Raw genomic sequence first — 55,688 nt, 5'->3', positions numbered from 1 at the left:
TCGCGACGTCGCGCAGATATTTGCCCCAGCCGGCGACGATGCCGTAGGACGGCGCGTTCTCGATCACGTTGCCGGTCACCGAGGTATCAGCCTCGATGTAGATGCCGACGCCGGCATCGTCATCCGGCGCGGTGCCGATGGGGCGCTTCGGGATCAGATTGCGGATGATGTTGCCCTGGACCACCGCGATGCGGCCGCCCTCGTTGAAATTGCAGACGGAGACGCCGACCGCGGCGCCGTCGACTGTGTTGTTGGCGATCACGGCGGCCTCGAACGCGAACTCGGAATACAGCGCGACCTCGCGCACGTTGCTGACGCTGTTGCCTGATATGTGGATGTTGGAGGCCGAATTGCCGCGCACCGCGGAATAGTCGCAGTTCCTGATGCGGTTGCCGCGCACGATCACATTGCCGGCGCGGAAGGCGTTGATGGCATTGCCGTACTGCCCGGAGCCGCCGGGCCCGGCCTTGATGTTCTCGATGCGGTTGTCGGCCACCAGCGTGCCGTCGTCGCCGATCGAGGTACGCAGGATCTCGATGCCGTTGTCATTGGTGTCGAGAATCGTGTTGCGCGAGACGCTGAGGCCCCTGGCGTCGAAGGAGACCACCGCGGTCACCGCAATATTTGTGAAGATGTTGCCGGAGATGTCGCCGGCGACCTGCTCGAGCCAGATGCCGCTGCCGCCCGAGTTCGTGATCTCGCAATCGGCGATGCGCACATCGCGCCCGCCGAGCGCATGGATTAGGCCGCGTCGCGTCGGCAGCGGAATGCCGGCGCCGTCGAAGGTGATGCCGGTGAGGCCGATCGCATCGGAGCCGTCGCTCTGGATCGCCGAGGCGCCGCCGGTGAAGACGAGTTTGGTCGCGCCGCGCACGCCGATCAGTTGCGCGCCATTCGGCAGCCGCAGCAATCCGCTGCGGTAGACGCCGGGAGGCAAGGCAAGCGGAATTTGCGCCCGCGCGGCCTCGTCGATCGCGCGCTGCAGCGGGCGGGTCTGGTCCTCGCTGCTGCCGGGCCGCACGCCATATTGGGTGGCATCGCGGCCGAGCAGCGACGTCAGCGGCGCTGCGCGTGCGGCGTCGGCCGGCATGGCCAGCGCGCCGGCGATGCCAGCGGTCGAAGCCCCGATGAGGTGACGGCGATTGAGGTCCATGATGCGTCCTCCGGCGGACGCGGGGGTCCGCAGCGGTTAGGTAGCGCAGGGCGGCCGGGGCCGTGGGGATTGTTCGCGGTAGGGTTAAATGTTTACGCAGCCGTAGGGTGGGCAAAGCGCAGCGTGCCCACCATTTTCACCATCGATGCGGAAGCATGGTGGGCACGGCGCTACGCGCCTTTGCCACCCTACGAAACCGGCGTGTTCCGCGCCTTCCTTGCCAATCCCACCATCTCCATCAGCATCGCTTCCCCCGCATCCACCAGCTCGTCCAGCGTGATGCGCGGCGCACCCTTGCGCCGCACCGCGCCGCTGCGTGCCAGCAGGGGAATATGGATGAACGCCGCAAGCTTCGGTCCGCCCGCCCTGACGTTCTCGATCGCGCGCCAGCTCAGATAGTTGCAGAGATAGGCGCCGGCATCGCGCGAGGCGCGCGCGTCGATGCCGGTGAGGCGCGCGGCGCGCAGCAGCCGTGCCGTGTGCGGGCCGAACATCATCGCGTCGGAATGGCCGGCGATGCCGCGCTTGCTGGAGCGGGTGTTGGCGGCATCGGGCCAGAGCATGGTGACCGCGTTGCGCGCCCGGGTCTCGATGCGCAGGTACGGCGTGCGGGCGGCGAGACCGAACATCAGGAGCGCGTCGGGCATTTGCGCGGCGAGCACCTCGGGCAATTGCCGGTCGACCGCAGCATAGGTGACGGGGAAGATGTGGCTGGCGATCGCGACATTATCGAGCGCCGGCCGGCGCAGTTGCGTCAGCCGTGCCACCAGCGGCTGGGTCGGATTATAGGAGGCGCCGGGAAACGGTCCGAACCCGGTGAGGAGAATGCGGAGCTTGTCGCTCATTGCAGCAACTCCAGGATCTGCTCGGCGGCGAGCCCCGGCGTGAGATGGCCTTCGGCGACTTCGGCCTCGATCTTGCGAACCTTGGTCCGCACCGAGGCCTCGCTGCGCAGCCGCGCCAGCATGCGCTGCTCCAGCATCGACCACATCCACTTCACCTGCTGCTCGCGCCGCCGCGCGGCGAAATCGCCGGACGCATTCATCGCCTTGCGGTGATCCAGAACCTTCTGCCAGATCTTTGCGATACCGTCGCCGGTCAGGGCCGAATAGGTCTCGACCGGCGGATGCCAATGCTCGGATCGCGGCGCCAAGATATGCAGCGCGCCGCGATAATCGGCAGCGGTGATCTTGGCGCGCTTGAGGTTGTCGCCGTCGGCCTTGTTGATCGCGATCATGTCGGCGAGCTCGACCAGGCCCTTTTTGATGCCCTGCAGCTCGTCGCCACCGCCCGGCAGCATGAGTGCGAGGAAGAAATCGGTCATGTCGCAGACCGCGGTCTCGGACTGGCCGATGCCGACGGTCTCGACCAGCACGACGCCGAAGCCGGCCGCCTCGCACAAGAGCATCGCCTCGCGCGTCTTGGCGGCGACGCCGCCGAGCGTGCCCGAGGACGGCGAGGGGCGAATGAAGGCGTCGGCGGAGGCCGCGAGGCGCGCCATCCGTGTCTTGTCGCCGAGGATCGAGCCACCGCTGCGCGCCGAGGACGGATCGACCGCGAGCACCGCGACCTTGTGGCCCTGTTCGATCAGATAGGTCCCGAGCGCATCGATGGTGGTGGATTTGCCGACGCCGGGCGAGCCGGTGATGCCGACGCGAAACGCCTTGCCGGTGTCCGGCAGAAGCTTCTGCACCAGCTCCCGCGCCAGCGCCTGATGGTCGGCGCGCCGGCTCTCCACCAGCGTGATGGCCCGCGCGAGCGCCGCGCGGCTGCCGGCGCGCAGGTCGCGGGCGAGGGTTTTGATGTCGAGCGAGGCCTTCTTCTCAGTCATGCCCTGCTTTACAACGCCGAGGGGAGGCAGGCGAGGGCCGCCCGCCCGATATCACCGGGATGTCGCCGCGGCCGTCTGCATCGGTTTCACCTTCCGCCACACCCACACCATCACCGGCCAGAGCAGGGCGCCGATCGCCATGGCGGCGAGGATGGCGGCGACCGGGCGCTCGAAGAACGGCAGGATGCTGCCGTCGGACTTGATCAGCGAGGTCACGAAGGCCTGCTCGACCATGGTGCCCATGACGATGCCGAGCACCATCGCGGCGACGGGATAGCCGTTCGCCTCCATGACGTAGCCGATCACCCCGAAGGCGGCGACCGTGACGACGCCGAACATGTTGTTGCCGATCGCGAACGAGCCGACCGCGCAGCACAGCATGATGATCGGCATCACGGTCGAGCGCGGCGCCAGCAGGATGTAGGCGGCGACGCGGATCATCGCGATGCCGAGCGGGATCATCAGGATGTTCGCGATGATGAACATGAGGTAGATCGCGTACATGCTCGACGCCTTCTCGGTGAACAGCGTCGGGCCCGGATTGAGGCCCTTCATGTAGAGCACGCCGATCGCGATCGCGGCGATGGTGTCGCCGGGGATGCCGAACAGCAGCGAGGGTACCCAGCCGGAGGCGATGCTGGCATTGTTGCTGGCGCCGGCCTCGACCAGGCCCTCGACATGGCCGGTGCCGAACTTTTCCTTCTCCTTGGAGAAGCGCTTCGACATCGCGTAGGAGACCCAGGCCGCCATGTCGGCGCCGGCGCCGGGCAGCACGCCGATGATGATGCCGACGATGTTCCCGCGCGTCATCTGCCAGTGATACTTCTTCGTCAGCAACCACTGGCCGGCCATGATGCTTCCGAATTTTCGGCGCGGCAGCGGCGGTGGTTCCGGCGTCAGCATCGCGCGCATCACCTGCGCCACCGCGAACACGCCGACGAGGGCCGGGATCGGCTCGATGCCGCCGAACAGGTCCGTAATGCCAAATGTGAAGCGCGGGATGCCGCCGGGATTCTCGATGCCGATGCAGGAGACGAGCAGGCCGATGAACATGCCGGCGATCGCCTTCACCGGCGAGGAGCGCGCCACCAGCGTGGCGCACATCAGGCCGAGCAGCGCCAGCCAGAAATATTCGAAGGTCGAGAACGACAGCGCGATCTCGGCGAGCGGCGGCGCCAGGATCATCAGCGACAGTACGCCGGCGATGCCGCCGACCGCGGAGAACCAGACGCCGGCACCGAGCGCAAGCTCGGCCTGGCCCTTGCGGGTCATGGCATAGGCCTCATCCGCATAGGCCGCGGAGGCTGGCGTGCCGGGAATGCGCAACAGCGCGCCGGGAATGTCGCCGGAGAAGATCGCCATCGAAGACGCCGCCACGATGGTCGCGATCGCCGCGATCGGCGACAGGTAGAAGGTGACGGGGACGAGCAGGGCGGTCGCCATCGTCGCCGACAGGCCCGGCAGCGAGCCGATGACGAGGCCGTACACGGAGGCTGCGAACATCGCGATGATGACCTCCCAGGTGGAGATCAGCGCGAAGGCATCAATCAGGGTCTTGAGCATGGGATTACCAGGGCGTCGGCAACAGGCCGGCGGGCAGCGGCACGCGCAATAGCTTGCCGAAGATGAGGTGGATGGCGAAGGGCGACAGCGCGGCGAGCGGCAGCGCCAGCTTCCACTTGGCGCCGAGCGCGGTCGAGGTGACGTAGACCATGATCGCCGCGGTGATGATGAAGCCGAGCCGGTCGGCGGCAAAGACGTAGAACAGCAGCAGCGCCGGCGGCAGCAAGGCGCGCAGGCCGTAGAGCTTGCCCTGGAGTTTTCCTTGCGGCGGCGGGGCAGCTGCCTGGCCGTCCTCGAACGGGATGAGCTCTTCCTCCTCTTCGAAGGAATGGCCGATGCCGAACACGATCGCGAGCCCGCACAGCGCGAGGCCCGTGCCGATCACCAGCGGAAACACGTTGGGGCCGACCGGCTGCCCCGGCACCGGCGGCAGGATGTAGCCGCCATAGGCGGCAGCCGCGCCGAGCACGACGAGAAACGATCCCGTGACGGAGTCGGGAAGACGCATGGCGAGGGTCCTGTGGGCTTTCTTCTCCCTCCCCCCGTTCTTACGGGGAGAGGGGTGGGGTGAGGGGACTTTCCGCGCGAACGGTGAGAGCTGAACTCGTGGAGACTCCCCCTCACCCGGATCGCATCTGCGATGCGATCCGACCTCTCCCCGCAGGCGGGGAAAGGTGAACAATCACGCCTTGCTCAGGCCGGCCGCCTTCATCGCCTCGCCCATCTGGGCATCGCCCTTGTCCATGAAGCCGGCGAAATGGGCCGCATCGCCCCACACGGTGCCGAAGCCGCGATTGCTCATGAAGTCCTTGAACTCGGCGGAGTCGTAGACCTTTTTCAGCGCCGCGGTGAGCTTGGTGGCGATCTCCGGCGGCAGGTTCTTCGGCGCGCCGATGCCGCGCCAGGCCCCGGTGGCGTAGTCGATGCCCATCGCCTCCTTCAGCGTCGGCACGTCCTTGAAGATCGGGTTGCGCGCGGGCGCCATGATGGCGAGGCTCCTGGCCTTGCCGGCCTCGATGATGGCGCGCGCTTCCGGCACCGAGCAGGTGGTGAGGTCGAGGCCGCCGGCGGCGAGATCCTGCATCGCAGGAGCCGCGCCGTTCGAGGGCACCCAGGCGACCTGGTTGGCGGGCAGGCCCATGGCCTGCATCCAGCCGACCAGCGCCAGGTGCCAGATGCCGCCCTGACCGGTGCCCGAAGCCTTGAACTTGCCGGGAGGCGCCGCCTTGATCGCCTCCGCGAGCTCCTTCACCGTCTTGTAGGGCGAGGAGGAGGAGACCTGGATGCCGGGCGGATCCTCATTCATCAGCGCCAGCGGCGTGTAGCTCTTCGGCGTCAGCTCGGTGAGGCCCTGCCAATGCATCATCGAGATTTCGACGGTGAGCATGCCGATGGTGTAGCCGTCGGGCTGCGCGGTCGCGATCGCGCTGTGGCCGACCACGCCGGAGCCGCCGGTGCGGTTGACCACGTTGAAGGGCTGGCCGAGGTCCTTTTCCAGCAGAGCTGCGACAATGCGCGCCGTCGCATCGGTACCGCCGCCCGCGCCCCAGGGCACGATCACGGTGACCGGCCGGGCCGGATAGGCTTGCGCGAGTGCGGGCTTGAAGCCGAATGCGGCGGATGCCGCAACGGCGGCGGTCGAAGCCGCAAACGTGCGGCGCGAAATCTTGGACATGAATGCCTCCCAGCGGCGCCCGTAACACCGGGCGCTCTTGTCAATGGCGGCATTCTAGTCGGCTTTGCAGCGAGGCTGCAAGGTAGCGCTACCAGTGAGACCAATGTGCTGTGCGAAACCCGGATGCCCGCCGGCTGAGCAGTCGGAAATCGGGTGGGTTTACCCGCGCGGATCGCGATCAATGGGCGCATCACCGAACCAAGGGCAACCTCCGATGACCCAAGCCTATTACAGCGCCGTGCTGGACCATCCACTGGACACCGTCTGGTCGCTGATCCGCGATTTCAACAACTATCCCGCTTATATCGACGGGGTGAGCGAGAGCGTGATCGAAGACGACAAGCGCGGCGATGAAGTCGGCGCCATCAGACGCTTCTGTTATCTTGGAAACTGGATTCGCCAGCGCCTGGTCGAACACTCGGACCGGCAGCACATCCTGACCTATGCCGGTCTGGAAGCGCTGCCGTATCCGCAAGACGACGGGAGTCGGAGCGCGGCGCCGACGCGCTACCAGGGCACGATGCATCTGCGCCCGATCATCGAGGGCGACCGCACCCTCATCGAATGGTCGGTCGCCCTCGATACCGAACCTACGGACGCCGATCGCTGGCAGGCCCTGTTTGCCTCCTGGATCCCTGATTGGACGAATTCACTCGCGCGGACACTGGCTCGGGTCCGCCCGCAACACGATTAGCGCCCGTTCACTGCGCCTCCGCGTCACCTTTGGGTCGCGCGCCGCCGAAGAGGCGCGCGCCTTCCGCGGTGAGGTAAGGCTTCAGCGTCTCCCACGGCACGAACGCGACATATTCGCCCTCGGCGTAGGGGCCGACCGCGTAAGGCGGATAGTGGAAGGTGAGCCCGGAGCTCTTGCCTGCTTCGGTTGACGGGGCGAGCGTCACCGCACCGATCTTGAGCAGGGTCGGCTCGACGCCCTTGAACCACTCCTCCGTCGCGGTCTCGCTGGTATCGCGCTTCTTCTTCTCTGCCTTGAGCGAGGCGATCACGGCCTTGACCAGCGCCTTCATGGTGGGACCGCCATCGGCGGTCTCGGTGAAGAACGGGCGGATCGAGATGCGCTTGTTCACCGTCTTGTCCCACAGGATCGTGTTCACGTCCGAATTGGGGTGGGCGCCGTGGGTGTCCATGTAGTCGTTGCGCAAGACGCTGACATAGCGGTCGGCCACGACGGAACGAATGCTGTATTTGCGCTCGAAATCCCAGCCGCCGTCCTTGAAGAATTGCGGGTCCTGCTTGCGCGCGGCGGCGGCTTCCGCTGCGTTCTTGTCGAGCCACTTCTTGCCCTCGGTCAGGCAATCCGCGGCCAGCGCCGCATCCGCCTTGATCTTCTCGTCAAGGAAGATTCGCGCCTCGATGCTCTTGGTCTTGACGACGGCGTCGGGCTTGGGGTCGGCTGCGAAAGCCGTTGTTGCGCACGTTGCGATAAGCGCCATCGCAACGCTCAAGCTGGTGATGAATTTCAAGGGAAGTGTTCCTGCGTGGGCGTCAGAATATTTCGAAAATGTCGCCCGCAATGCGCTCCACAAAGCGAGGTGAAATGGAGTGCCGGACGGTCGCCTGCGTCTGCAAGCCAGTCGCATCCTCGATGATCTGCTCGACATCGATCAGGTTGAGCAGCGAGAAAGATGTCTCCGGTTCGACCTCGACAAGGACGTCGATGTCATCGTCCGGGCGGTAATCCTCATTGGCGCGCAAACCCAATACGGCAAGCTTTGACACGCCCTTGCCTTTGATGGCATCGGCGTTCTTGCGTATCGCAGCGACGATCTCGTCACGTGTCATGATACAATCTGGCCAGTTACGCGGCCAGTCTAGCATTTACTCCGCCGCCTCGCTATGGCCGAGCCGGGCATTCAGCTTGCGGATCAGCTCCTCGGCTGCATCCGCGATCACCGTGCCCGGCGGGAAGATCGCTTCGGCGCCGGCCGCATAGAGCGCATCGTAATCCTGCGGCGGCACCACGCCGCCGACGATGATCATGATGTCGTCGCGGCCCTGCTTCTTCAGCGCGGCCTTCAATTCGGGCACGGCTGTGAGGTGGGCGGCGGCCAGCGAGGAGACGCCGAGGATGTGCACGTCGTTCTCGACCGCCTGGCGCGCGGCCTCGTCGGCGGTTGCGAACAGCGGCCCGATGTCGACGTCGAAGCCGATATCGGCAAACGCCGAGGCGATCACCTTCTGGCCGCGGTCGTGGCCGTCCTGGCCGATCTTGGCGACCAGGATGCGGGGGCGGCGGCCCTCGGCCTCCTCGAAGGCGTCGATCAGCGCCTGAACCTTCTCGACCTGGTTGCCCATGCTGGACGCCTCCCGCTTGTAGACGCCGGTGATGGATTTGATCTCGGCGCGGTGGCGGCCGAACACTTTCTCCATTGCGTCAGAGATTTCGCCGACGGTTGCCTTGGCGCGCGCTGCGTCGATGGCGAGCGCGAGCAAATTGCCGTTGCCTTCGCCGGCCGACCGCGTCAGTGCGGCGAGCGCGGCATCGACGTCCTTCTGGCTGCGCTCGGACTTCAACCGCGTCAGCTTGTCGATCTGCAAGCGCCGAACGTTGGTGTTGTCGACCTTCAAAATCTCGATCGGGACTTCGTCGGTCGGCTTGTACTTGTTGACGCCGATCACCGCCTGCTTGCCGGCATCGATGCGGGCCTGGGTCTTGGCCGAGGCCTCCTCGATGCGCAGCTTGGGCACGCCGGCCTCGATCGCCTTCGCCATGCCGCCGAGCTCCTCGACCTCCTGGATGTGGCCCCACGCCTTGGCCGCGAGATCGCGCGTGAGCCGCTCGACGTAATACGAGCCGCCCCAGGGATCGATGATGCGGGTGGTGCCGCTCTCCTGCTGCAGGAACAGCTGAGTGTTGCGGGCGATGCGCGCAGAGAAATCGGTCGGCAGCGCCAGCGCCTCGTCGAGCGCGTTGGTGTGCAGCGACTGGGTGTGGCCTTGCGTCGCCGCCATCGCCTCCACGGTCGTGCGCATCACGTTGTTGAAGACGTCCTGCGCGGTCAGCGACCAGCCCGAGGTCTGGCTGTGCGTGCGCAGCGACAGCGAGCGCGGATCCCTAGGATTGAACGGCTTCAGCAGCTTCGCCCAGAGCAGCCGTGCCGCGCGCAGTTTGGCGACTTCCATGAAGAAGTTCATGCCGATCGCCCAGAAGAACGACAGCCGCGGTGCGAAACGGTCGACATCTAAGCCCGCGGCGAGACCGGCGCGAAGATATTCGACGCCGTCGGCGAGCGTATAAGCAAGCTCGAGATCCTGCGTCGCGCCGGCTTCCTGCATGTGATAGCCGGAGATCGAGATCGAATTGTATTTCGGCATCTTTTGCGAGGTATAGGCGAAGATGTCCGAGATGATCCGCATCGAAGGCGCGGGCGGATAGATATAGGTGTTGCGCACCATGAACTCTTTCAGAATGTCGTTCTGAATGGTGCCTGAGAGCTTCTCCGGCGGCACGCCCTGTTCCTCGGCGGCGGCGACGTAGAGCGCGAGGATCGGCAGCACCGCGCCGTTCATGGTCATGGACACGCTCATCTGGTCGAGCGGAATCCCCGCGAACAGCGTGCGCATGTCGTAGATGGAATCGATGGCCACGCCGGCCATGCCGACGTCGCCGCCGACGCGCGGATGGTCGCTGTCATAGCCGCGATGGGTGGCGAGATCGAAGGCGACCGAGAGGCCTTTCTGTCCTGCAGCCAGGTTGCGGCGGTAGAACGCGTTGGAATCCTCCGCCGTGGAGAAGCCGGCATATTGCCTGACGGTCCAGGGCTGGTTGACATACATGGTCGGGTAGGGGCCGCGCAGATAGGGCGCGATGCCCGGATAGGTCTCGAGGAAATCGAGCCCGGCGAGATCGGCCTCGCTATAGGCGGGCTTCACCAGAATGCCCTCGGGCGTCAGCCACGGCTCGGCGCTGCCTGACGGCGCGGCGGTGGCGCTACGCTCGAAGGCGACATCGGCGAAATTGGGAATGCGGCTCATGGCTTCAACCATATCATAGGCGCTCAATCATGATCCGGATGCTGATGGCTGACGATGGTCGCCATCTTCTCCGGTCCGTAATTCTGCTGCGTGGTCTGGCTCGGCAGGTTGGCGATGCCGACCACCCAGCCGAGGCGGGATTCGGTGCCATATTGCCGTGTCGGCACCACGTGGTCCGGCCGGTCGAAGGCGCCGGTCATGATCTCGATGCGCGGGCCATCGATGCGGCGGAAGCTCAGGGGCGTGCCGCAGGCGGCGCAGAAATCGCGCATCGCGATCGACGAGGATTGGAACGCCGATGGCGTGCCTTTGGTCCAGGCAAAGTCCGTCTTCTCGATGTCGGCGAAGGAGGCAAAGGGCGCGCCGCTGGCCTTCTGGCACATCCGGCAGTGGCAGATCGAAATCTTGTTCGGCGACGCCGTCAGCGCAAAGCGCACCGCGCCGCATTGGCAACCACCGGTGAGAACGGGTTTGCTGGTCTCGGTCATGCCATTTCCATCCGTCGATAGGCGTCTTGCAGCGTTGCAACCGCATCACCCCCGGCGAAGACAAAACCCGTGACGCCGGCGGCCCGTAAGCCCGCCTCGGCATCAGTCGGGCGGCCTGCCAGATAGATATGTCGCCCGCCGGCCGATTGCAGGGCCTTCGCCGCAGCTTCGGCGTGTTCCGCATAGACCTTGTCGCTGGAACAAAGGCAGGCAAGCGCAGCGCCGGAGGCCTTGAAGGCGGCGGCCAGCTTGGCCGGATCGGCAAAACCCTCGCTCTCGACGGATTGGATGCCGCCGGCCTCGAAGAAGCTTTTCGCAAAGGTCGCGCGCGCCGTGAAATCGGCGGGCGTGCCGAGATTAGCCAAAAACACCTTTGGCCGCGCCCCCTGCGCCTTCAGCGCTGCATCGGATTTGTCGCGCAGCGCCTCGAACGGCGCCGCCAGCCGGATCGGCGGCAGCGCATCGAACTTGTATTTCTGTTCCCCGTAAGGCGCGAGCGTAACAGGCGTTGCCTTCAGCACCGCGGTTTCGCTCTCCTGCAAGTTCGGAAACTCGCTGGCGCCGGTCAGAACGTCGCGGCGCTTGGCGATGTTGGCATCGCGCGCCTTTCGTGCGGCCGCGACCTTGCTCTGGAACAGGCCCTGCTGGAGCGCGGCGAAGGCGCCGCCGGCTTTTTCGCTCTCCTGGAACAGCGCCCAGGCCGCTTCGCACAGCTGCGCCGTCAGCGTCTCGATGCCGCCGGCGCCGGCCGCGGGATCGCTGACCTTGGCGAGATTGCTCTCCTCCAGCAGCAGGAGTTGCGTGTTGCGCGCAACGCGGCGCGCGAACGGATCGGGCAGCCCGAGTGCCAGCGTGTGCGGCAGCACGGTGATCGCATTGGCGCCGGCGAGTCCCGCCGCGAACGTCGCCATGGTCGCGCGCAGCATGTTCACGTAGGGGTCGCGCTGCGTCAGCATGCGCCAGGCCGTATCCGTGGCAATGAACAGCGGCTTTGGCGTCAGCCCGCACGCGGTCTCGATGCGCGCCCACAACAGCCGCAGCGCGCGGAATTTTGCCATGGTCAGGAACTGGTCGGCATCCGCGGCAAGCCGCGCATAGATCATGCCCTGCGCCTGCTCGAGCGGGACACCGGCAGCTTCGATCGCGCGCAGATAAGCAACCCCGCAGGCGAGCACGAAAGCGAGCTCCTGCACTTCCGATCCGCCGGCATCGTGGATCACGCGTCCGTCGGCGGATGCGAATGGCCCCTTGAAGCCGAGCCCGGCGAAGCCCTTGACGGCACCGGTGACGGCGGGAACGATCTCCTCCCACGTATAAGGGCTGTGGCCCCACACCGCGCCGGCCGCGAGCGGGTCGAGGCCGAAGCGGATGTTGCAGGCCGCGGGATCGAGACCAGCGCTCTTCACATATTCCGCGACATGGATCGCGGCCATCCGCGATTGCGGACCAATCTCAAGCTCGATGCCGATGCCGGCATCGAGATGGACATCCTTCAAGACCTTTGCGACCGCATCGGCCGTCGGTTCCAGGCCGAAACCATGGGCGCCGTTGGCGCCGGCGAACACCAGCGCGAGCCCGGTGGCGCCGTTCTCCAGATCCTGCAAGGCCTGCGCATTCGCGAGCGCCGCGTCGGGATGGTCGATCCGCTGCACGATCTGCCAAGGCGCTGCCGCCGGCCGGCCCACCACGGGCGCCACACCCCTGGCGCGCGGATAGAGCGGATCGATCTTGATTCCGTCATAGGTCCTGCCGACCAGCTTCTCGAACGGCGCGCCCTTCAGCACGCCGTCGACCAGCTTGCGCCAGTCTTCGACGGTGGCCTTGGGAAAATCCGCCGCCAGCGGCAGGTCGTCAGTCACGGAGGTCATGCGGCGAGGGGCTCCCGAAAATCTTGTTATTCGCAGGCGAAATTGCCACGGCGGATCGTCCCTGCAAACGGTTGTTTTTGGTTAACCGGTATCCGGAAGCCGCTCAATGCCTTGCGTCGAGACGCTGGCAAGCCCGTCACGCACACGAATGCCCGAGATCACGCGGTCCGGCGCGATTTCGGCCAGCGGCACCAGCACGAAGGCGCGCTCGAACAGGCGTGGATGCGGCAGCGTCAGGTCGGGCTTCTGCAAGGACATATCGTCGTAGGCGATCATGTCGAGATCGAGCGTACGCGGGCCCCAGCGTCGTTCCTTGTCCCGCGTGCGGCCGAATTTCTGCTCGACCTTCTGCAGCACGAACAACAGCGCATGCGGATCGAGGCTGGTCTCGATCTCGACGCAGGCATTGATGAAGGGGGCCTGGTCCTCGTCGCCCCAGGGCGGCGTCGCATAGTCCGAAGAGCGCGCGATCACCGCAGCTTGCGCCATGCCGCAGATGTGCGCGATCGCCTTTTGGAACGTCGCGCGGACATCGCCGACATTGCCGCCGAGTGCGATCAGCACGCTTGCCATCAGGGATGCCGCGAGCGCGTCAGCATGATGCCGACGTCATCGAAGATCGCCGCGATCGGCGCGTGCGGCTTGTGTACGGTGATCTTCACCGCACGGATGCGCGGGAAGTGCGACAGGATGGCATCCGCAACCGCGCCGGCCGCGCCTTCCAGCAGCTTGTAATTGGTGTTCTTGAACGCCGCCGTCGTGGTCGACACGACTTCGGCGTAGGACACCGTGTCGGCGAGCCGGTCGGTGCGCGCAGGCTCGGACAGGTCGGTGTAGAGTTCGAGATCGATGACGAAGCGCTGGCCGACTTCGGTTTCGTGATCCATCACGCCATGGCGGGCATGGATCGACAGGCCGGTCACGAAGATCGTATCGGTCATTGCTTGCTCTCGATTGCGTGTGCCACCCGCAGGGCCTGCAAGGTCTCGGCGACATCGTGGGTCCGGATGATTTTGGCGCCGCGCTGCGCGGCGATCAGGTGCGCGGCGATCGAGCCGGGGAGGCGCTCTTTCGGCTCCGACGGCGACACCGAGGCGATGAAGCGCTTTCGCGAGGCACCGACCAGGATCGGCAGGCCGAACCTGTCGAGCTCGCGCAGCCGGGCGAGCGCGATCATGCTCTGCTCGGCGGTCTTGCCAAAGCCGATGCCGGGATCAAGCACGATGCTCTCGCGCGCGATGCCGGCTTTTGCGGCGATGTCCAGCGAGCGCAGGAAGAATGCCTTCATGTCCGCGACGATGTCGATGGCGGGATCGACGCTGTCGCGGTTGTGCATGACGATGACGGGGACGCCTTTTGCGGCGATCAGCGGCGCCATGTCGGCGTCGCGTTGCAGGCCCCAGACGTCGTTGGCGATCACCGCGCCCTGGTCGAGCGCGAATTTCACCACCTCCGCCTTCATGCTGTCGATCGACACGGGCACGCCGAGCGCGACGACGCCTGGCAGCACCGGTTTCAGCCGGGCAAGCTCGTCCTCGGCCGTGACGGCCTTGGCGCCGGTGTAGGGCCGGGTGGATTCGGCGCCGATATCGATGATGTCGACGCCAGCCTCGATCATCGCCCGCGCCCGCACGAGTGCCTGCTCGGGCGCGATGAACTGGCCGCCGTCGGAGAAGGAATCCGGCGTGACGTTGAGCACGCCCATCACCGCCGGGATCGGCCGGCCCACGAGCGTCCGCAGCGCATCAAGCCCGGCCGAGCCGGCCGGCGGGACGGATGGGGAGGGCGAGGCATTCATGCGCGTGGCATTGCGCTGTCGGGAAGGGGGAGTCAAGCCGGGATTGGGAGCGATTCGCGGCCATTCCGATGCGCACAGACGGCCGAGAGGAAGCGACGTTCTCGCCCACACTCCGTCATTGCGAGCGCAGCGAAGCAATCCAGGCCGTTACTGCGGAAAGATTCTGGATTGCTTCGCTGCGCTCGCAATGACGATCTGGGAGCAGTGGTACCCCACCTCTCCAGCTTGATCCGCAGCCTAATACGTGATCTTCGGCGACAGCTTCTTGGCCTTGGCGATGATGTCGCCGACCGACTTCTCCGATGGCAGGATGCGGACGAGCTTCTTCTTCTCGTTGGCCTCGCGCATGCTTTGCGCGAGCCTTGCCGGATTTCGATAGGAAAGCTCGCGCACGGTGGTGACGCCGGCGGCGCGGACCAGGCCGACCTTGGCCCGGCCCATGCCGGGGATACGCATGTAGTCGGAGACGTTGGCCCATTCCAGCAGCAGCTGCTCGCTGATGCCGGTCTTGGCGGACAGCGCCTTGCGGCCCTTCACGGTCGATGCGGCCTCGAGCAGCGCGGCGGTGGTGCGGATGCCCTGCGCCTTCAGCTTGTTGGCGGCAAAGGAGGGCAGGCCCTCAATCTCGGAGATCGGATATGTCATGATGCTCGATATGAAAAGCGTCGCTCAGGCGAACTGGCTGAGGCCCGGCGTCCCCGCGATGATCTTGCCCATCTGATCCGCTCCGATTTTGTCTCGGCCGTAGCGGAAAAGTTCACGGGCAATGGACTGAATCTCGGACATGCCGAGGCCCAGCCCCATCAGGCGCGTGCCGACGGCCATCAGGCCGCCGCCCATCAGCCGCGACAGTCCGCCGCCGCTTCTGGAGGCCTCGATCGCCGCTTCCGCTCCGGGAATCTCATTGATCAGGGCTTCGACGTTCTCGGAAGGGCCTTCGTTGCGGAGAAAGCCCAGGATAATGCCGACGGTCTTTTCGGCGACAGCACTATCTATGCTGGCGTTTGCCGCCAGCCGTCCGATCAGCTCGTCCATATGGCCTGCCCCTCAGCCGGTTCACATGCCGGAGTATTGTTTTCGAAAATGATCTTGAGCCGGTGCGATGTGAAATACAAGCGATGAACGCGACCAACGATCCGATTCACTCCCGAACGCGTGAAAAGTGTTGCAGCGATGCAAGAGCGGAGATGGAATCAGCAAGAAATTACCGCGGTGCGAACGCCTCGTTCCAACTTTCGGCTGATGTCGCCCGCTAGTTTCCGACAATGTCGCATGCTCAGGCCGCGTTGAACGGTTTTAATCGGCGCGCGACATGCGTTAAACTAGGGAACTGGCGGATTTGGGTTTCGATACGCGAAACACCGCAGAGAGATCAGAGAGAATAATGACGGCACAGGACAGCAAGCTCGGCGACACTGACGACAAGATCTTCGTCGGCAAGGGAGACGAGCAGGCATGGCTGACGCTGGCGCTCGCCAATCGCCATGGCCTTGTCACCGGCGCAACCGGAACCGGCAAGACGGTGTCGCTGCAGGTCATGGCGGAAGGATTTGCGCGCGCCGGTGTCCCGGTCTTCGCGGCCGACATCAAGGGCGACCTCTCCGGCATCTCCGAGGTCGGCGAGGCCAAGGACTTCATCGTCAAGCGCGCCTCCGAGATGGGGCTGAAATTCCAGCCCGATCAGTTCTCGACGGTGTTCTGGGACGTGTTCGGCGAGCAGGGCCACCCGGTGCGGGCGACCGTCACCGAGATGGGGCCGCTCCTGCTCGCGCGCATGCTCGACCTCAACGATGTGCAGGAAGGCGTGCTCAACGTCGCCTTCCGCGTCGCCGACGACAATGGGCTGACCCTCATCGACATGAAGGATCTGCGCGCGCTGCTCGATGCCATCGTGCCCGATAGCGGGAAGAAGGGGGCGGATGCCGAGGAGAGCCCGCTCGCCGACATCAAGAAGGAGGCGCAGGGCTTCGGCAACGTCACCAAGGCGACCGTCGGCACCATTCAGCGCCAGCTCCTGGTGCTGGAGAACCAGGGCGCCACCAAGTTCTTCGGTGAGCCGGCGCTGGCGCTGAAGGATTTCATGAAGACCGATCGCGACGGTCGCGGCATGGTCAACATCCTGGTCGCCGACAAGCTGCTGCAGAGCCCGCGGCTTTACGCGACATTCCTGTTGTGGATGCTGTCGGAGCTGTTCGAGGAGCTGCCCGAGGCCGGCGACCTGCCGAAGCCGAAGCTGGTGTTCTTCTTCGACGAGGCGCATCTGTTGTTCAACGACGCGCCCAAGGCGCTGATGGACAAGATCGAGCAGGTGGTGCGCTTGATCCGCTCCAAGGGCGTCGGCGTCTACTTCGTGACGCAGAACCCGGTCGACGTGCCGGACCGCGTGCTCGGCCAGCTGGGTAACCGCGTGCAGCACGCGCTGCGCGCCTTCACCCCGCGCGACCAGAAGGCGGTCGCGGCGGCGGCCCAGACCTTCCGTCCCAACCCGAAGCTCGACACCGCCAAGGTGATCACGGAGCTCGGCAAGGGCGAGGCGCTGGTGTCCTTCCTCGAAGGCAACGGCACGCCGACCATGGTCGAGCGGGTGATGATCCGGCCGCCGTCGGCCCGGATCGGGCCGATCACGCCGGAAGAGCGCAAGGCGATCATGGATGCAAGCCCGGTGAAGGGCAAATATGACACCGCCGTCGATGCTGAATCTGCCTATGAGATGCTTCAGAAGCGCATCGCCGGCACCGCGGCCACGGCCGACGGTCCGGCCGGCGAAAGCGGTGGCGGCATCCTCGGCCAGATCGGCTCGATCGTCGGCACCATCTTCGGTACCAATGTCAAGCGCGGCCGCCTCTCGACCGGCCAGGTCATCGCGCGCGACGTGACGCGATCGGTGACGAACCAGGTGATCGGCGGGCTGGCCGCCAATGTCGGCAAGTCGATCGGCGGCCAGGTCGGCGGCTCGATCGGCCGCACCCTGGTCCGCGGTGCGCTCGGCGGGTTGCTGCGGAGATAGGCAAGAAGCCCGATTAGAAGCCATTCGCGGTCGAGCGCGGTCGCTTCACGGCGAGCACAATTTCAGGTGAGGGGGCTCTCCAAGCCTTCCGCGGTCTGCTTCGTCCTATGCCTTCGCCGGACCGGACCGTAGTGTGACCTTGACCGACCCATTCCCCAAGCCTGATGCGCCGAGACGCCTGTCGCTGCGTGCGCCGCTGGACCTGCTTTTCCTACTCTGCTGTGTCATCCTGACTGCCGACGTTCTCGTTCCGGAGATCTTCGGCCACGGCAAGACCAAGGACTACGGGCTGTGGTACTGGGCCGGGCAGCAGGTTCTGCACGGCGGGCCGCTCTATCCCGCCGACATCCACTCGTATTTTGAATTCATCTATCCGCCGCTTCCCGCGATCCTGCTCGCGATCCCTAGCTGGTTCGGCAAGATCCCGCTCTACATCGTGCTGTCGATCCTGAATGCGCTGGCGTGGTGGTACACCGGGACATTGTCCCAAGCGATGACCGGCTCGGGCCGCACGGCTGGCCCTTGGCTCGAGGCACTGCCGGCTTTCGTTACGGTGACCTTCGTGTTCGACATGTTCGACCTCGGTCAGCCGAACCTTCTGCTGCTGGCGATGATGCTCTACGGTTTCTGGAGCCTGCAGCATCAGCGAGCGTGGCTCGCAGGCTTCATGTTCGCGCTCGCCACCGCCATCAAGGTGTTTCCGATCGCGGTGCTGCCCTATCTGATGTGGCGGAGGAAGTGGGCCGCCGTCGCCGCGACGGTCGCCTTCACCGGCATCCTTCTCTATGTCGTGCCGGCCCCGATCCGCGGTTTCGAGAGCAACGCGGCCGAACTCAAGACCTGGTATCAAGGCATGGTCGGGTCGAGCTCGGAAAAGGGCTTTGGCCAGCGCGACGAGCAGAACTGGTCGTGGGTCAACCAGTCGCTCATTGCCATGACGCATCGCCTGGTCCGCCCGATCAACTATAATCAGGAGGATCCGAACAAGCCGCCGCGCACGATGAATGTCATCGACGTTGATTACAAAACGGCGAACTTGATCGTGCTGGCTGTCTCAGCCCTGCTCGGGCTCGGCTTCGTTGCGGTCATGCCGCCGCGACGACGGCGAACGGCGCGCTCGGATGCCGAGGAGCTCGGCATCCTGTTCTGCCTGATGACGGTGGCTTCGCCGCTGGCGCGGCAATACTACTTCATGTGGCTGTTCTTCCCGATGACGGTGTTGATGCATCGTGCCGCCTTCGACGTGCGGGCGAATGTGCGGCTGGGAACCTGGCTCGCGCTGGGCGCGGCCGGCACCCTCATGCTGCTGGCGCTGCCGTGGTTTCCCAATGTCATCCAGGCCTGGGGCAACAACCTCGCCGCCACGGCCATTCTTGCCGGGAGCCTCGCATGGCACATGCGGCATCCGCCCGTTGCCGCTGGCTCCGAGCCTGCGACGGGGCTAAAACCCAACAATCTTGAGAAGCCGTCTTAAGACTCAATAGTCAGGAATCCGACCATGGCCAATGCGCAGCTTCAATCCGTGCTCGACCACATCGACAAGGATTTTGACAACAGCCTGGAGCGTCTGTTCTCGCTGTTGCGGATCAAGTCGATCTCCGCGGATCCGGCCTTTGCGGCCGATTGCAAGGCGGCGGCTGAGCATCTCGCCAAGGATATCGCCAGCCTCGGCGTCGCCACCGAAGTGCGCCCCACTGCCGGCCATCCCGCTATCGTCGGCAAGACCAAGGCGGGCGGACGGCCGCATGTGATCTTCTACGGCCATTACGATGTGCAGCCGGTCGATCCGGAAAATCTCTGGAACCGTCCGCCGTTCGAGCCCGTGGTCACCGACCACGCCGACGGCCGCAAGATCATCGTCGCGCGCGGCGCCGAGGACGACAAGGGCCAGGTCATGACCTTCGTCGAAGCCTGCCGCGCCTGGAAGAAGGTGACGGGATCGCTGCCGATCGACGTCACCTTCCTGATCGAAGGCGAGGAGGAGGTCGGCTCGAAGAATTTCGTGCCCTTCATCGAGGCCAACAAGGACGAGTTCAAGGCCGACTACGTGCTGGTCTGCGACACCGGAATGTGGGACCGCAACACGCCCGCGATCACGACCTCGCTACGCGGCCTGCTCTATGAAGAGCTGAAGATCACCGCCGCCAACCGCGATCTGCATTCCGGCGTGTTCGGCGGCAGCGCGATGAATCCGATCCGGGTGCTCACCAAGATTCTCGGCGGCCTGTTCGACGACGACAACCGCATCACCATTCCCGGCTTCTATGACGGGGTGAAGGATCTGCCGCCCGATATCCTGGAGCAGTGGAAGAAGCTCAACCTGACGCCGGAAATGTTCTTGAAGCCGATCGGGCTGTCGATCCCCGCCGGCGAGAAGGGCCGTCTGCTGATCGAGCAGGCCTCCTCGCGTCCGACCTGCGACGTCAACGGCATCTGGGGCGGCTATATCGGCGAGGGCTCCAAGACGGTGATCCCCTCGCATGCTTCCGCCAAGGTCTCGTTCCGCCTGGTCGAGGGGCAGGATCCCGCAAAGATCCGCAAGGCCTTCCGCGACTACGTGACGGCGCGCCTTCCCGGCGACTGCAAGGTCGAGTTCGGCGACCACTCCGCCGCGCCCGCGGTTGCGCTCGACTGGAACATGAAGCCGCTCGCCGCCGCCAGCAAGGCGCTCAGCGAGGAATGGGGCAAGGAGACCGTGCTGATGGGCTCGGGCGCCTCGATCCCGATCGTCGCCGACTTCAAGCGTACGCTTGGCCTCGACTCGCTGCTGGTCGGCTTCGGCCTCGACGACGACAACATCCACTCGCCGAACGAGAAGTACGACCTCCGCAGCTTCCAGAAGGGCATCCGCTCCTGGGCTCGCATTCTCGCAGCGTTGGCGGAGGTGAAATAACGCACGGTGCCGTAGGGTGGGCAAAGCGCAGCGTGCCCACCACTTCCCAAATGAGTTGCAAGATCGTGGGCACGGCGCTGCGCGCCTTTGCCCACCCTACGAGACCTGTCCTCGTCATTGCGAGCGAAGCGAAGCAATCCAGAAATGTATCCGCGGAAACAGTCTGGATTGCTTCGTCGCTTCGCTCCTCGCAATGACGAACGTGGCGACCGCCGCCAAATAAAAACGCCGCCCGGAATTGGGCGGCGTTTCATTCCAAAAGGCGTAGAGGTTCGTTGAGCGCTACCCTACACCAAATCCGGAAAATCTCAAGAGCGGTAGCCGGGATTGACGCGGTCGAGCTTGCGCAGCAGCGGCGGCCACACGAGGTTGTTGGCGCGCAGCTCGGCGCGGTCGCGGTTGGCGAGCAGCTCGGTGTTCTTCTCGATCGCGATCTCCTCGACCGGATAGACCGGCGTGCCCAGCGCGCGCGTGCGCACCTGCATCGAGCAGGCGCGCTCGAGGTGGTACATGCGCTCGAAGGCGGAGGCGACCGAGCGGCCGACGGTCAGCGTGCCGTGGTTGCGCAGGAGCATGTGGTTGTGATCGCCGAGGTCCTTCTGCAGCCGCGGCCGCTCTTCGTGGTCGAGCGCGATGCCTTCATAGTCGTGATAGGCGAGGTCGTGGGTGACGAGCTGGGCGGTCTGGTTCAGCGGCAGCAGCCCTTCCGCGCTGCTCGACACCGCGGTGCCGTCGAGGGTGTGGAGATGCAGCACGCAGATCGCGTCCTCGCGTACCTCGTGGATCGCCGAATGGATGGTGAAGCCGGCCGGGTTGATGCTGTACTCGCTCTCGGAGAGCTGGTTGCCGTGCAAATCGACCTTGACGAGGCTCGAGGCCGTGATCTCCTCGAACATCAGCCCGTAGGGGTTGATGAGGAAGTGATGGTCGGGGCCAGGCACGCGCGCGGAGATGTGGGTGTCGACCAGATCGTCCCAGCCGTACAGCGCGACGAGGCGATAGCAGGCGGCGAGGTTGACCCGTTGCTGCCACTCGGCCTCCGTCATGTTGGAGGGCATTTCCCTCAGGCGGGCTTCTGCTGGTGACATGACAATTCTCTCCGAACCTCGTTGTTGCGGGAAGGGAGCGTAGACTTGGGTGAGGCTGGCGGCAAGGCGGTCAAATCGCAGCAGCCAAGCGTAGCCCGCATGGAGCGAAGCGTAATGCGGGACGCCTGATCCCGGATTTCGCTTCGCTCCATCCGGGCTACGGTTCGGAGAAAATTATTACGGCGCCGGGATCGAGAGCAGGCTGGAAATGCTGCGGCCGCGGATGTCGTAGACGCGGGCGAACACCACGTCGTCGCGCTTGATCTCGACCATGACGGGCGCGGTGAGGCCCTTGCAGTAGAACTCGCCGAGCGTCATGGCGAAATCGGCCGCATTGGAATCCCAGCCGATGGTGAAGTCGGGTCCGAGCGCGACCTGCGCCGGACGCTGCGGACCGCACACGGCGACCTTCCATTTGCGATTGACGGGTGGAACTTCCTGCCGCTCGACCAGCTGCTCGCGCAGCTCGTCCGAGGCCTGCTTCAGCGCGAGGCCCCAATAGTCCAGCATGAAGCGGTCGTCTGCGGCGCGCACGGTGCCGGCGATGTGGTTGAAGTGGGTGTACTGGTAGGGGTGCAGCCGGATCATCTCGGCGAGCGAGAGCGCGAGGCCGAAGCAGAAGGTCGCGAGCACGACCGGCTGCCAGGTGCGGTGGTTGGCGCGCAGGCGCTCCATGCTCCAGGCGAAGGCGACGCCGCCGAGCACCGCCATCGGCGGGATCACGAAGACGAAATGGCGGATGCCGTTGTAGAGCGCAGGACGCTTCACCATCGCGATCGCGAGCGGCAGGGTCGCAGCCAGCGTCAGCATCAGCAGGATGGTCTTGCGGCGGGCCGGAACGTCGCCGCGCGGCAGCAGCGCGAAGGTGCTGACCACGGCGCCGCCCATCAGCACCAGCATCACTTCGGGCAGCTGCAGCGCGAACAGCGTCGGCAGGTACGACCAGGGCATGTCCGGCACCGACACGATCGCGCCGTCGAACATCTCCTTCCACGGCTTCTCGAAGAAGTGCGAGAAGTAGGTCAGCGCCTCGAAGGGATTGCCGGGCTCCATGATCGACCACGGCCAGATCAGGCCCATCACGAGATAGCCGAACACGAGACCGGGCAGCAGCACGTAGACGACATGGGCGAAGCGGCGGACCGATTCGCGCAGGCCCTCGGTGCGCAGTTCCTCCAGGAACAGCGGGATGAAACCGAGGATGGCGTAGACCAGTGCGAGCCCGCCGAGAACACGGCAGCCGAGCGAAAGACCGGCCCCTAAGCCGACGATGAGGATCGTGCGCGGCGAAGGCTGCGGATATTCCTCAGCGAGCCGGACCAGGCCCAGCATCAGGATGATCATGGCCACAGCGAAGGGCGCATCCTTCGGGTTCATGAACATGTGGCCGTAGAAGATCGGGCACAGCGCGAGCAGCAGGAGCGCGGCAAGACCTGCAAGGGGGCCGCCGATGCGGCGGCCGAGCCGCCAGGTCACGGCAAGTCCGACCACCCCGACGATCGCGCCGACCAGGCGGCGCGTCTCGAACAGCTCGAGCGGAAGCACCTTGTGCAAGAGGGCCGCGACCATGTCGAAGCCGCCGCCATACATGTAGAGATTGGCGAAGGAGAGCGCCGCGGTGTCCTTGAAGCCGGAACCGAACATGCGCAGCAACAGGTCGGCATATTCAGCGTGGGTGTAATCGTCCCAGCCGAGCCCGTAGTCGCGGAAGGTCAAGCCTGCAATCACGGCGACCGCGGCCAGCACCAGCATGGCGAGATCGTCGCAAGTCCGTTCGACCGAGCGCCGCAGAGGCGTGTCGATCGCCGAAGTCGTGATGGATGTCATGGCTATTGGTGACCCGGAATCCCCTCTTGGCCCTGCCGGTGCGCGTGGGCCACTTCCCCGGTCTCCCTATAGCGCAGTTCCATTACCAAGTAATTGGGCATTATGGCTAAATTCCTGATGCGACGCAGCAAATCCTTGCAACCGGGAGCTTCCCAACAGTAGCGAGCCGTAGCTGAAGGGAATGTGAATAAGTCCCTGATTTCCTTCTCTTTAGGAACGCCGACCACAATTCACGGTTGGCGTGGAACGCCGTATGACGGTATCGTGGCGTGACGGGTGTCGCGTGTGGATGCGCGGCCGGGGATGAGTTCGATGAGCTTGGCAATGTTGATCGTGGGGATTGTCGCCGTGGTGGCGGGCCTCCTTGCGATCCTGTTTGGCTTCACTGTCAGGGAATTCAGCCTCGGCAGCACTCTCATAATCTCCGGCACGATCGGCGTCTGCTCCGGGATGTTACTGGCCGGCCTGCACCTGGTGCTGCTGGAGCTGAAGGGCATCGCCCGTCGGCTCGCCGGCGCACCGTCCGAGGTTCGGGTCAGGCCCGTGCTGCCGGGCCTTGCGGTGCCGGGCGCGGCTGCGTCCGAGCCGATGCCTGCTCCGGCCATGCGGGGCGAGCCTCCGCCATCGCCGGCAACGGCGCCGCCATGGCTGGGCGAAGCACCGGCGCGGGAGCGTCCGCGCGCCGAGCCGCCGCCGGAGCCGGTCGCCCCGACGCCTCCTGCGGCGCCGGAACCGCCGCGCCGTCGCAACCTGATGTTCGCCTCGACCTCACGCAAGGAGCGCGAGCGCGCGGAGGCCAAGGCCACCGAGGGCGCGCCACCGCCTGCGGAACCCGCAGCACCTGCCGCGCCGGACACCCCGCCTGCGAGCTTCGACGATGCCTGGCCGAAGCCGGATCGCATGCGCCCGCCGGAACCGCCGGCCGCCGCACGCCGTCCGCCCCCGCCACCGCGCTCGCCCTCGATCTTCACCGAGGCTCCCCCGCCGCCGCCTGCGCCCGAGCCGGAGCCGGCGGCCGAGCAGCCGCCCGTGACGGTGCTCAAATCCGGTATCGTCGACGGCATGGCCTATTCGCTCTATTCCGACGGCTCGATCGAGGCGCAGATGCCGGAAGGCATGATGCGCTTTGCCTCGATCGACGAGTTGCGCGCGCATCTCGATCAGCGGTCCTGAGACGCAAGTCTGGGCTGCGCAAGTAAAGCGCGACCGTTCTCGTCACGTCGTCAGTGGTCAGCTCATATTCGCCAGTTGTCGTATTTTCGCCGAACGTATTGTTGACACGGAATACTTTGGCGTCGTCAATCCCGCGCGGCGCAACAGGGAAGGGGCAAGCCCATGTCGGATGCCGGGACTAAGAATTTCATCGAGCTGACGGCGAGCATCGTGTCGGCCTATCTCGGCAACAATCCGACGCCGGCCGCCGAGATTCCGAACCTGATCAGCCAGGTGCATGGCGCGCTGGTGCGGGTCTCGACGGGCCGCACCGAGGCGGCGCCGCTCGAGCCGGCAAAGCCGGCTGTGTCGCTGAAGAAGTCGATCGCGCCCGATTATCTCGTCTGCCTGGAAGACGGCAAGCGCTTCAAGTCGCTGAAGCGCCATCTGCGCACGCAGTACAACATGACGCCGGAGCAGTATCGCGAGAAATGGGGCCTGCCGGCCGACTATCCCATGGTCGCGCCGAACTACGCGGTGGCGCGCTCGCAGCTGGCCAAGCAGATGGGCCTCGGGCAGCAGCAGCGGAAGAAGGGGAAGTAGTCCAGCTCGAGATCTCGTAGGGTGGGCAAAGGCGAGCAGCGCCGTGCCCACGAATTCTCACCAATCACACGCGAATGGTGGGCACGCTTCCGCTTTGCCCACCCTACGGCACCTGTTGTGTGGTGAGGGTCTAGGACGCTTCCGCGAGCGCCTCTTTCGCATCCGTTTTGATGCGCTCGACCATCGAGCGCAGGCCGTTGGAGCGCTGCGGCGTCAGATGATCGCGGAAGCCGAACTCGTTGAACACGGCGATCGCGTCGGTCGCGAGGATTTCCTGCGGCGTGCGGCCGGAATAGAGCGCGAGCACGATCGCGACCAGCCCGCGCACGATATGGGCGTCGCTGTCGCCGCGATATTTCAGGATCGGCGCGCCACCATTGCGGTCGACCAGCTTCTGCAGCCAGACCTGGCTGACGCAGCCATTCACCTTGTTCTCGGCGGAGTGCTCGGCCTCCGGCAGCGGTTCCAGGGTGCGGCCGAGCTCGATGACGTACCGGTAGCGGTCGTCCCACTCGTCCAGAATCTCGAAATTGTCCCTGATTTCGTCGATCGTCGTCATATTGGCCCACAGTTCCCGTTAAGGCCAATATAGGGACGCGAAGCCGTGAAATCGATAGGGTTTGGGCCCTAATTCGCTGCCTGAGGGCCGCGCCATTCCAGCGCAAGGTCGTCCTGGGTCAGGGTGTCGCGCGGCGCCTCGCTTGCGGCCGCGTCGCCTTCGCCGGCCATTGCGATCGAGCCGGTATGGTCGGGGGCCTTCTTATGGTCGTTCTTGGAGCCGTCGTTCTTGTCGTTGGTGATCTGCTCTTTCTTGTCGTTGATGATCTGGTAGATCTTCTTCGCGCCGTCCTGCGCGCGCTGGCCGATGATGGTCGCGGCCTGGCCACCGACCTCGCAGGCCGCCGGCTGGCGCTTGCAGAACTGGGTCATGTCGGAGACGGCCGCGGTCGCAGCCTGCACCGCATCGGCGGCGCCGATCTGCGGCAGCTTCTCCGAATCGGGCGTCTTGTCCCGTGGCAGGAGCACCAGCACCAACCCGAGCCAGAATGTGATGCGGAGCAGAAAGCGCATCTTGTCGACCTGTACGTTAGATCCCGCCGCGGCGATGTCCGCAGAGCGCGTCGGACCTAGCAACTCTCGATAAATCGCAAGTGATTGCCTTGAGCTTAATTCGTGGAAAATTGACGCGAAAATCTTCGCAAGGCCCCGGTCTCGTAAATTTTCCATTGATGCTGCGGTCCGTGCCCTTCCGGGGCCGCGTATCCACCAATTCGAAACCATGCGGCGGACGGTGAAACCCTGTGTTCACCATCCTCACCGAAGACGTCGTCAAATCGTCTAAAAAGCCCCGCGATGACACGGTGTCCGGCTGCGCGCGTTGCCGCCTTAGCACTCGTTTAAGGTCGCTCTGACAGGTTGGCTCAACGATAAGGAGGCGTTCCGGCGCGTCTTCTAAAGACGATTGAGCCGAAGCGCGAGACCCGTGACAGTTTTGAGTATCATCCGCGATTGTCTCGATGCGCTGCTGCATCCCTCCGCGCGTTACGATGCGCTGACGCGAGCGCGCCATCGTGCCTTCATGGCGCCGCGGCTGCTGGGCAGCCTGGCAGCGTTTGCCGCATTCCCCGTCTATCTCGCCATGCGTGGCGCGCCGAGCGCGGTCGAGGTCGCGGCCTTTGCCTGGCTGATCGCGCCCATCATGCTGTCCTGGTTCCTGTCGCGGACCGGCCGCTACGAGGGCGCGCACGTGCTGTCGTCGCTGGCGCTCTCCGGCCTGATCATGGCGGTCGCGGTCACCACCGGCGGCATTGAATCGTTTGCCGCGGTCTGGCTGGTGGTGGTTCCCCTCGAAGCTGCGCTGTCGGCCTCGCGCCGCGTCGCGGCCTTCGCCTCGCTGCTCGCGCTGTCCTGCGCCGGAATGCTGATCCTGGTCAGCCAGCTCGGCTGGCTGCCGGTGGAGGAGCCGAGCGCCGCGCAGCGCGGCGTGCTGATGGCGTTCGGCGTCGCCTCGGCCACTCTCTATGCTGCGGGCCTTGCCTTCGGCGCTGAATCGCTGGCGCGCACCAGCGTCGCGCTGTTGTCGCGCGAGGAGGAGCGTTATCGCCTGCTCGCGCGCAACATGAGCGACGTCATCTCCCGGCATCAGCGCAACGGCGCGGTGCAGTTCATCTCGCCGGCCGCCGAGGCCATGCTCGGCTTATCAGTGACGCAGTTGCACGGCCACGGCCTGTTCGACCGCGTCCATGTCGCCGACCGTCCGGCCTATCTCACCGCGCTGTCGGATGCCGCGCGCGGCGACGTGCGCAGCGTCGAGTTCCGGCTGCGGCGCGAGCCTGCCGGCTCGGAGCGCGGCCAGGTCGATTTCATCTGGGTCGAGATGCGCTGCCGGCCGCTCGAGCAGGATCGGGACCGCGATCCCGCGCGCGAGCCCGAGGTCGTCGCCGTGATGCGCGACGTCACCGATCGCAAGCATTCCGAGCAGGCGCTCGATCAGGCCCGCAGCGCGGCGGAGGCCGCCGATGCCGCCAAGACGCGCTTCCTCGCCACCATGAGCCATGAGCTGCGCACGCCGCTCAATGCGATCATCGGTTTCTCGGAGATGATCGCGCAGGAGCAGACCCTGATGCTGGGTGCGGCCCAACGCAAGGAATATGCCCAGCTCATCAACGATTCCGGCCAGCATCTTCTGTCGGTCGTCAACGGCATCCTCGACATGTCCAAGATGGAATCGGGCAATTTCGAGATCGCGTCGGAGCCGTTCGCGCCGCGCGCCTCGCTGCTGCATTGCTGCAATCTGCTGGCGCTGAAGGCACGGGAAAACGGCGTCGACCTCGTCACCGACGCGCCGCAGGACCTGCCGGTCATGACCGGCGATCCCAGGGCCTTCAAGCAGATCGTGCTCAACCTCGTCGCCAACGCCGTCAAGTTCACCGAACGCGGCGGTCAGGTCTCCGTATCAGCAGCGGTGACCGGATCGCAGCTCACGCTGCGCATCAGCGACACCGGCGTCGGCATCGCGCCCGACGATCTCAAGCGCATCGGCGCGCCGTTCTTCCAGGCCGGCAAGACCTATCAGCGCCGACACGAAGGCACGGGACTTGGATTGTCCATCGTCAAGAGTCTCGTGGCATTGCATCTCGGCGAATTGACGGTACAAAGCCGGTTAGGTGAGGGCACCGCCGTCACCGTCAAGCTGCCGCTCGTCTATACGCCGCCGCAAGCCAAGCCGGTCGAGAGCAAGGTCACGACCTTGACGCCGGTGCCGCGCCAGGAATTTCACAAAGAACTTCACAAAGAACTTCACGAAGAACTCAACGATCAACGTCACGACCAACCCGCTCCGGTGAAGAAAAGTGCCTAAGAAGTCTGCCAAGGACGAAGCTGCTCCGCGCCGCCGTGGTGCCAAGGGCGGGGCTAAGGCTGCGGTCATCGATGTCGAGACCGAGCGCAACCTCGTGATGCGCGTGCTGTTGCACAGCCCGAAGGACACGCTGGCCGGCCTCGTTGCCGTTGCCGCGATCGGTGCGATCGTCGCCAATGCGCTGTTCCTGCAGACCGGCCGGCATCCTGCGCCGATGTTCGGCACCGTGATCAATCTTCCCGCGCCGTCCTCGGTGCCGCTGTCCAATCCCATGCCGCGTCCGCGCCCGGTCGGCGCCGATACCTCGCCGCTCGAACCCAAGGCCACCGAGTTTCGCGTCGAGCCCAAGCCGGCCGAGCGCGCCGCCGAGAAGCCGGTGGAGAAACCGGTCGAGGCGACCGCATCGACACCGCGCGCGGGCAACGATCCCATGACCAATCTGGTCAAGGCGACGACCTCGCCGCCGTCCGCGATCCGTCCGCCGGCGCCGATCCCGCAGCAGAGCCCGGCCGCGCGGCGCATCGCCGGCGTGCAGCGCGCGCTCTCCGAATACGGCTATGGCAATCTGAAGATCACGGGCACGATGGGTGGCGAAACCCAGTCCGCGATCCAGAAATTCGAGCGCGAGCACAAGATGCCCGTCACCGGCCAGGTCTCCGACCGCCTGCTGCGCGAGCTCGCCGCCGCGATCGGCCATCCCGTCGAATGATCGTCAGGCTTGCGCGCAAGGCTGGTGCTGATCGCGGCACTGGCCTATCGTCCTTTCCATGCGTTTGAAATCCAACATATGGGTCGCGGCCTATTTGCGCCGCTGCCAGACCGAGGGCGTGTTCGGCGCGGTGCGCCGTCGCGGCGCCGAGGAGGCGGGCGCGGTGTTCGTGAAGGTGTCGCTGCTCGACGGCCATGCGATGCTATACGTGCCGGCGCCGCAGACCTCTTACGACGACGGACGTCCGGTCGACCGCTTCTTCGTGCCGGTTGCGCCGCAGCCGCAGCCGGAGCACACGATTGAGGAGCGCCTGACCAAGGAGCTCCGCTTCGATCCGGATGCCTGGATCGTCGAGACGGAGGACCGCGGCGGGCGGCACTTTCTGGAATTGGCGAAGGCGTAGCGCCAACCGTCATTGCGAGCGCAGCGAAGCAATCCAGAATCTTTCCGCGGAGGGACTCTGGATTGCTTCGCTGCGCTCGCAATGACGAGTTCGGTGCGGGCTGCGTGCCCAACACGCTGCGTCACTCTCCAAAGGGCAAGCGCGGGAAATTCAGCGCTCCGACGAGCCGCCGGTGCCCGCCCGCACCGCGGGCGCGGATCCCGGCTGCACGCCCGGCCGCGTCTGGCTTGCGCCGGCACGGGCGCGCTGGCGTTCGCCGTCGTGCAGCGATGACTGGTATTTTGCCCGCGTGACCGCGAGCGTCGAGCCGCGCCAGGCCGCCAGCATCACCAGCGCCGAGCGGTCGTCGAGGCGGTCGTAGAGCCGCGACAGCCGGTACACCTCGTTCACGGAATTGCCGATCTCCGGCTTGAAGAACAGCAGGATGCGCTGGAAGTTCGGGCTCGGCATGTCGAGCGCGCGCGCGGCGACCGCGAGCGCTTCGCCGCCGGCATCGTCGACGATCTGCGCGGCGACCCGCGAGGGCAGGATCAGGCTGTCGCCGAGCTCCAGGGTGAAGCTCTCGACGTCGCCCGCGATCGCCGCCATCTCCAGGATCTGGAACGCGCGCTTGGCGCGCACGGTCGGAATCCGCGGCGCGGCCTTCAGCGGCGTCTGCGCCAGATTGTGCAGGATCAGCGCGCGTTCGGAGGCGGAGGCGCGGAAGAACATGTCGTGGATCTCGGCGGCGTCCTTCGGCTGCATCGCCATGTTCGCGGCCATGCGCTGCTCGGCCTCGGTCGGGGCGCGCACCGCGGCGGGGGCCGGCACGGGCGCGGGGATTTCGCGCGCCAGCGGAATCCTGCGACCTTCCTGGGCGGCGACCAGCCCGAGCTTCTGCAGGACCGGGACCGGCGTCTGCGGATAGACCGCGAGCTTGGCCTTGATAGCCGCGCGGGTCGCGTCGTCGACCTGGTCGATCAGCCGCGTCGCAAGCTCGATGAACTGGCGCTGCTCGTCATCGCTGTGAACGCGCGTCTGGACGTAGAGGTCGGTCAGCACGCGCAGCAGCGTCGGCCGAACATCGACGCCTTCGCGACGGGAGAGGCTCATCAGCCCGTCGAATCCGGGAAACAGCGACTTGGTCATGGAGGCGTACGCAACTCGGAGAAGATACTTGGGGCGAGCCTAGCGCAGGTTCCTTTAAAGGCTCGTTAAGGAAAACGAGGCGTGAAGCCGGCCCTTAAATTTGAGGCCTTCTCGTGCCGCAACGGGACGGCGCGGCCCGCCCGTGCAGTTACGGTCCAAAGGGCATGTTTACACCCCGTTAACCATGAGCTGATCTTAATGACTGCCATGTTGCAGGGGCGTATTTGATCGCGCGGCAATTGAGAGAGCTGACATGGGGACCATCATCGAATTTCCGGCCGGTCGCCGGGTAGGCTCGTCGGGGGACGTCACACCGCACGCGGACATGGGAACGATTCTGATTCTCCCGGTGATCCGCATCGAGCGCGAGAGCGACGAAACCAGCGGCGATCGCGGGCCGGAGCAGGGCACAGCGCCGGGGCGCCGTCGTCGCCGTCGCTGACGGTCAGGCTTTTGCAATGCCGGACCCCATCCGCCATATCCGGCCTTTCGTATCGGCCGTCCTGCTCGCGCTGCTCGGCGCGACGTTGGGCGCCTGCAGCGGCGGCGATTTCGGCCGCACCCGCGCCGACATGCGCAGCGACGACATGCATCGCTGGCTGGGCGCCGAGGCTACCGGCAGCGTCGGCCTGGGGCCCTCGCAATTCCAGCTCACCGACGAGGAACGCCAGCTTCGCGACCTCGCCTATCCCATGATCGAGCCGCCGCTGTCGCGCCCGGCCTGGAAGAGCGTGTTCGGCGACTACAAGCCGCTGCCCTCACCGTGGCGGCAGAAGATCGTGTTCGACCGCACCATGTACGGCCGAACGTTGATCGACGAGCCGCACCGCTCGCACTCCTCGCGCTATGCGCAGCTGATCGAGGACGTCCGCAACGACATCACCCGTTTCGAGCCGTTCTTCGCCAGCGCGATCCGCGTCATCGATCTCGACAGGAAGCGCGATGCCACCATGGCGCGCGTCTCCGCGCTCTCGCCACGAGAGAGGGACGATGCGGTCGCGCGCATGCAGGAGAACTCGCTGATCGTGCAGTGGGTGCAGCAATGCCTGGAGCAGCGCGTCTCCTCCTACCGCTGGGCGCTGGAGCGTCTGGTGATCCAGGCGCCCGACGGCATGGCCGCCGATGCCGACCGCCTGATCGGCGAGCTCGCCGCCCAGACCGCCAATCCGCCGGTCATGAGCCAGCCGCCTTACGGCCGCGCGGTCGTCTCGAAGGGCTGAGCCGTTCGCGCGCGCCGGGCCGTTGTCCGGTCGGCTCTCGCTATCGCCGCTGCTTCTGAAGCTTCCCGACAAAATCCTTCAGCGCATCTGCCAGCGGCGCCGATGCGCGATAGGCGAGCCCGACCTCGCGTTTGACCTTGACCTCGATCTCGCGCACCGCGACATCGGGATTGCTCTTCGCGACGCCTTCCGGGACGATGGCGATGCCGACGCCGGCGGCGACCAGCGCCATCGCCCAGTCCTCCGACTGCGCAATCGCCGCGGTCTGGCGCCGCTGTGCATTGCGGCCGAAGAATGCGCTCTGCTCGCAATGGCAGCGGTCGATCAGGGGCACCTCGGCGAGATCGGCGGCGCGGAGCTTGTCCTTCAGCGTCAGCGGATGCGACGGCGGCAGCGCGGCGACATAGCGCTCGCTCCACAGCGCGACGAAATGCTCGTCGTCGCGCAGCATGGTCTTGGCGATGATCCGCGCGTCGGCGCGCTCGTCGCTGCCGACGAGGCGAAGTGCGACATCGCTGCGCGCCGTCAGCGGCTTCAAGAGCGCGATCGTCCGGGGCACGTCGAGCGTGCGCATCAGGCCCAAGGTCACCGTGGTCTTGGTCGCGGGCTTCCTGAACAGGCTGCGCGCGGCATCGGCCTCGTCGATGATGCGGCGGGCGACGGTGTGAAACTGCTCGGCCGACGCGGTCGGCGCAACGCCCTTCTTGTGCCGGATGAACAGTGTGGTGCCGAGCTCGGCCTCCAGATGGGTGATCGCGGTCGAGATCGACGGCTGCGACACGAAGCAGGCGCGCGCCGCCGCGGTCAGATTGCGCTCGCGGTAGACGGCGGCGAAGTAGCGAAGCTCGCGGATGTCCATAGGATAATCCTAGAGATAATATCAATATTCGATATTTTACCTATGGCGGCCGCGATGACAAGAACGCTCCTGTCACGACAGGCGAGGTCATCCATGAAAATCCACCATCTCAACACCGGCACGATGTGCCCGATCGGCCGCCGCCTGGTGAACGGCACCGGCAGCCTGTTCCAGCGCGCCCGCCTGGTCTGCCATTGCCTGCTGGTCGAGACCAATGACGGCCTCGCCCTGGTCGATACTGGCATTGGCCTTGGCGATATCGCAGCGCCCGGCCGGCTGGGCCGGCGATGGCTGCGGCAGACCGCGCCGAAGCTCGATCCCGCAGAGACGGCCGTGCAGCAGGTGAAGGCGCTCGGCTATTCACCCAAGGACGTGCGTCACGTGCTGCTGACCCATCTCGACCGCGATCACGCCGGCGGCGTGCCCGACTTTCCCCATGCCGCGATCCACGTCCATCGCGCCGAATACGACATGGCGGTGCTGCGCAAGCCGGCACCGCCCGAAGAGCGCTACGTCACGGGGCAGTGGAGCCATGGACCGCGTTGGGCCTTCTATGGCGACGACGGCGAGGACTGGTTCGGCTTCAAGGGTGTGCGCGCGCTCGGCGACACCGAAACGGACGTGCTGATGATCCCGCTCGCCGGCCACACGCTCGGCCATTGCGGCATCGCGGTGCGCTCGGGCGACACATGGCTGCTGCATGCCGGCGACAGCTATTTCCATCACGCCCAGCTCGATGCATCGCCGCGTGTGCCCCTGATGCTCGGCTATTTCCAGCGCTGCGGCGACATGGACCGGGACAAGCGGGTCGCCAACCAGGCGCGGCTGCGTGCGCTGAAGCTGAACCACGGCAACCGCGTGAGGATCGTCAACAGCCACGATCCCGCCGACTACGAGCGCTGCCGCTGCGGCGCGCATTGAGCGCGCGGCGCGTCAGCGCTGCCCGTCGTGTACCGAGATCTCCGATGCCTTGAGGCCGCCGATGCGCGCGTGGGGGCGGCCGCCGGTTGCCATCACGAGACCGAAGGCGATCTCGTCGCGCCGTGGCGCATCCCAGAGCGTCATCTCCGCGGTGCCGAAATGGCTGCGGACATAGGCAGCGTGGATATGACCGAGCGGCACCATCAGGCGCGTGCCGGGCCCGCCGATGGTCTTCGCCGCCGGCACGATCGCCTTCGGCTGTCCTTTGGGCTGTCCCAGCACCTCGCGCATGCCGTGGCCGCCGGCCTCGTGCCAGACGGCGCCGTGCTCGATCTCGCCGTCCTCGCCGACGATGATGCCCTTGCCATAGGCCTCGACGCGCTCGGCGCCGCCAAGCTGCGCGATCAGCCCGGTTGCGAGCTTGCGCCCGAGCTCACGCAAGGAGGCCTGGAACGGCATCAAGTCGGGCTCATAGCGACCGGCGAAGGGATTGCGGACGACTGCGATGGCCGTCCCGACCAGCAGCGGCTTCTCCAGCCGCGGGCCGCGCTCATGCCAGACGGTCTCGACGCTGAGCGCGGTCTTGCGAATGTCGTGGGACATGCCGGGCCTTACGCCTCGTCCACGACGGGATTACTGAGCACGCCGATGTTCTCGATCTCGACCTCGACCACATCGCCCGGCTTGAGGAAGATCGGCGGCTTGCGGGTGAAGCCGACGCCGGCGGGCGTGCCGGTGGCGATGACGTCGCCGGGCACGAGGTCGAAGATGGTCGAGCAATATTCGATCAGCCTCGGGATCGAGAAGATCAGCATCGAGGTGTCGGAGGACTGCACGGTCGCGCCGTTGACGCGGGTCTCCAGCTTCAGCTTGGTGGGATCGCCGATCTCGTCCGGCGTGACCAGCCACGGTCCGAACGGGCCCGTGCCGACGAAGTTCTTGCCCGAAGCGATCTGCTGGGCGTGGCGCTGCCAGTCGCGCACGCTGACGTCGTTGTAGATCGAGTAGCCCGCGACGTGATTCCAGGCGTCAGTCTGGCTGATGTGGCGGCCGCCCTTGCCGATGACTACGGCGAGCTCGCCCTCCCAGTCGAAATTGTCCGAGACCCTCGGCCGGATCACCGGCGCGTTGTGTGCGACCTGCGAGCGCCAGACCCGTAGGAAGATCGGCGGAAACTCCGTGATCTCGCGCTTCATGCCGAACGCCACCGCCTCGTTGTGGTGGTCGAGATAGTTGCGCACGGCGCAGACGATCTTCTCCGGGCGCGGGATCACGGGAAGGTATTTGATGTCGCCGAGCGCCAGCGTGGGCTTGTGTTCGGCGACGATCGCCTCGCGGCGCGCATAGTCGTCGCTGCCGAGGAAGTCGGCGAGGGTCGGGTACTGGGGCAGGGCGCGGCCGAGATCGACCACGCCGTTTTCGACAACGGCGCCCCAGCTTTCCCGGTTTCCGTCCAAGAACGACAGCAGCTTCATGGTTTCGCCCCAAGGGTTTCGATTTTCGATGAGGTGTATTATTTTCGAAAATAAGCCCGGGCGCAAGGCCGCCGTGTGCGAAAATTGCGCTATTCGGTGTCGAGCAGATGGCCCGCGTAGGTCGCGACGTTATCGGACGTCGAGCGGATATGCGCCTCGATCAGCTGCACGGCCAGATCGGCATTGCGCGAGATCGCGGCTTGCATGATCGCCTGGTGCTCGCCGGCCTTGTCGCGCGGACGCGGCCGGAAATTGGCGGACAGGTGCCGATAGCGCTCGGCGCGGTCGAACAGCTCGGCGCGAATGGCGAGCAGCGTCGCCGAGCCGCAGGCGGACACCAGCGCCTGGTGGAACTGGCGATGGGCGATCTTCCATTCGGGATCGCGCAAGGGATGCTCGGGATCGCGCTGCTCGATCCGCTTCAGGCGGTGCAGCGTCGAGATCACGGCGATTTCCCAGTCATCGTCGCCGCGCTCGATCGAGCGGCGGATCAATTCCACCTCGATCAGCACGCGGGCATCGGTGACCTCCACCAGATCCTGGCGGCTGACCGGCGCCACGCGAAATCCACGCTGCTCCTGCGCGTCGACCAGTCCTTCCGCGGCGAGGGCCGTCAGCGCCTCGCGCAGCGTCGTAAAGCTTGCACCGAAGCGCTCGCGCAGCACGTCGAAGCGCAGCGGCTCGCCCGGCGCGAGGCCGCAGGCAATGATCTCCTCGCGCAGCCGATGGGTGATATCGGCGGCAATGGTCTTGCCGAATTCCTTGCGGGGGCGAATGGCGCTGTCGGGCATGGGCCTGCCAATGAATCGATGCCTCAAGATGCCGCGCCAACGACCATCTTGCAATAATTTTCGTAAACGGTATGATTTTCGAAAATGACGGTTTGAAGAGGTCTGGGGAGCGTGAAGAGATGAGGGCGGTGCTGGTGCGTCAGCCGGGCGGGCCGGATGCGCTTGAGGTGGTCGAGCTTCCGGTGCCCGCGCCGGGTCCCGGTCAGGTGCAGATCCGGGCCGAGGCGTTCGGGGTCGGGCAGCCCGACGTGCTGATCCGGCGCGGCGTCTACAAATGGATGCCGCCGCTACCGGCCAATCCGGGCAACGATGTCGCCGGCCGCATTTCCGCGCTCGGGTCCGGCGTCGAGGGATTTGCCGTCGGCCAGAAGGTGCTGCTGAGCGCGCGCGATCTGTCCCAGCGCGGCGGCTGCTACGCCGATTATGTGGTCGCGCCCGCGGATGCCGTTCACGCACTGCCCGACCATGTCGATCTGCAAGCCGCCGTGTGCCTGTCGAACTACCAGGTGGCCTACGCGCTGCTGCACGAGTGCCGCCATCCGCGCGCGCCCGCGAGCGCGCTGGTGATTGGCGCGGCCGGCGGCGTCGGCACCGCGCTGGTGCAACTGGCGAAGCTCGCCGGGATGACCGTGATCGGCACGGTCTCGACCGAGGAGAAGGCCGCGTTCGCGAAGGCGAACGGCGCCGATCATGTCATCTTCTACCGCAGTGAGGATGTCGTGGCACGGACGCGCGAGCTGACGAAGGGCGACGGCGTCGGCCTCGTGCTCGATCACGTCTGCGGGCCCGAATTCACCGCCTATCTCGGCGCGCTCGGCAAATGGGGCACGCTGCTGTCCTACAACGCCTTCGCCGGATTGCCGGAAGAGAATTTGATGGCGGCGATGCGCAACCATCTCGACATCTGTCCGGCCGTGCGCTGCTTCTCCTTCCACATCTACGACCACGATCGCGACGGCCGCCGCGCCCTGATGCGCAGCGTGATCGAGGCGCTGAGCCAAAATGCGATCAAGCCGGCGATCTCGGCGGTGCTGAAGCTCGACGAGGTCAGGAAAGCGCATACGCTGCTGGAGCAGGGCTCCGCGCTCGGCAAGATCATCATGACGCCATGAGGGGGTGGACCGCATAATGACACAAGCACCCATTGCACGCTTCACCCGCCTGCGGCACGCGACCTTCACCTCGCCCGATCCGGGGCGGCTGCTCGACTACTACCGCGGCGTGATCGGTCTCGGCCTCGTCGCCTGCGACGGCGGCCGCCTGTTCCTCGCCAACGATTCCGAACAGCTCTCGCTGGTGATCGAGCCCGGCGACGCCGCCTTGAAGAGCATCGCCTTCGAGATATCCCCCGATGTCCAGATCGAGGCGCTGGGCGCCGCGCTGAAACAGGCGGACTTACGGCCCGAGCTCCACAGCGATCCCCTGCCTGGCGTGTCCCGTCTGCTGTCCTTCAGCGATCCTGAAGGAACGCGCTTCGAACTGATCCAGGGCTGGACGCCGACGCCCGCGCAGGAGCGGATCGGCGGGCTCGCTGTCGCCAAGCTGGGCCATGTCGCGCTGCGCACGCCCGATCCGCAAGCCGCTTCGGACTTCTACGCGAACGTGATGGGCCTGCGGGTCTCCGACTGGATCGAGGATCGCTTCGTCTTCATGCGCAGCGGCTTCGAGCACCACACGCTCAACTTCGCCCGGGCGCCCGTGCGCAGCCTGCATCACTTCGCCTTCGAGCTGCGGGGCCCCGAACACATGCATCGCGCCTGCGACCATCTCGCGCGGCACAAGCTGCCCGTGCTCTGGGGACCCGTGCGTCACGGCCCCGGCCACAACACGGCGATCTATCACCGCAATCCCGACGGCCATCTGGTCGAGCTGTTCTGCGATCTCGACCGCATGATCGACGAAGCGCTCGGCTATTTCGAGCCGCGCCCGTGGCACCGCGATCGTCCGCAGCGACCAAAGGTCTGGGTCGGCCTGCCGCGCGATGTCTGGGGCATGGCGCCATCGCCGGAATGTACGGAGTTCGCGCGCTAGCGGATTTGAGTTCGAACGGACGATCGCCGCACGCGCGGCCAACGAAACAACAATCAAAGGGGAGAAGCATCCATGCTCTGGATGAAGCGGCTTGCTGCGGCCATTTTTCTGCTGGGCAATTGTCTCGCAACCACTCTTGCGGCGGCGGACACTTATCCGTCGCGCCCGATCCGGCTGCTGCACGGATTTGCCGCGGGCGGTGCGGCCGACACGCTGTCGCGCATCATCGCCGACGGGCTCTCGAAGAAGCTCGGGCAGCCGATCATCGTCGAGGCCAAGCCCGGCGCCGGCGGCAACATCGCGGCGGACGCGATCGCAAAGGCTGCGCCCGACGGCTACACGCTCGGCCTCGTCACCGGCGCGCATGCGATTTCGGCGGCGACCTACAAGAGCCTCGCCTATCAGCCGGCCGAGAGTTTCGACATGATCTCGACGCTGGTGTACTACGCGCTCGTCATTGCCGTGCGCAACGATCATCCCGCAAAATCACTCGGCGACCTCATCGCGATCGCGAAGGAGAAGCCCGGCGCGCTTAGCTTCGGATCGGTCGGCTTCGGCTCTACGCATCATCTTGCGGGAGAACTGCTGAACGCGGCGGCCGGCGTCGAGATCGTGCACGTGCCGTATCGCGGCGATTCGCAATCCATCACCGCGCTGCTCGGCGGCGAGGTTCCGGTCATCGTCGGCACGCCGGTCCTGCTGGCGCCGCAGATCCAGAGTGGCGCGATCCGCGGCCTCGCGGTGACCTCGCCGACGCGCACCGCCTTGTTGCCCGAGGTCCCCACGGTTCAGGAAGCCGGCATCAAGGGCTACGACGTGCGCACCTGGGCCGGCCTCCTGGCGCCGAAGGGCACGCCGCCCGCGATCGTCGCCGCGCTCAATGCGGCGACGCTCGAGGTGCTCAAGGATCCCGAGATCAAGCAGCGCCTGGAGACGGCCGTCGGCGGTGAGGTCCGCGGCAGCACGCCCGCGGAGATGAAGGCACTGATCGAGACCGAGATCGTCAAATGGACTGGCGTGGTGGAGCGGGCGAAGCTCCCGAAGATCTGAGGTGAGGGAGCTTGCCCGCTATCCCGCTCGCTATGTGCCGGAATGCACGCCTGCAGTCCGGAGCATGCGCTGCTTCACCGTCCGCGCGATCGCCGCCGGTGCCTCCTCGGGGATCGCAAAGCACGAGCTCGCGTTGATCTCGCACAGCACGTAGGTGTCGGCCCCGGCCGCATCTTTCGGCCCGTACAAAAAGTCCGCGTCCCAGATGACCGGCAATGACAGCTCATCGATTCCGAGTGTCGCCATCATCTGCGGCGTCCATTCGTCCTCCATTGCTCGCCGCAGCGCCTGGAATTGCGGCGCGTCGGGACCATGCATGATCCGCGGACCCGGCTGCGCTTCAGGCGAGTCCGGTCCCTCCGGCGGCGGCGGGATCAGGGCCTTGATCTTCTGATGCCCGAAGCCTGCGACTCTGGCGCCGCTCATGTAGCAGCGGATCATGCCGTCGGGCAGGCGCGGCTGAAACGCCTGGTCGATGATGCAGCCGCCCCAGCCGAAATAAGGCTCGCACCGCGCGAACAGGGCATCGAGCGGCATGTCCTCAGGGAGACTGCCGCGCTGCGCATGGAGCACGCGAACCATGCCGTCCGTGTCGGGCAGCGCCTCCACCTTCCAGACGCCCTGGCCGCCATTGCCGCGGTTCTGCTTCAGCACGCGCGGACCTTCGGTCCGAAGGCGCGGCGGAAACTGGCTGCGGAAGCTTGCCGCGGTGTCGTAGCGATGCGTGTCCGCGCCCCAGCCGAGATGACGCGTCCGGTAGAGCACCTCCTTGACGCCCATCTTGAGGATGATTTCGGGATGCGCGCTCACCCATGGCCCTTGCGCTGCGACGTCGCGCAGCAGGGCGTCGAGCTCGGCGCGCGTCTTGCCCTGGTGGATCGGATCGACCCACACCAGCACGCCGTCAACTGCGAGCAATTGATCGCGGACGGCGCCCGCGACGCTTTCGTCGTAGATCACCGGCGCGGCTTCGATGCCGACGGCGGCGAGCGCTTCGAAGACGCGGACGAAGCGGCTGTTCTGGGCCGTGGCCTCGCGACGCGCGGCCGCGTCGCCGCGTGAGAGGATTGCTAGGGTCTGGCGGGGAGAGGAGTGACGTTCGGTGTCCATGCGCAAGCTCCACGAATTTGCGTGCTGCGCAGAGCTTGGACCGGAGTCTCAAGGGGAGTCTGCATTGTCCCCGTGAAGCCAGCTTACGTGAGATGGCCTTCAGGTTTCAAGAGTGGTCGGCGTGGTTCCAAACGAGGCGTAAAATTCTTTGTGAGAACCCTTGGGGAGCGGTGAGTTGACAGCTCTGCCACCCCGGCTTCTACTCGGCGTGTCGGGGATGTGCGATCTCCCCGTGAGGCGACATGCTCAAGAATCGCGTCCTGATCTTCACCAAGGACGCCGCATGTCATCTGACACCCCGATATCATCCGACACATCATTTCGGCTCATCGTTCCGGCGCGGCGCGCCGGCCTTGTCGATGCGTAACCTTGCGAAACGGGCTTCACCTGGGGCGGGGACACAGGAGAACGACCATGCGCACACGGACAATCCTTCACGCTCTCCTCATTCCAGCGCTGATTGGCGGCGCGTCTGCCGTACGCGCGCTGACCCAGGACGAGCTCGTCGCCAGGATCAAGGCGGCTGGCTACACCGAGGTCAGCGACATCAAATCGACCGCAGAGGGAACGACCGCCATGGCGATCAAGAACGGCAAGCCGGTGCGGCTCGTTGTCGACAGCAGCGGCCAGATCAAGGAGCGGAACTGAGCCGCAGGCGGCTCCGGAAACCGAATTCGAGCCCGAGTTCAAGCCAATGGGAGCAGATCAATGCGCAAGACAATCTCGGCGCTGATGGTTATCGGCGCCTGTTTCATCGCGACTGCCCGCGCGCAGGATGTCGACTGGCAGAAGGTTGATGATGCTCTGGGCCGCAAGCCGGCCGTGACCGGCGACGTGCATCGCTACGGCTTTCCGCGCACCGACCTCACGGTGACGCTCGATGGCGTGACCATCAAGCCGGCGCTGGCGCTCGGCGGCTGGGTTGCGTTCAAGCCCGCCCATGGCGGCGTCATGGCGATGGGCGATCTGGTGCTGCTCGAGTCCGAGATCAACCCGGTCATGCTGAAGATGATCGCGAACGGGCTGGAGATCACGGCCGTGCACAATCATCTGCTCGGCGCGAGCCCCGCGACGTTCTACATGCACGTGGCCGGTCACGGCGATCCCGTGAGGATCGCAACCGCCCTCAAGGAGGCGCTCGCCGAAAGCAAGACGCCGCTCTCGGTGCCGGCTCCCACGGCCCCGCCGCCGGCCGTCGATCTCGACACTGCGCAGCTCGACCAGATCATCGGCGTCAAGGGACAGGCCAATGGCGGCGTCTACCAGTTCAACGTGCCGCGCCGCGATCCAGTCACCGAGCAGGGCATGCAGCTGAGCCCGGTCGGACCGATGGGCGTTGCGACCGCCATCAACTTCCAGCCGACCGGCGCGGGCAAGGCGGCCATCACCGGCGACTTCGTGCTGACCGGCGACGAGGTGAACCCGGTGATCAAGGCGCTGCGGTCGCACGGCATCGCCGTGACCGCGCTGCACAGTCACATGCTGGACGAACAGCCGCGTCTCTTCTTCATGCATTTCTGGGCCAACGACGACGCGATCAAGCTCGCCAATGGCTTGCGGGCCGCGCTCGACAAGACCGCGAGCACGAAGAGCTGATCGAGAACGAAGCCGGACTGGACCGGGCGTTACCGATCAGGATGCGTCGCCTGCGGCGTCCTCGTCATCACCGAGGATCGTCTCCGACAGCAGCGCCGCGGCCTTCTGTAGCGGCGCTATGAACCGGTCCAGCTCGGTGAAGCTCACGCGTGCCACGGGAACGGACACACCCAGGCACGCGATCAGCTCGCGATCCGGCGAGAGGATCGGAACGGCGCAGCCGACCACGCCCCGCACATATTCTTCATTGGTCTTGGCCCAGCCGCGCCTGCGCGTCTCGTCGAGCACCTTCATCAGGCTCTCGACATCGACGATGGTCGTCTCGGTGTATTTGGTGAGTGCGAGTGCGCGGCACAGTTTTTCTCGCGCCCGCTCCGGCAGGCGGCTCATGTAGATCTTGCCGGTCGACGTGCAGTGGAGCGGCGCCGCTTCTCCCGGATTGAACTGGAGCCCCTGCGGTTGCGATACGCGGACGCTGTCGACGTAGGCAACGACATTGTCCCGCACCACGCCGATCTCGCATTGCTCGCCGATTTCAGCCGCAACGGCCCGGAGCACCGCATGCCGGCGCGCGGTCCGGAAAGCTGCGCCGATCACCTTGGCCGACAGCGTGACCAGTTGGTTGCCGACCACGTAGCGCTTCGTTCCCACGGCTTTCTGAAGCAGCCCGCGCTGCTCAAGATTTCCGATCAGCCGGTGCGCGGTCGGCAGCGGCAGCGACAGCGCGCCGGCGATCTCCGCGACCGAGGCTGCTCTGGTCTGGCTCGCAACATAGCCAATGACCGCGAAGGCACGGTCCATTGGCCCGTCGGTACTCGGCTGCTGCATTCGCCCTCCCTCCATTCAAGGATTTCAAATAATTATCATTTTTCGGAATGAAAACTACTGAAATATGAAAATTACTCTAGGCGCGTTTATGGCTTTGCCCATATCGTTGGCGTTGCGGGGCGGTGAACAGGATTTGTGCAGTGCGAACCGCCGCGGACTCAGGAGATCGGGATGTCAGGCCATTACGACGTTGAAGCCGTGCGGAAGGAGTTTCCGGCTGCCGAGCGGATCACTTATCTCGACTCCGGCTTCCAGACGCCGCTTGCGCGTCCCGTCAAGGCAGCGATCGATCGTTTCCTGAGCGAAGGTCTCGAGACCGCCGGCCCCAAGAAAGTCTGGCTCGATCGCGTCGAGCAGACCCGCGAGAAGCTGGCGCGGTTTCTCGGTGCATCGGCCGACGAGATCGCCTTCACCAAGAACACCTCGGAAAGCATGAACATCGCCGCGAACGCGCTGCCGCTGCGCGCCGGCGACAAGGTGCTGATGATCCACGGCGATCATCCGAACAACGCCTACGCATTCCTCAACCTGCGGCGCAAGGGCGTCACGGTCGAGTTCGTGCCGATGACGGAGATCGTGACGGCCGACAGCCTTCGTCCCTACATCGACGCGAATACGCGGGCGATCTCGATGTCACAGGTGACATTCCATGCCGGCCACCGTTTCGACGTCGAAAGCATCGGCGCCCTCTGCGCGGAGAAGGGACTCTATTTCGTCGTCGACGTGATGCAGGCGATCGGCGTCGTGCCGATCGACGCGAAAGCGATGCGTGCGACCTTCATCGGTTCGGGCAGTCACAAGGGGCTGCTGGTGCCGCAAGGGCTGGGCCTGCTCTATTGGGACAAGTCGAGGGCCGAGCTCGAGCCTGCTTATCTTGCAGCCGCGAGCCTTGCGGAAGTTCCGGCCGATCTCATCGCGCAGCCCGACAGGCTCGAGCCTGCCCCGAGCGCGCGCCGCTTCGAGCTCGGCAATTTCAATCTTCCGGCGATCCATGCGCTCGGTGCCTCGCTCGACATGATCGAGGCGCTGGGCGTTGAGAACATCCAGAACCACTGCTTCGATCTCGGCGACCATCTCATCGCCCGGCTCGACGTGCTGGACGTTCGTCTGGTCGGCCCTCGCGCGCGGCAGCATCGCGCGCCGCACATCTACGTCATCGCGCTGCCCGCCGCCGAATGGCTCGGCCATTTCGAGGAGAACGGGATCCGCGTGTCGCCGGAGCGGGACGGCATTCGCGTCTCGTTCGGGATGTTCAACACGATTGCCGATGTCGACCGCCTGATCGAGATCATCCAGCGGCGCGGCGTGAAGCCATCATCGAGGGCCGCATAGGCCGCTCATCAGGGGAGATGTACATGACGAAGTCTGCGCGTGTCTTGAGCATTCTGTCCAGCCTCGCGGTGCTCGGCGTCATCAGTGGACCCGCGGCTGCCGCCGACAGTCCCACACTCGCCAGGATCAAATCGAACGGCGCCATCACCATCGGCCACCGCGAGGCCTCGATACCGTTCTCCTATCTCGGTCCCGACCAGAAGCCGATCGGCTTCTCGCTCGATTTGTGCGCGGCCATCGTCGAACGCATCAAGGCGGAGACCGGCCTGCCCAGTCTCAAGGTCAATTACGTTCCGGTGAACTCGTCCAACCGCATTCCGCTGATCCAGAGCGGCACCGTCGATATCGAGTGCGGCGGCACGGCGAACGACAGGAAGCGGCAGGAGCAGGTCTCGTTCTCGGTCGCCACCTTCGTCAGTCAGCCGCGCTGGCTGGTCAAGGCGGACAGCGGCCTGAAGACGGCCGGCGATCTCAAGGGCAAGACCGTCGTCGTCACCCAGGGCTCCAATGCCGTCGGCTTCGCGCAGGGCGTGAATGCGAAGGAGCAGCTCGGCTTCAACATCGTCCAGGCCAAGGACCACGCCGAATCCTTCCTGATGCTGAACACCGGCCGCGCGGCCGCCTTCATGGAAGACGATATTCTGCTCGCCGGCCTCAAGGCCGCAGCTCCGAACCCGGACGCGCTGATATTTCTCCCCGAGGGCTACGCCAAGATCTATTATGGCCTGATGTTCACGAAGGGCGATACCGGCTTCAAGGCGCTCGTCGATGACGTGCTGTCGAAGCAGATGGCGTCGGGCCAGTTCGAGAAGACCTACGCCAAATGGTTCACGAGGCCAATTCCGCCCAAGAATGAGAACTTGGCGTTCCCGCTGACGGTCGAACTGACGGAACGGATCGCGCATCCCAGCGACGCGGTCGACTAGTAGCGGCAAGGCGGAGAGTGTCCCGCAAACCGAGCCCTGAGGTTCGCCATGTTTGCAGTGCTTCTTGAACAGACGGCGGATGGCCAGCGCTATATCGACTGGCTTGTGTCGGGCCTCGGCTGGACCCTGGCGCTGGCATTCTTCGGCTGGTGGATTGCTTTTGCGGTCGGGGTCATCGTCGGCATCGGCCGCACCGTGCAGAACCGCGCCGTCGCGGCGCTTGCGCGCCTCTATGTGGAGATCTTCCGCAACATCCCGGTACTGGTGCAGATGTTTCTCTGGTATTTCGTCCTGCCGGAGATTCTTCCCATCTCGCTCGGAAACGCCATCAAGCAGATTCCGCCGCCGTGGGGATCGTTCTTTCCGGCACTGGTGTGCCTCGGTCTCTACACCGCTGCCCGGATCGCCGAACAGGTTCGTGCCGGGATCGAGGCCCTGCCGAAAGGGCAGGTCGAGGCGGCAAGCGCGCTCGGGCTCAGCGGCTATCTGACCTATCGCCATGTCATCGTGCCGCAGGCGCTGCGCCTGATCATCCCGAGCCTGACCAGCGAGGTCATGGGCATCTACAAGAACACCTCGGTCGCGCTCACCATCGGGCTGATGGAGCTGACGGCGCAGGCCCGCCAGATCAGCGAAGCGACGTTCCAGACTTTCACCGCTTTCGGCGCCGCAACGCTTGTCTACCTCGCGCTGGCGCTCATCGCCTATCAGGGGATGGCCCTGATCGACAGGGCCGTGCGCATTCCGGGCACGGGACGTGCGGAGGACGCGGCCAAGCCCGCCGCGACGCACGCCGCCCAACAGGTCGGCTCGTTGCCCGACGCGATGGAGGTCGTGAAATGAGCAGCCTCGATTTCTCCGTTGTGCTTCAGGCGTGGCCATACCTCTGGTCGGGCCTGCTGTTTTCGCTGGCGCTGACCGCCGTTGCTTTCGTGGTCGGCCTGATCCTCGGCACCTGCCTGGCGCTGGTGCAGCATTTCGAGGTGCCCGTGCTCGGCAAGCTCGTGCGTGGCTATGTCGCCCTGATGCGCTCGATCCCGCTGATCCTGGTTCTGTTCTGGTTCTTCTTCCTGGTGCCGATCGTGCTTGGCCATCTCGGCGGCAACGGGCGGCCGGTTCCGATCGGCGCGACCTGGACGGCGTTCATCACCTTCGGCCTGTTCGAGGCCGCCTACTATTCGGAGATCATCCGCGTCGGATTGCGGGCGGTGAACAAGGGACAGTTCGAGGCGTGTCAGGCGCTGGCACTGTCCACCTTCGACACCTATCGCTCCGTGATCCTGCCGCAGGTGCTCCGCGTCGCGAGCCCCATCATCCTGAGCCAGACCATCATCCTGTTCCAGGACACCTCGCTGGTCTACGTCCTGTCGCTCACCGATCTGCTCGGCGCAGCCTCGAAGCTCGCGCAGCTCAATGGCCGTCTGGTCGAGATGTATCTGGTCATCGCGGTGGTCTACCTCGCAATCAGCTCGGCGGCATCGCAATGCGTGGCGTCCCTGCGCAGGCGATATGCGATTGCAGGCCGCTAGCGGTTCATCCTGTTCTTTGGAGAGGAAAGATGCTTCAGCTTGCTGCGGGGAACAACACGGGAGCGCCTGCGTCGATCGTCACCGTGGAGAACCTGGTGAAGCGGTTCGGCCATTTCACGGCCCTGAATGACGTCAACCTCACCGTCGCGGCCGGCGAGAAGATCGTGCTGTGCGGTCCCTCGGGCTCCGGCAAGTCGACGCTGATCCGCTGCATCAACCACATCGAGAAGCACGATGCGGGGCGGATCGTCGTCGATGGCGTCGAGCTGACCGGCCGGATGGACGACATCAACGGCGTCCGCCGCGAGGTCGGCATGGTGTTCCAGAGCTTCAACCTGTTTCCACACCTCTCGGTCGTCGAGAATTGCATGCTGGCACCGATGAAGGTGCGAGGCCTGTCGCGCGCCGAGGCGCATGAGCGGGCGATCGGTCTGCTCCGCAAGGTGCGCATCCACGACCAGGCAAACAAGTATCCGGGGCAGCTCTCCGGCGGCCAGCAGCAGCGCGTCGCCATCGCACGGGCGCTGTGCATGCAGCCGAAGATCATGCTGTTCGACGAGCCGACCTCTGCGCTCGACCCTGAGATGGTCAAGGAAGTGCTCGACACCATGGTGGAGCTCGCGCGGGACGGCATGACCATGGTCTGCGTCACGCACGAGATGGGCTTTGCCCGCGAGATCGCGGACCGGGTGGTGTTCATGGATCGCGGCGCGATCGTCGAGGAGGCTGATCCCGAGACCTTCTTCCGCGCGCCGAGGACGGACCGGGCGAGGGATTTCCTCGGCCAGATCATCCACTAAGACGAACGACGTCAGGTCTGGAGCGAACGGGGCAGGGTGCTACGCGGGCCTACCTGGGCTCGACCGGGCCGGCCGGTTTCGGCAGGCGCGTCGGCATGATCTCGTTGCCTTCCAGGGTGACGGGTGCCGCCGCGCCGCTCGCGCTGGGGCTGATGGTAGAGCACATCGGCAGCAGCGCGCTGTGGATCAGCGCGCTCGTTTCGCTCTCGGCCTTCTTTGCGCTCTTGCTGTTACGCAACGAGCAGGCAACATCGACGCCCCTCAAGGTGGGAGAACAAAATTCCTAGGCTGAGCGGTCGGTCCCTGATTGCGGTGATGTGCATCGGCCAGGTCGGCAATCTGCTGCCGCATGTGACGCTGTCCGCAAACCTGGCGCAGCATCTGATGCCGGCGTGGGGTCTCTCGGCCGCCGAAGGCGGTTTGATGGCGAGCGGCTACGCGTTCGGCTACATGCTCGCCGTGCCCGTGCTGACGACCTTGACCGACCGCATCGATGCGCGCCTCGTCCTGCTCTGGGGCTCGATCGTCAGCGGGCTCGCCACTGCTGCTTTCGGCATCTTCGCGCAAGGGTTTTGGTCGGGGACCGCGATCTGGTCGCTTGCGGGGCTTGGATTTGCCGGCGCCTACATGCCGGGCCTGAAGGCGCTGACCGACCGGCTTCCCCCGGGCGACACCTCGCGGGCGGTCACGCTGTACACCTCGAGCTTCTCGGTCGGTGTCGGCCTCTCGTTCCTCGTCGCGCAACTGATTGCCGACCGTTGGGGATGGCGGTCCGCTTTCCTTGTCACCGGCTGCGGCCCGATCGCAATGGTGGTCGCGTGTCTCCTGATCGATGCGCGGCAGCCAGCGCCGAAGGCCGGGCGGCTGCTGAACTTCGCGCCCGTCTTCGGCAACCGCGAGGCGCTCGGCTACATCCTCGGCTATGGCGCGCATTGCTTCGAGCTCTACGGCATCCGCACCTGGCTCGTGGGGTTCTGGACCTTCGTCGTCGCGCATCAAGGCGCGCCGTCGTGGCTGAGCCCCGTCGTGCTGAGCTTCTGCTTCGCGGTGATCTCGATGCCCGCCAGCATCCTTGGCAACGAGGCCGCGCTGAAATTCGGCCGCCACCGCGCGATCACGTTTGTGATGATCGCATCGGCCTGCGTGGCGCTGGCGATCGGGCTCAACGCGAGCGCTCCGGCCTGGCTGCTCGCACTGCTGCTGCTTCTCTACGGCCTAACCGTGCCGGCCGATTCAGGCGCACTGACCGCCGGCATGTCGGCCGCGGCGGCATCCGAGCATCGCGGCGCGACCCTTGCCTTGCATTCGACGGTCGGCTTCGGCCTCTCGGCGATGGGTGCGTGGGGCACAGGCGCCGCGCTCGACATCGCCGGCGGCCCGCAGAGCGCAAGCGGCTGGCTGCTGGCGTTCGTCGTTCTTGCGGCAGGGATCGCGGTGGGGCCGCTGGCGCTGCTGTGGGCAAGGTTGCCTCATGCGAAGAAGCAACGATCGTGAACGCATCGCTCCTAAACGAAAACACCCGCGACGGACGGCTCCGCGCGGGTGTGACGAACTCTCGATGATGCCAGTATGCCCCTGTTTTGCCCGACGGGTCAAACGTGCTCGTAGGTTGCCAATAGGGCCACATGCCTGATGGTTCGCGGATCGGTGAACGGTGACGTTCAAACGTCCGGCATATGCCCGGGACAAGCCCGAGCGTATCTTGAGACTGCAATTCGCAGAACTATTGTCGGGCCGCGCCGCTGGCTCCGGGGATCTGTCCCCCGAACTTTGACGGGCCGGTGCCACTGACGCTCGTCGGTCCGCCGGCCGTCCCATTCGGGTCGGACCTGGCCGCGGTCCGGCCGGGGCCGTGCATCATGTTCATTGAATTGAACCAGCCGTGGTGGTGATGGCGTTTGGCGCTGTGGGCCGAGGCATAGCCGGTCGAGCAGGCCAGTAAGATCGCTAAAGTAAGCGTTGCTGTTTTCATCTGGGTTTCCTCTCAGTTGAGGAAACGGCATGGGCAAGCGACTTGTTCCAAGGCTACGCCGATCTGGAAACTGGAAGCGTCTCTCAAGTGTCGGTCACGTCGACGGGACGCTCCGCGCCGCCTGACCACATGATCAAGCTGACGACCACGCAAAGCATCACGGCTTACAAATGGGTGCACCCGACCGAAGAGAGATAGTCTAGTGATTTCAATACCCCCGCTACTGTGCATGGGGTTGTTTTCGCAACTTTTTGTTTGGCACCGCCGAAACGGCCCGCTCAGCGCCGTCCGCGCGGGGCCTCGGCCTTCGCCGGCGGCTCGGTCTGCGGGCCGCAGGTCGCAGCTTGAAGCGTCGCTTGCGCCTGCGGCATCAGGCCGGGCTCGGGGGCCAGCGCCTTCATCACGATCAGGCCGGTGGTGCTGGGGGAGTCGATGATCAGGCGGTCGGCCGCGGTGACCTCTTCGTCCTCCGGCAGCTCGTTGTGCTGCGCTTCCGTCATCAGGTCGAGCTCGATCACCTTGCGGCCCGCCGAGCGGTCGTTGATGGCGTAATAGGCGATCTCGTTGCGGGTGTAGAACGACACCGAGGTGTAGGCCTGGCTCACCGGCACGGTCAGCTTGATCGGACCGCCCGAGAGGTCGTAGCGGCAGATCGCCAGCGCAAAGGCCGGGTCCATGAACGGCATCGGCGAGGTCTGCGGATCGGCGAGCGGCAGTTGCGTCACGCCGTTGAGCTTGGTCATCGGCGTCAGCCGCGAATAGGCGTCCTGCGTCGCGATCCGCGGCAGCGCCAGCACGCTGACGAGATGGACCACGAGGCCCAGCACCACGCCGGCAACGATGGTGAAGGCGAGGCGGATCATGAGCAGCCCACCGTCGAGATCGTGGGCATCGGCGCATCGCGCTGGGTGCGCGTCGCGACCCCGACAGGTGTGTCGTAGAGGCGCAGCATCAGCGCGTAGCGCTCGATGCCGCCGGTCGGCAGCCAGTTGCCGGCGCGCGAGCGCGAGGCGATGCGGATCTCGAACGTGCCGTCGGACGACCGCACGATCTCCTGGCTGGTGAAGCCGTAGCGGGCAAGCGAGTTGGCGACGAGATGACCCTTGCGGTCGTACAGCGTCAGCGTCCAGAACCGCGCCGGCGGCGTCACGCCTGACACGACGACGTCGCAGCGGCCGTCGAGCGCCTTCTTCTTGTCATCAGTGGTCGCGGTGAAGGCGACGCCGTCGCCGGTGCCGATCGGTAGCTCGCCGTTGCGCACGATGGTGGCGCGCGAATAGGGATCGACGTCGGCGGTGCCGGTGCGCGGGCGCGCGGTCCAGGCGCCGATGGTGAGCGCGCCGATCTCGGTGCCGCGCGTCGTCGTCATCCAGGTGGCGCCGACGCCGACCACGGTCGCGAGCAGAAGGGCCGTCAATGTGATCAGGATCAGCCGCACGGGTTTCGATCAGTTCTTGCGCGGGGCGGATGTGTTCGCATTCTCTTCCGCGTAATTCTGCGGGAAGGCGAGTGCGCTCGATGCTGCGGACGGCTTGGCCGGCTTGCTGTCGTCGGCCGCCGATTTGTTCGCGGTCTTCGCCGCGTCATCGAGCAGCTTCTCGACGCGCACCAGAATATCGGCGCCGCGCTTGGTCAGCACGGGCGGCGGACCGGGCTTGGTCTCCAGCACCTTCGGCGCCGCGCTGGCCTGCGCGTTCGCGTCCTTCGGCTGAGGCGGCAGCTTCTGGCCCATGCCGATGCCGGGGATCTCCCGGACCTCGACGCCCTGATGCGCGGCGACCATGATGTCGTGCCAGGTCTGCGCCGGCAGCGAGCCGCCGGTCATGCGGTTGGTCGGCGAGTAGTCGTCATTGCCGTACCAGACCGCGCAGGTGAAATTGCCGGTGTAGCCGACGAACCAGGCGTCGCGATACGCATTGGTCGTGCCGGTCTTGCCCGCGGTCGGAATGCCGTCGAGGGCTGCGCGGCGCGCGGTGCCTTCGCTGACGACGTGGCTCATCATGCCCGCCATGTCTGCGGCGATGTTCGGCGGAATGGCCTGCTTCGGCTTCGGACCGTCACGGTCCCAGCGCCAGACCAGATCGCCGGCGCCGGTGCGCACCTCCAGCACCGAATGCGGCGTCACCGACTTGCCGCGGTTCGGGAAGGTCGCGTAGGCGACGGCATGCTCGAGCACGGTGACTTCGTCCGAGCCGATCGGCAGCGACGGCGTGTCGGGCAGCGGCGCCTTGAGGCCGAAGCGGCGCGCGACCTCGACGATCTTGGCGCGGCCGATCTTGGCCGGGTTCGGCGCCTTTGGCTGCTCCTTCTGGCCGATCGCGATCGACAGCTTCACCGGCACGACGTTGATCGAGCGTGTGATCGCCTGCGTCAGCGTCACCGATCCGGAATAGGAATGGCCATAGTTCTGCGGGCACCAATTGCCGATGCAGACCGGGCCGTCGACCACGACCGAGTTCGGCGTGAAGCCGTTGAGGAGGGCGGTGGTGTAGACGTAAGGCTTGAACGACGAGCCGGGCTGGCGATAGGCGTCGGTGGCGCGGTTGAACTGGCTGGCGCCGTAGTCGCGCCCGCCGACCATGGCGCGGATGCCGCCGTCGAGGTCGGCGACGACGGTCGCCGCCTGCGTTGCGTGATAATCGCGGCCGAACTGGCGCAGCTGGTTCTCGATGGCGTCTTCGGCCGCCTTCTGCACGTTGGCGTCGATGGCGAGGCGTACCACGAAGACGCGCTCGACGTAGGATTTCGGGAAGGTATCGACCAGCTTGCGCATCTCGTCGAAGGCGTAGTCGAGGTAGTAGTTCGGCGAAGCCTCGTCGCGGCGGTCGACGGCGAAGGCCGGGTTGCGGCGGGCGCCGAACACCTGGCCCTCGGTCATGAAGCCGGCATCGACGAGGTTGTCGAGCACGACGTTGGCTCGCGCGCGGGCGGCGGGCAGGTTGATGTGGGGTGCGTACTTCGTCGGCGCCTTGAACAGGCCGGCGAGCATCGCCGCCTCCGAAAGCGTCACGTCGCGCGCCGACTTGTTGAAGTAGAAGTGCGCCGCGCCGTCGACGCCAAAAGTGCCGCCGCCCATATAGGCGCGGTCGAGATAGAGCTTGAGGATCTCGTTCTTGGTCAGGCGCCATTCCAGCCAGATCGCGAGGAAGGCCTCGTTGACCTTGCGCTCGATGGTGCGCTCGTTGCTCAGGAACAGGTTCTTAGCGAGCTGCTGGGTGATCGAGGAGCCGCCCTGGCGGACGCCGCCGGCTTGCGCGTTGGTGACGAGCGCGCGCGCGGTGCCGGCGATGTCGATGCCGAAATGCTCGTAGAAGCGGCGGTCTTCGGTCGCCAGCGTCGCCTTGATCAGGACGTCCGGAAAGTCTTCCAGCGGGATGGAGTCGTTGTGCTTGATGCCGCGGCTGCCGATCGGGTTGCCGTAGCGGTCGAGGAAGCTCACCGCCAGATCAGACTTCTTCAGCCAGTCCTCGTCCGCGGTCTCGCGGAAGGCGGGGATGGCGAGCGTGAGCATCACGACGAGGCCGCCGAGCCCGAGCGTTGCGCCCTCCGACAGCGGCTCAATGAACACCCAGCGCTTCCACCGCCCGACATAGAAGCGGTCCATGAAGGTCGAGTAGCGCTCGTAGAGCTCGCGGATGCCCTTGGCCGAGGAGAACAGGGAGGAGTCGATGCGCGCATCGAGGTCCAGGAAGAAATTCCGGACCTTCTGCTTCCAATGCGGTGGTATGATCTGGCGCACCTAGAACCCTTGAGGCTTGGTTCGAAAGCGTTCAAGCACCCGGCCGGGGGCGGCATCGAGACGTCTTGAGGGAATGTTGCGGCAAACCCAAGGCGCCCGGTTCGCGTCCTCTGGGGACTTGCTGTTCCTTCTAGCCGAGCAGGACCCATAAACCAATGGTCAGGCTCGCGATTTTGAACAACAGGCCTAATTGACCCCGGTTCATTACGGGCCTCGAAGGGCGTCTGCTTGCACCCTCACGTCCGCCCGCCCTAGATGGCGTTAGCCGTAGCTCTTTCGAATCTTGTTGAGGCGCATGACCGCAGCTCCCAAACGACCTTCCGGACAGGAAGGATTCTTCTGGAAAACCAAGACGTTGGAACAGATGTCTGGGGAGGAATGGGAAAGCCTGTGCGACGGCTGCGGCCGCTGCTGCCTGAACAAGCTGGAGGACGAGGACACCGGCCAGATCTATTTCACCCATATCGGCTGCAAGCTGCTCGATGGGACGACCTGCGCCTGCAAGGACTACCCGAATCGTTCCGACAAGGTTCCCGACTGCGTCCGCCTGACCCCGGCCAATGTCCGCACCCTGAACTGGCTGCCGCCGAGCTGCGGCTACAAGCTCGTCGCCGAGGGACGCGACCTTTATTGGTGGCACCCGCTGGTGTCAGGCGATCCCAACACCGTTCATGAAGCCGGCGTCTCCGTGCGCGGCCGGGTCGAGGGCAGCGAGGAGGAGGTCCCGGACGAGGAGCTCGAGGACCACATCGTGCAATGGCCGGCCGTGCTGCCGAAGCGGGCACGCCTGAAGCGACGCCCGAAGGACTGAGCGGCCGCGCGCCGCCGATCACGTGTTCGGGATGACCCGGGGGTGGGATGCACCCATGCGCCGCGGTGCCTGCCTGGGAAGAACTTTGCTGTCTACATTGGGCTGCATAGAACGAATCCTGCGCGGCGTTGCGCCGCCCCATGCGTCCGATCGAGATGAACAAGTTCGACCGGCAGAGCAGTTCTGCCGACATCCAGGCGTTGCCCGACGACATCGCCGAAGAGCTGTCCCACCTTCCGAGCGAGGTCATCAGCGTCGATGACGCACCGTCCATCGCGCCGCCGGCGCCGCTGAGCTCCGACGAGGTCCGCACCATCGTCATCAGCCTGATGCTGACGATGTTCCTGGCAGCCCTCGACCAGACCATCGTCGCGACCGCGCTGCCGACCATCGGACGCCAGTTCCAGGACGTCTCGAACCTGTCCTGGGTGATCACGGCCTATCTGCTCGCCTCGACCGCGGTCGCGCCGGTGTTCGGCACGCTCAGCGACATCTACGGCCGCAAGGCCATGATCATCACCTCGCTGAGCCTGTTCGTGACTGGCTCGATCCTGTGCGCAATCGCGCCCAACATGCCGATGCTGATCCTCGCGCGCGGCCTCCAGGGGCTCGGCGGCGGTGGCATCATGCCTGTCGTGCAGACCGTGATCTCCGACGTCGTGAGCCCGCGCGAGCGCGGCCAGTACCAGGCCTATTTCTCCAGCGTCTGGATGGTCGGCGGCATTTTGGGCCCGGTCATCGGCGGCGTGTTTGCCGAGCACCTGCACTGGTCGATGATCTTCTGGATCAACCTGCCGCTCACGGCCGCCGCACTCGCGCTGCTGCTGCCGAAGATGAAGAAGATCCCAGTGTTCCACCGCAAGCGCAAGGTCGATTGGCTCGGCGGCGTGCTGCTGATGGCCTCCGCCGTGGTCTTCATGCTGGTGCTGACCTGGGGCGGCACGCGCTATCCCTGGCTGTCGCCGACCGTGCTCGCGATGGTGGGCGGTGCCGTCGCGCTCGCCGTCACCTTCGTCTGGCACGCCCGGCGCGCGGACGAGCCGTTCCTGCCGCTGCCGATGCTCGGCGGAAAGGTCGCGCCGTTCGGCCTGACCGCCGGCGGCTGCGCGCTCGGTGCGATCACGGGCCTCACCGTGCAGCTCCCGCTCTATTACGAGTCGGTCTACCATCTCAGCGCCAGCGAGGCGGGGCTTGCGCTGATTCCGCTCGCGGCGGTCTCGACCTGCGGTGCGGCGATCGCCGGCCGCACCATGGCGCGTGCCAAGCACTACAAGCGCGTCGCCATCGTCGGCACGTCCTGGGCCGCGCTGTGCGGCCTCGGCCTCACGTTCACCACCTTACCGCTCTGGGGGCTGCTGACGCTAATGGCCGCGTTCGCGCTCGGCCTCGGCACGACGTTCCCGGTCTGCGTGGTCTCGCTGCAGAATTCGGTCCCGCGTCCGCAAGTCGGGACCATCACCGGCGCGCTGAACTTCTTCCGCTCGCTGATGTCCTCGTTCACGGTCGCGGCCTTCGCGGCGATCCTGCTGATCGCGCTCGGCGCCGACATTCCGCTCGCCGGCGAACATCATGTCGCGGGCAGCATCCCAGCGATCCCCACCGAGGACATGCGGCACGCATTCCGCTACGTCTTCGGCGCCGCCACCGCGCTGATGACCGGCGCCGCACTCTGCCTGATCATGATGGAGGAGCGGCCGCTGGCCGGCCCCTCCGTCACGCCGCAGGTGGAGATGGCGGAGTAGAGTTAGCCGCCGCGATCGGCGTAGGGATCTTCGCCGGCAGGGTCAGCGGCCTCCTGCCGCGCTCTCTCGCTGCAAGATGGCTTTTCAGCCGCGCCAGTGCATCGGCAGACCAATCACTGATATCGGTGACCGCGACCCAGGCATCGACGTAATGCTCGGGCGCGTAGACATGGCCAAAGCCCATCGGGGTATGGGTCGCGACCGCCATGTCGAGGGCGAGCTGCAGCATCGTCACGATCGGATACCAGCGCAGCTCCGGTGAGACATCCGGTCCGCGCGGCGCGCTCATCCAGGCCGGGGCCTGAAAGGCATCGCGATAGGCGAAGAACGTGATCGCGTCGCTGGCATATTGCAGGTAGACGACGCGCATCGGGCCCCAGGGCGTATCTGGCGGCACCGTCGGCCCGTTCTGGTTC

General features: G+C 65.6%; 56 protein-coding genes and 1 pseudogene (2 of these 57 running past the window's edge). 26 read left to right on the top strand and 31 right to left on the bottom strand.

Annotation, left to right across the window (positions count from 1 at the left end; all coding sequences use genetic code 11):
* From QA649_RS31545 to QA649_RS31520, 6 genes are all read right to left on the bottom strand, one after another.
* Positions 1-1,153, bottom strand: partial view of a TIGR03808 family TAT-translocated repetitive protein gene (locus QA649_RS31545; protein WP_283020616.1) — the 5' portion only. The gene continues 218 nt to the left of window position 1, outside the view; 1,153 of the gene's 1,371 nt are visible here — the first part of the coding sequence; the start codon lies at positions 1,151-1,153; the stop codon falls past the left edge of the window.
* A 188-nt stretch (positions 1,154-1,341) separates the two neighbouring features.
* The gene (locus tag QA649_RS31540) at positions 1,342-1,998 is read right to left on the bottom strand and encodes a pyroglutamyl-peptidase I (RefSeq protein WP_283020615.1); all 657 of its coding nucleotides are present in this window, start codon (positions 1,996-1,998) and stop codon (positions 1,342-1,344) included.
* Entirely contained in the window at positions 1,995-2,984 is a 990-nt protein-coding gene (gene meaB / locus QA649_RS31535) for a methylmalonyl Co-A mutase-associated GTPase MeaB (protein ID WP_283020614.1), read from the bottom strand. Before meaB ends, QA649_RS31540 begins: the two co-directional genes overlap by 4 nt.
* A 51-nt stretch (positions 2,985-3,035) precedes the next feature.
* On the bottom strand, positions 3,036-4,547 hold the full coding sequence (locus tag QA649_RS31530; RefSeq protein WP_283020613.1) for a tripartite tricarboxylate transporter permease: 1,512 nt from the start codon (positions 4,545-4,547) through the stop codon (positions 3,036-3,038).
* A 4-nt stretch (positions 4,548-4,551) separates the two neighbouring features.
* Complete coding sequence (locus tag QA649_RS31525; RefSeq protein ID WP_283020612.1) at positions 4,552-5,055, bottom strand: tripartite tricarboxylate transporter TctB family protein; 504 nt, start codon at positions 5,053-5,055, stop codon at positions 4,552-4,554.
* Between the two features lie 174 nt (positions 5,056-5,229).
* Positions 5,230-6,222 (bottom strand): tripartite tricarboxylate transporter substrate binding protein, encoded by a 993-nt coding sequence (locus QA649_RS31520; RefSeq protein ID WP_018647964.1) that lies wholly within the window; start codon positions 6,220-6,222, stop codon positions 5,230-5,232.
* Between the two features lie 214 nt (positions 6,223-6,436).
* Here QA649_RS31520 and QA649_RS31515 point away from each other — a divergent pair, with 214 nt between their 5' ends.
* Entirely contained in the window at positions 6,437-6,916 is a 480-nt protein-coding gene (locus QA649_RS31515) for an SRPBCC family protein (RefSeq protein ID WP_283020611.1), read from the top strand.
* 7 nt (positions 6,917-6,923) lie between these two features.
* Here the strand turns inward: QA649_RS31515 and QA649_RS31510 are convergent, their stop codons facing one another.
* From QA649_RS31510 to QA649_RS31465, 10 genes are all read right to left on the bottom strand, one after another.
* Positions 6,924-7,673, bottom strand: a complete 750-nt coding sequence (locus QA649_RS31510; RefSeq protein ID WP_283026148.1) for an RsiV family protein — start codon at positions 7,671-7,673, stop codon at positions 6,924-6,926.
* 52 nt (positions 7,674-7,725) lie between these two features.
* On the bottom strand, positions 7,726-8,022 hold the full coding sequence (locus QA649_RS31505) for a nucleotidyltransferase domain-containing protein (protein WP_212343779.1): 297 nt from the start codon (positions 8,020-8,022) through the stop codon (positions 7,726-7,728).
* A gap of 36 nt (positions 8,023-8,058) precedes the next feature.
* Positions 8,059-10,215: a methylmalonyl-CoA mutase gene (gene scpA, locus QA649_RS31500; RefSeq protein ID WP_283026147.1), complete on the bottom strand. Its 2,157-nt coding sequence runs from the start codon at positions 10,213-10,215 to the stop codon at positions 8,059-8,061.
* Positions 10,216-10,238: 23 nt separating this feature from the next.
* The gene (locus QA649_RS31495; RefSeq protein WP_018647959.1) at positions 10,239-10,703 is read right to left on the bottom strand and encodes a GFA family protein; all 465 of its coding nucleotides are present in this window, start codon (positions 10,701-10,703) and stop codon (positions 10,239-10,241) included.
* On the bottom strand, positions 10,700-12,571 hold the full coding sequence (locus tag QA649_RS31490) for a methylmalonyl-CoA mutase subunit beta (RefSeq protein WP_283020610.1): 1,872 nt from the start codon (positions 12,569-12,571) through the stop codon (positions 10,700-10,702). The genes QA649_RS31495 and QA649_RS31490 overlap by 4 nt, the downstream gene beginning before the upstream one ends.
* An 81-nt stretch (positions 12,572-12,652) precedes the next feature.
* Positions 12,653-13,144, bottom strand: coding sequence for a 2-amino-4-hydroxy-6-hydroxymethyldihydropteridine diphosphokinase (folK, locus tag QA649_RS31485; protein WP_283020609.1), 492 nt, complete (start codon positions 13,142-13,144; stop codon positions 12,653-12,655).
* A complete protein-coding gene (gene folB, locus QA649_RS31480; protein WP_018647956.1) occupies positions 13,144-13,512 on the bottom strand; it encodes a dihydroneopterin aldolase in 369 nt (122 codons plus the stop codon). The genes folK and folB overlap by 1 nt, the downstream gene beginning before the upstream one ends.
* Positions 13,509-14,369, bottom strand: a complete 861-nt coding sequence (gene folP, locus QA649_RS31475) for a dihydropteroate synthase (RefSeq protein WP_283020608.1) — start codon at positions 14,367-14,369, stop codon at positions 13,509-13,511. Before folP ends, folB begins: the two co-directional genes overlap by 4 nt.
* A 237-nt stretch (positions 14,370-14,606) precedes the next feature.
* A complete protein-coding gene (locus QA649_RS31470) occupies positions 14,607-15,014 on the bottom strand; it encodes a DUF4332 domain-containing protein (RefSeq protein WP_283020607.1) in 408 nt (135 codons plus the stop codon).
* Between the two features lie 24 nt (positions 15,015-15,038).
* Positions 15,039-15,404, bottom strand: coding sequence for a DUF2267 domain-containing protein (locus QA649_RS31465; protein ID WP_283020606.1), 366 nt, complete (start codon positions 15,402-15,404; stop codon positions 15,039-15,041).
* 349 nt (positions 15,405-15,753) lie between these two features.
* Here QA649_RS31465 and QA649_RS31460 point away from each other — a divergent pair, with 349 nt between their 5' ends.
* The 3 genes from QA649_RS31460 (at position 15,754) to QA649_RS31450 (ending at position 20,269) form a co-directional block, all read left to right on the top strand.
* Positions 15,754-17,376 carry a helicase HerA-like domain-containing protein gene (locus QA649_RS31460; RefSeq protein WP_283020605.1) on the top strand — a complete coding sequence of 541 codons (1,623 nt, stop codon included), beginning with the start codon at positions 15,754-15,756 and terminating at the stop codon, positions 17,374-17,376.
* A gap of 133 nt (positions 17,377-17,509) precedes the next feature.
* Complete coding sequence (locus QA649_RS31455) at positions 17,510-18,850, top strand: glycosyltransferase family 87 protein (RefSeq protein WP_283020604.1); 1,341 nt, start codon at positions 17,510-17,512, stop codon at positions 18,848-18,850.
* 24 nt (positions 18,851-18,874) lie between these two features.
* Positions 18,875-20,269: a M20/M25/M40 family metallo-hydrolase gene (locus tag QA649_RS31450; protein ID WP_283020603.1), complete on the top strand. Its 1,395-nt coding sequence runs from the start codon at positions 18,875-18,877 to the stop codon at positions 20,267-20,269.
* A 308-nt stretch (positions 20,270-20,577) separates the two neighbouring features.
* Here the strand turns inward: QA649_RS31450 and QA649_RS31445 are convergent, their stop codons facing one another.
* Complete coding sequence (locus tag QA649_RS31445) at positions 20,578-21,357, bottom strand: class II aldolase/adducin family protein (protein ID WP_018647949.1); 780 nt, start codon at positions 21,355-21,357, stop codon at positions 20,578-20,580.
* A gap of 177 nt (positions 21,358-21,534) precedes the next feature.
* Entirely contained in the window at positions 21,535-23,184 is a 1,650-nt protein-coding gene (locus tag QA649_RS31440) for a glycosyltransferase family 39 protein (protein WP_283020602.1), read from the bottom strand.
* Between the two features lie 312 nt (positions 23,185-23,496).
* Here QA649_RS31440 and QA649_RS31435 point away from each other — a divergent pair, with 312 nt between their 5' ends.
* Both QA649_RS31435 and QA649_RS31430 read left to right on the top strand, forming a co-directional pair.
* Entirely contained in the window at positions 23,497-24,357 is an 861-nt protein-coding gene (locus QA649_RS31435) for a DUF308 domain-containing protein (RefSeq protein WP_283020601.1), read from the top strand.
* Positions 24,358-24,519: 162 nt separating this feature from the next.
* The gene (locus QA649_RS31430) at positions 24,520-24,939 is read left to right on the top strand and encodes a MucR family transcriptional regulator (RefSeq protein ID WP_018647946.1); all 420 of its coding nucleotides are present in this window, start codon (positions 24,520-24,522) and stop codon (positions 24,937-24,939) included.
* A 130-nt stretch (positions 24,940-25,069) separates the two neighbouring features.
* Here QA649_RS31430 and QA649_RS31425 read toward each other — a convergent pair whose 3' ends face one another.
* Together QA649_RS31425 and QA649_RS31420 are read right to left on the bottom strand one after the other, a co-directional pair.
* Positions 25,070-25,498, bottom strand: a complete 429-nt coding sequence (locus QA649_RS31425; protein ID WP_283020600.1) for a SufE family protein — start codon at positions 25,496-25,498, stop codon at positions 25,070-25,072.
* A gap of 68 nt (positions 25,499-25,566) precedes the next feature.
* Positions 25,567-26,010: a DUF5330 domain-containing protein gene (locus QA649_RS31420; RefSeq protein WP_283020599.1), complete on the bottom strand. Its 444-nt coding sequence runs from the start codon at positions 26,008-26,010 to the stop codon at positions 25,567-25,569.
* A gap of 412 nt (positions 26,011-26,422) precedes the next feature.
* On the opposite strand from QA649_RS31420, the gene QA649_RS31415 reads away from it, so the two are divergent.
* Genes QA649_RS31415 through QA649_RS31405 form a run of 3 tightly spaced genes read left to right on the top strand, consistent with a single transcriptional unit; the run spans position 26,423 to position 29,412 of the window.
* Positions 26,423-28,300: a PAS domain-containing sensor histidine kinase gene (locus QA649_RS31415; protein ID WP_283020598.1), complete on the top strand. Its 1,878-nt coding sequence runs from the start codon at positions 26,423-26,425 to the stop codon at positions 28,298-28,300.
* Positions 28,293-29,009, top strand: coding sequence for a peptidoglycan-binding domain-containing protein (locus QA649_RS31410; RefSeq protein WP_283020597.1), 717 nt, complete (start codon positions 28,293-28,295; stop codon positions 29,007-29,009). The genes QA649_RS31415 and QA649_RS31410 overlap by 8 nt, the downstream gene beginning before the upstream one ends.
* A gap of 58 nt (positions 29,010-29,067) precedes the next feature.
* The gene (locus QA649_RS31405; protein WP_283020596.1) at positions 29,068-29,412 is read left to right on the top strand and encodes a DUF1491 family protein; all 345 of its coding nucleotides are present in this window, start codon (positions 29,068-29,070) and stop codon (positions 29,410-29,412) included.
* Positions 29,413-29,562: 150 nt separating this feature from the next.
* On the opposite strand, the gene QA649_RS31400 is transcribed toward QA649_RS31405, so the two are convergent.
* Positions 29,563-30,540 carry a DUF2336 domain-containing protein gene (locus QA649_RS31400; RefSeq protein ID WP_283020595.1) on the bottom strand — a complete coding sequence of 326 codons (978 nt, stop codon included), beginning with the start codon at positions 30,538-30,540 and terminating at the stop codon, positions 29,563-29,565.
* A 253-nt stretch (positions 30,541-30,793) separates the two neighbouring features.
* Between QA649_RS31400 and QA649_RS31395 the strand changes: the two genes are divergently transcribed.
* Positions 30,794-30,982 (top strand): hypothetical protein, encoded by a 189-nt coding sequence (locus QA649_RS31395; RefSeq protein ID WP_018647854.1) that lies wholly within the window; start codon positions 30,794-30,796, stop codon positions 30,980-30,982.
* Between the two features lie 16 nt (positions 30,983-30,998).
* A complete protein-coding gene (locus QA649_RS31390) occupies positions 30,999-31,760 on the top strand; it encodes a hypothetical protein (protein ID WP_283020594.1) in 762 nt (253 codons plus the stop codon).
* 43 nt (positions 31,761-31,803) lie between these two features.
* Here QA649_RS31390 and QA649_RS31385 read toward each other — a convergent pair.
* Positions 31,804-32,619: pseudogene (locus QA649_RS31385) on the bottom strand (LysR family transcriptional regulator); the annotation flags it as partial.
* Between the two features lie 93 nt (positions 32,620-32,712).
* On the opposite strand from QA649_RS31385, the gene QA649_RS31380 reads away from it, so the two are divergent.
* Positions 32,713-33,540 (top strand): MBL fold metallo-hydrolase, encoded by an 828-nt coding sequence (locus QA649_RS31380; protein WP_283020593.1) that lies wholly within the window; start codon positions 32,713-32,715, stop codon positions 33,538-33,540.
* Positions 33,541-33,552: 12 nt separating this feature from the next.
* Here QA649_RS31380 and QA649_RS31375 read toward each other — a convergent pair whose 3' ends face one another.
* The 3 genes from QA649_RS31375 to QA649_RS31365 form a co-directional block, all read right to left on the bottom strand.
* Complete coding sequence (locus tag QA649_RS31375) at positions 33,553-34,143, bottom strand: amino acid synthesis family protein (protein WP_283020592.1); 591 nt, start codon at positions 34,141-34,143, stop codon at positions 33,553-33,555.
* Positions 34,144-34,151: 8 nt separating this feature from the next.
* Entirely contained in the window at positions 34,152-35,015 is an 864-nt protein-coding gene (locus tag QA649_RS31370; protein ID WP_283020591.1) for a fumarylacetoacetate hydrolase family protein, read from the bottom strand.
* Between the two features lie 89 nt (positions 35,016-35,104).
* Positions 35,105-35,806, bottom strand: a complete 702-nt coding sequence (locus QA649_RS31365; protein WP_018647842.1) for an FCD domain-containing protein — start codon at positions 35,804-35,806, stop codon at positions 35,105-35,107.
* Between the two features lie 119 nt (positions 35,807-35,925).
* Here QA649_RS31365 and QA649_RS31360 point away from each other — a divergent pair, with 119 nt between their 5' ends.
* The 3 genes from QA649_RS31360 (at position 35,926) to QA649_RS31350 (ending at position 38,887) form a co-directional block, all read left to right on the top strand.
* Positions 35,926-36,918: a zinc-dependent alcohol dehydrogenase family protein gene (locus tag QA649_RS31360; RefSeq protein ID WP_283020590.1), complete on the top strand. Its 993-nt coding sequence runs from the start codon at positions 35,926-35,928 to the stop codon at positions 36,916-36,918.
* Positions 36,919-36,934: 16 nt separating this feature from the next.
* Positions 36,935-37,837: a VOC family protein gene (locus QA649_RS31355; RefSeq protein ID WP_283020589.1), complete on the top strand. Its 903-nt coding sequence runs from the start codon at positions 36,935-36,937 to the stop codon at positions 37,835-37,837.
* Between the two features lie 72 nt (positions 37,838-37,909).
* Positions 37,910-38,887, top strand: a complete 978-nt coding sequence (locus QA649_RS31350) for a tripartite tricarboxylate transporter substrate binding protein (protein WP_283020588.1) — start codon at positions 37,910-37,912, stop codon at positions 38,885-38,887.
* Between the two features lie 30 nt (positions 38,888-38,917).
* On the opposite strand, the gene QA649_RS31345 is transcribed toward QA649_RS31350, so the two are convergent.
* Positions 38,918-39,997 (bottom strand): Cj0069 family protein, encoded by a 1,080-nt coding sequence (locus tag QA649_RS31345; RefSeq protein ID WP_283020587.1) that lies wholly within the window; start codon positions 39,995-39,997, stop codon positions 38,918-38,920.
* A 414-nt stretch (positions 39,998-40,411) separates the two neighbouring features.
* On the opposite strand from QA649_RS31345, the gene QA649_RS31340 reads away from it, so the two are divergent.
* Positions 40,412-40,645: a hypothetical protein gene (locus QA649_RS31340; protein ID WP_283020586.1), complete on the top strand. Its 234-nt coding sequence runs from the start codon at positions 40,412-40,414 to the stop codon at positions 40,643-40,645.
* 60 nt (positions 40,646-40,705) lie between these two features.
* The gene (locus QA649_RS31335; protein ID WP_283020585.1) at positions 40,706-41,593 is read left to right on the top strand and encodes a DUF1259 domain-containing protein; all 888 of its coding nucleotides are present in this window, start codon (positions 40,706-40,708) and stop codon (positions 41,591-41,593) included.
* A gap of 36 nt (positions 41,594-41,629) precedes the next feature.
* Here QA649_RS31335 and QA649_RS31330 read toward each other — a convergent pair whose 3' ends face one another.
* Positions 41,630-42,421, bottom strand: a complete 792-nt coding sequence (locus tag QA649_RS31330; RefSeq protein ID WP_283020584.1) for an IclR family transcriptional regulator — start codon at positions 42,419-42,421, stop codon at positions 41,630-41,632.
* Between the two features lie 171 nt (positions 42,422-42,592).
* Between QA649_RS31330 and QA649_RS31325 the strand changes: the two genes are divergently transcribed.
* The 7 genes from QA649_RS31325 to QA649_RS31295 all read left to right on the top strand — a co-directional run bounded on the left by QA649_RS31325 (position 42,593) and on the right by QA649_RS31295 (position 48,502).
* Positions 42,593-43,753 carry an aminotransferase class V-fold PLP-dependent enzyme gene (locus QA649_RS31325; RefSeq protein WP_283020583.1) on the top strand — a complete coding sequence of 387 codons (1,161 nt, stop codon included), beginning with the start codon at positions 42,593-42,595 and terminating at the stop codon, positions 43,751-43,753.
* 23 nt (positions 43,754-43,776) lie between these two features.
* Positions 43,777-44,679, top strand: coding sequence for an amino acid ABC transporter substrate-binding protein (locus QA649_RS31320; RefSeq protein ID WP_283020582.1), 903 nt, complete (start codon positions 43,777-43,779; stop codon positions 44,677-44,679).
* A gap of 48 nt (positions 44,680-44,727) precedes the next feature.
* Positions 44,728-45,522, top strand: coding sequence for an amino acid ABC transporter permease (locus QA649_RS31315; protein WP_283020581.1), 795 nt, complete (start codon positions 44,728-44,730; stop codon positions 45,520-45,522).
* Positions 45,519-46,208 (top strand): amino acid ABC transporter permease, encoded by a 690-nt coding sequence (locus QA649_RS31310; protein ID WP_283020580.1) that lies wholly within the window; start codon positions 45,519-45,521, stop codon positions 46,206-46,208. Before QA649_RS31315 ends, QA649_RS31310 begins: the two co-directional genes overlap by 4 nt.
* 29 nt (positions 46,209-46,237) lie before the next feature.
* Positions 46,238-47,008: an amino acid ABC transporter ATP-binding protein gene (locus tag QA649_RS31305; protein ID WP_283020579.1), complete on the top strand. Its 771-nt coding sequence runs from the start codon at positions 46,238-46,240 to the stop codon at positions 47,006-47,008.
* Between the two features lie 95 nt (positions 47,009-47,103).
* Positions 47,104-47,295, top strand: coding sequence for a hypothetical protein (locus QA649_RS31300; RefSeq protein ID WP_283020578.1), 192 nt, complete (start codon positions 47,104-47,106; stop codon positions 47,293-47,295).
* A 28-nt stretch (positions 47,296-47,323) separates the two neighbouring features.
* Entirely contained in the window at positions 47,324-48,502 is a 1,179-nt protein-coding gene (locus QA649_RS31295; protein ID WP_283020577.1) for an MFS transporter, read from the top strand.
* A gap of 756 nt (positions 48,503-49,258) precedes the next feature.
* Here QA649_RS31295 and QA649_RS31290 read toward each other — a convergent pair.
* Genes QA649_RS31290 through QA649_RS31280 form a run of 3 tightly spaced genes read right to left on the bottom strand, consistent with a single transcriptional unit; the run spans position 49,259 to position 52,719 of the window.
* The gene (locus QA649_RS31290; protein ID WP_283020576.1) at positions 49,259-49,843 is read right to left on the bottom strand and encodes a DUF1254 domain-containing protein; all 585 of its coding nucleotides are present in this window, start codon (positions 49,841-49,843) and stop codon (positions 49,259-49,261) included.
* Positions 49,840-50,418, bottom strand: a complete 579-nt coding sequence (locus tag QA649_RS31285; RefSeq protein WP_260385022.1) for a DUF1214 domain-containing protein — start codon at positions 50,416-50,418, stop codon at positions 49,840-49,842. The genes QA649_RS31290 and QA649_RS31285 overlap by 4 nt, the downstream gene beginning before the upstream one ends.
* Positions 50,419-50,427: 9 nt before the next feature.
* Positions 50,428-52,719 carry a PBP1A family penicillin-binding protein gene (locus tag QA649_RS31280; RefSeq protein ID WP_283020575.1) on the bottom strand — a complete coding sequence of 764 codons (2,292 nt, stop codon included), beginning with the start codon at positions 52,717-52,719 and terminating at the stop codon, positions 50,428-50,430.
* A 295-nt stretch (positions 52,720-53,014) separates the two neighbouring features.
* Here QA649_RS31280 and QA649_RS31275 point away from each other — a divergent pair, with 295 nt between their 5' ends.
* Both QA649_RS31275 and QA649_RS31270 read left to right on the top strand, forming a co-directional pair.
* Complete coding sequence (locus tag QA649_RS31275; protein ID WP_283020574.1) at positions 53,015-53,530, top strand: YcgN family cysteine cluster protein; 516 nt, start codon at positions 53,015-53,017, stop codon at positions 53,528-53,530.
* 155 nt (positions 53,531-53,685) lie between these two features.
* The gene (locus QA649_RS31270; protein WP_283026146.1) at positions 53,686-55,272 is read left to right on the top strand and encodes an MDR family MFS transporter; all 1,587 of its coding nucleotides are present in this window, start codon (positions 53,686-53,688) and stop codon (positions 55,270-55,272) included.
* On the opposite strand, the gene QA649_RS31265 is transcribed toward QA649_RS31270, so the two are convergent.
* Positions 55,244-55,688 carry the 3' end of an alpha/beta-hydrolase family protein gene (locus QA649_RS31265; RefSeq protein WP_283020573.1) on the bottom strand. 1,295 nt of this gene lie beyond the right edge of the window, so only the last 445 of its 1,740 coding nucleotides appear in the window; the start codon falls outside the window, past its right edge — the gene reads right to left on this strand; the stop codon is at positions 55,244-55,246. The genes QA649_RS31270 and QA649_RS31265 overlap by 29 nt on opposite strands.

This window comes from Bradyrhizobium sp. CB1717 (assembly GCF_029714325.1).
Classification (GTDB): Bacteria; Pseudomonadota; Alphaproteobacteria; order Rhizobiales; family Xanthobacteraceae; genus Bradyrhizobium.
Note: the sequence above shows the minus strand (reverse complement) of the source record. Positions and strands in the feature narration are given on the sequence as shown.

Coding starts and splice junctions, on each gene's coding strand:
- QA649_RS31540 (WP_283020615.1), bottom strand. CDS start 1,998: ATGAGCGACAAGCTCCGCATTCTCCTCACCGGGTTCGGACCGTTTCCC.
- meaB (WP_283020614.1), bottom strand. CDS start 2,984: ATGACTGAGAAGAAGGCCTCGCTCGACATCAAAACCCTCGCCCGCGAC.
- QA649_RS31530 (WP_283020613.1), bottom strand. CDS start 4,547: ATGCTCAAGACCCTGATTGATGCCTTCGCGCTGATCTCCACCTGGGAG.
- QA649_RS31525 (WP_283020612.1), bottom strand. CDS start 5,055: ATGCGTCTTCCCGACTCCGTCACGGGATCGTTTCTCGTCGTGCTCGGC.
- QA649_RS31520 (WP_018647964.1), bottom strand. CDS start 6,222: ATGTCCAAGATTTCGCGCCGCACGTTTGCGGCTTCGACCGCCGCCGTT.
- QA649_RS31515 (WP_283020611.1), top strand. CDS start 6,437: ATGACCCAAGCCTATTACAGCGCCGTGCTGGACCATCCACTGGACACC.
- QA649_RS31510 (WP_283026148.1), bottom strand. CDS start 7,673: ATGGCGCTTATCGCAACGTGCGCAACAACGGCTTTCGCAGCCGACCCC.
- QA649_RS31505 (WP_212343779.1), bottom strand. CDS start 8,022: ATGACACGTGACGAGATCGTCGCTGCGATACGCAAGAACGCCGATGCC.
- scpA (WP_283026147.1), bottom strand. CDS start 10,215: ATGAGCCGCATTCCCAATTTCGCCGATGTCGCCTTCGAGCGTAGCGCC.
- QA649_RS31495 (WP_018647959.1), bottom strand. CDS start 10,703: ATGACCGAGACCAGCAAACCCGTTCTCACCGGTGGTTGCCAATGCGGC.
- QA649_RS31490 (WP_283020610.1), bottom strand. CDS start 12,571: ATGACCTCCGTGACTGACGACCTGCCGCTGGCGGCGGATTTTCCCAAG.
- folK (WP_283020609.1), bottom strand. CDS start 13,144: ATGGCAAGCGTGCTGATCGCACTCGGCGGCAATGTCGGCGATGTCCGC.
- folB (WP_018647956.1), bottom strand. CDS start 13,512: ATGACCGATACGATCTTCGTGACCGGCCTGTCGATCCATGCCCGCCAT.
- folP (WP_283020608.1), bottom strand. CDS start 14,369: ATGAATGCCTCGCCCTCCCCATCCGTCCCGCCGGCCGGCTCGGCCGGG.
- QA649_RS31470 (WP_283020607.1), bottom strand. CDS start 15,014: ATGACATATCCGATCTCCGAGATTGAGGGCCTGCCCTCCTTTGCCGCC.
- QA649_RS31465 (WP_283020606.1), bottom strand. CDS start 15,404: ATGGACGAGCTGATCGGACGGCTGGCGGCAAACGCCAGCATAGATAGT.
- QA649_RS31460 (WP_283020605.1), top strand. CDS start 15,754: ATGACGGCACAGGACAGCAAGCTCGGCGACACTGACGACAAGATCTTC.
- QA649_RS31450 (WP_283020603.1), top strand. CDS start 18,875: ATGGCCAATGCGCAGCTTCAATCCGTGCTCGACCACATCGACAAGGAT.
- QA649_RS31445 (WP_018647949.1), bottom strand. CDS start 21,357: ATGTCACCAGCAGAAGCCCGCCTGAGGGAAATGCCCTCCAACATGACG.
- QA649_RS31440 (WP_283020602.1), bottom strand. CDS start 23,184: ATGACATCCATCACGACTTCGGCGATCGACACGCCTCTGCGGCGCTCG.
- QA649_RS31435 (WP_283020601.1), top strand. CDS start 23,497: ATGAGCTTGGCAATGTTGATCGTGGGGATTGTCGCCGTGGTGGCGGGC.
- QA649_RS31430 (WP_018647946.1), top strand. CDS start 24,520: ATGTCGGATGCCGGGACTAAGAATTTCATCGAGCTGACGGCGAGCATC.
- QA649_RS31425 (WP_283020600.1), bottom strand. CDS start 25,498: ATGACGACGATCGACGAAATCAGGGACAATTTCGAGATTCTGGACGAG.
- QA649_RS31420 (WP_283020599.1), bottom strand. CDS start 26,010: ATGCGCTTTCTGCTCCGCATCACATTCTGGCTCGGGTTGGTGCTGGTG.
- QA649_RS31405 (WP_283020596.1), top strand. CDS start 29,068: ATGCGTTTGAAATCCAACATATGGGTCGCGGCCTATTTGCGCCGCTGC.
- QA649_RS31400 (WP_283020595.1), bottom strand. CDS start 30,540: ATGACCAAGTCGCTGTTTCCCGGATTCGACGGGCTGATGAGCCTCTCC.
- QA649_RS31395 (WP_018647854.1), top strand. CDS start 30,794: ATGGGGACCATCATCGAATTTCCGGCCGGTCGCCGGGTAGGCTCGTCG.
- QA649_RS31390 (WP_283020594.1), top strand. CDS start 30,999: ATGCCGGACCCCATCCGCCATATCCGGCCTTTCGTATCGGCCGTCCTG.
- QA649_RS31380 (WP_283020593.1), top strand. CDS start 32,713: ATGAAAATCCACCATCTCAACACCGGCACGATGTGCCCGATCGGCCGC.
- QA649_RS31375 (WP_283020592.1), bottom strand. CDS start 34,143: ATGTCCCACGACATTCGCAAGACCGCGCTCAGCGTCGAGACCGTCTGG.
- QA649_RS31370 (WP_283020591.1), bottom strand. CDS start 35,015: ATGAAGCTGCTGTCGTTCTTGGACGGAAACCGGGAAAGCTGGGGCGCC.
- QA649_RS31365 (WP_018647842.1), bottom strand. CDS start 35,806: ATGCCCGACAGCGCCATTCGCCCCCGCAAGGAATTCGGCAAGACCATT.
- QA649_RS31360 (WP_283020590.1), top strand. CDS start 35,926: ATGAGGGCGGTGCTGGTGCGTCAGCCGGGCGGGCCGGATGCGCTTGAG.
- QA649_RS31355 (WP_283020589.1), top strand. CDS start 36,935: ATGACACAAGCACCCATTGCACGCTTCACCCGCCTGCGGCACGCGACC.
- QA649_RS31350 (WP_283020588.1), top strand. CDS start 37,910: ATGCTCTGGATGAAGCGGCTTGCTGCGGCCATTTTTCTGCTGGGCAAT.
- QA649_RS31345 (WP_283020587.1), bottom strand. CDS start 39,997: ATGGACACCGAACGTCACTCCTCTCCCCGCCAGACCCTAGCAATCCTC.
- QA649_RS31340 (WP_283020586.1), top strand. CDS start 40,412: ATGCGCACACGGACAATCCTTCACGCTCTCCTCATTCCAGCGCTGATT.
- QA649_RS31335 (WP_283020585.1), top strand. CDS start 40,706: ATGCGCAAGACAATCTCGGCGCTGATGGTTATCGGCGCCTGTTTCATC.
- QA649_RS31330 (WP_283020584.1), bottom strand. CDS start 42,421: ATGCAGCAGCCGAGTACCGACGGGCCAATGGACCGTGCCTTCGCGGTC.
- QA649_RS31325 (WP_283020583.1), top strand. CDS start 42,593: ATGTCAGGCCATTACGACGTTGAAGCCGTGCGGAAGGAGTTTCCGGCT.
- QA649_RS31320 (WP_283020582.1), top strand. CDS start 43,777: ATGACGAAGTCTGCGCGTGTCTTGAGCATTCTGTCCAGCCTCGCGGTG.
- QA649_RS31315 (WP_283020581.1), top strand. CDS start 44,728: ATGTTTGCAGTGCTTCTTGAACAGACGGCGGATGGCCAGCGCTATATC.
- QA649_RS31310 (WP_283020580.1), top strand. CDS start 45,519: ATGAGCAGCCTCGATTTCTCCGTTGTGCTTCAGGCGTGGCCATACCTC.
- QA649_RS31305 (WP_283020579.1), top strand. CDS start 46,238: ATGCTTCAGCTTGCTGCGGGGAACAACACGGGAGCGCCTGCGTCGATC.
- QA649_RS31300 (WP_283020578.1), top strand. CDS start 47,104: ATGATCTCGTTGCCTTCCAGGGTGACGGGTGCCGCCGCGCCGCTCGCG.
- QA649_RS31295 (WP_283020577.1), top strand. CDS start 47,324: ATGTGCATCGGCCAGGTCGGCAATCTGCTGCCGCATGTGACGCTGTCC.
- QA649_RS31290 (WP_283020576.1), bottom strand. CDS start 49,843: ATGATCCGCCTCGCCTTCACCATCGTTGCCGGCGTGGTGCTGGGCCTC.
- QA649_RS31275 (WP_283020574.1), top strand. CDS start 53,015: ATGACCGCAGCTCCCAAACGACCTTCCGGACAGGAAGGATTCTTCTGG.
- QA649_RS31270 (WP_283026146.1), top strand. CDS start 53,686: ATGAACAAGTTCGACCGGCAGAGCAGTTCTGCCGACATCCAGGCGTTG.